This window comes from Flavobacterium sp. FlaQc-30, from assembly GCF_044005885.1.
In the GTDB taxonomy this organism is placed as follows: Bacteria; Bacteroidota; Bacteroidia; order Flavobacteriales; family Flavobacteriaceae; genus Flavobacterium.
This window is the reverse complement of record NZ_JBIPCO010000001.1, coordinates 173,015-230,685: the sequence shown is the minus strand read 5'-3', so window position 1 is coordinate 230,685 and position 57,671 is coordinate 173,015. Positions and strand designations below refer to the sequence as shown.

The 57,671-nt window shown below is 33.4% G+C and carries 48 protein-coding genes and 2 riboswitches (2 of these 50 running past the window's edge); of the genes, 33 read left to right on the top strand and 15 right to left on the bottom strand.

Annotated elements, in window-relative coordinates; genetic code table 11:
* Both fbaA and ACHRV0_RS00935 read right to left on the bottom strand, forming a co-directional pair.
* A protein-coding gene (gene fbaA, locus ACHRV0_RS00940) for a class II fructose-bisphosphate aldolase (protein WP_089052551.1) crosses the window boundary here: on the bottom strand, window positions 1-567 show its 5' portion. Its footprint begins 501 nt before the window's first position; the window shows 567 of its 1,068 coding nt (coding positions 1-567); it begins with the start codon at window positions 565-567; its stop codon lies off the left edge, out of view.
* Window positions 568-627: 60 nt separating this feature from the next.
* Window positions 628-3,201, bottom strand: a complete 2,574-nt coding sequence (locus tag ACHRV0_RS00935; protein WP_395439622.1) for a BamA/TamA family outer membrane protein — start codon at window positions 3,199-3,201, stop codon at window positions 628-630.
* A 37-nt stretch (window positions 3,202-3,238) separates the two neighbouring features.
* On the opposite strand from ACHRV0_RS00935, the gene ACHRV0_RS00930 reads away from it, so the two are divergent.
* Window positions 3,239-3,967 carry an RNA methyltransferase gene (locus tag ACHRV0_RS00930; RefSeq protein WP_129053208.1) on the top strand — a complete coding sequence of 243 codons (729 nt, stop codon included), beginning with the start codon at window positions 3,239-3,241 and terminating at the stop codon, window positions 3,965-3,967.
* Between the two features lie 9 nt (window positions 3,968-3,976).
* Here the strand turns inward: ACHRV0_RS00930 and ACHRV0_RS00925 are convergent, their stop codons facing one another.
* From ACHRV0_RS00925 to ACHRV0_RS00910, 4 genes are all read right to left on the bottom strand, one after another.
* Window positions 3,977-4,684, bottom strand: coding sequence for a porin family protein (locus ACHRV0_RS00925; RefSeq protein ID WP_089052554.1), 708 nt, complete (start codon window positions 4,682-4,684; stop codon window positions 3,977-3,979).
* A gap of 1 nt (window position 4,685) precedes the next feature.
* Window positions 4,686-5,417 carry a bifunctional demethylmenaquinone methyltransferase/2-methoxy-6-polyprenyl-1,4-benzoquinol methylase UbiE gene (ubiE, locus tag ACHRV0_RS00920; protein WP_089057440.1) on the bottom strand — a complete coding sequence of 244 codons (732 nt, stop codon included), beginning with the start codon at window positions 5,415-5,417 and terminating at the stop codon, window positions 4,686-4,688.
* Between the two features lie 573 nt (window positions 5,418-5,990).
* Window positions 5,991-6,473, bottom strand: coding sequence for a dihydrofolate reductase (locus ACHRV0_RS00915; RefSeq protein ID WP_129023075.1), 483 nt, complete (start codon window positions 6,471-6,473; stop codon window positions 5,991-5,993).
* 12 nt (window positions 6,474-6,485) lie between these two features.
* Window positions 6,486-6,830 (bottom strand): 2TM domain-containing protein, encoded by a 345-nt coding sequence (locus ACHRV0_RS00910; protein ID WP_089052557.1) that lies wholly within the window; start codon window positions 6,828-6,830, stop codon window positions 6,486-6,488.
* A 240-nt stretch (window positions 6,831-7,070) separates the two neighbouring features.
* Between ACHRV0_RS00910 and ACHRV0_RS00905 the strand changes: the two genes are divergently transcribed.
* Window positions 7,071-7,367 carry an isoamylase early set domain-containing protein gene (locus tag ACHRV0_RS00905; RefSeq protein WP_089052558.1) on the top strand — a complete coding sequence of 99 codons (297 nt, stop codon included), beginning with the start codon at window positions 7,071-7,073 and terminating at the stop codon, window positions 7,365-7,367.
* 40 nt (window positions 7,368-7,407) lie between these two features.
* Here ACHRV0_RS00905 and ACHRV0_RS00900 read toward each other — a convergent pair whose 3' ends face one another.
* From ACHRV0_RS00900 to ACHRV0_RS00880, 5 genes are all read right to left on the bottom strand, one after another.
* The gene (locus tag ACHRV0_RS00900; RefSeq protein WP_089052559.1) at window positions 7,408-8,259 is read right to left on the bottom strand and encodes a thymidylate synthase; all 852 of its coding nucleotides are present in this window, start codon (window positions 8,257-8,259) and stop codon (window positions 7,408-7,410) included.
* A gap of 118 nt (window positions 8,260-8,377) precedes the next feature.
* Window positions 8,378-9,001 carry a bifunctional nuclease family protein gene (locus tag ACHRV0_RS00895; RefSeq protein ID WP_129023077.1) on the bottom strand — a complete coding sequence of 208 codons (624 nt, stop codon included), beginning with the start codon at window positions 8,999-9,001 and terminating at the stop codon, window positions 8,378-8,380.
* A gap of 165 nt (window positions 9,002-9,166) precedes the next feature.
* Window positions 9,167-10,135 carry an electron transfer flavoprotein subunit alpha/FixB family protein gene (locus ACHRV0_RS00890; RefSeq protein WP_129023078.1) on the bottom strand — a complete coding sequence of 323 codons (969 nt, stop codon included), beginning with the start codon at window positions 10,133-10,135 and terminating at the stop codon, window positions 9,167-9,169.
* 67 nt (window positions 10,136-10,202) lie between these two features.
* Window positions 10,203-10,949 carry an electron transfer flavoprotein subunit beta/FixA family protein gene (locus ACHRV0_RS00885; RefSeq protein ID WP_089052561.1) on the bottom strand — a complete coding sequence of 249 codons (747 nt, stop codon included), beginning with the start codon at window positions 10,947-10,949 and terminating at the stop codon, window positions 10,203-10,205.
* Window positions 10,950-11,135: 186 nt separating this feature from the next.
* The gene (locus ACHRV0_RS00880; protein WP_395439621.1) at window positions 11,136-11,822 is read right to left on the bottom strand and encodes a GLPGLI family protein; all 687 of its coding nucleotides are present in this window, start codon (window positions 11,820-11,822) and stop codon (window positions 11,136-11,138) included.
* Between the two features lie 366 nt (window positions 11,823-12,188).
* Here ACHRV0_RS00880 and ACHRV0_RS00875 point away from each other — a divergent pair, with 366 nt between their 5' ends.
* The 5 genes from ACHRV0_RS00875 (at window position 12,189) to ACHRV0_RS00855 (ending at window position 19,896) form a co-directional block, all read left to right on the top strand.
* On the top strand, window positions 12,189-13,166 hold the full coding sequence (locus ACHRV0_RS00875) for a pyruvate dehydrogenase complex E1 component subunit beta (RefSeq protein WP_089052563.1): 978 nt from the start codon (window positions 12,189-12,191) through the stop codon (window positions 13,164-13,166).
* Window positions 13,167-13,250: 84 nt separating this feature from the next.
* Window positions 13,251-15,752, top strand: a complete 2,502-nt coding sequence (locus ACHRV0_RS00870; protein WP_395439620.1) for a DUF5686 family protein — start codon at window positions 13,251-13,253, stop codon at window positions 15,750-15,752.
* 241 nt (window positions 15,753-15,993) lie between these two features.
* On the top strand, window positions 15,994-16,593 hold the full coding sequence (locus ACHRV0_RS00865) for a DNA-3-methyladenine glycosylase (protein WP_129023082.1): 600 nt from the start codon (window positions 15,994-15,996) through the stop codon (window positions 16,591-16,593).
* 111 nt (window positions 16,594-16,704) lie between these two features.
* Window positions 16,705-17,235: an inorganic diphosphatase gene (locus ACHRV0_RS00860; RefSeq protein ID WP_129023083.1), complete on the top strand. Its 531-nt coding sequence runs from the start codon at window positions 16,705-16,707 to the stop codon at window positions 17,233-17,235.
* A gap of 114 nt (window positions 17,236-17,349) precedes the next feature.
* The gene (locus ACHRV0_RS00855) at window positions 17,350-19,896 is read left to right on the top strand and encodes a sodium-translocating pyrophosphatase (protein WP_395439619.1); all 2,547 of its coding nucleotides are present in this window, start codon (window positions 17,350-17,352) and stop codon (window positions 19,894-19,896) included.
* Window positions 19,897-19,995: 99 nt separating this feature from the next.
* Here the strand turns inward: ACHRV0_RS00855 and ACHRV0_RS00850 are convergent, their stop codons facing one another.
* Window positions 19,996-20,610, bottom strand: a complete 615-nt coding sequence (locus ACHRV0_RS00850) for a deoxynucleoside kinase (protein ID WP_089052568.1) — start codon at window positions 20,608-20,610, stop codon at window positions 19,996-19,998.
* Window positions 20,610-21,425, bottom strand: a complete 816-nt coding sequence (locus ACHRV0_RS00845; RefSeq protein ID WP_395439618.1) for a hypothetical protein — start codon at window positions 21,423-21,425, stop codon at window positions 20,610-20,612. The genes ACHRV0_RS00850 and ACHRV0_RS00845 overlap by 1 nt, the downstream gene beginning before the upstream one ends.
* Before the next feature lie 232 nt (window positions 21,426-21,657).
* Here ACHRV0_RS00845 and ACHRV0_RS00840 point away from each other — a divergent pair, with 232 nt between their 5' ends.
* From ACHRV0_RS00840 to ACHRV0_RS00825, 4 genes are all read left to right on the top strand, one after another.
* The gene (locus tag ACHRV0_RS00840; RefSeq protein WP_395439617.1) at window positions 21,658-22,560 is read left to right on the top strand and encodes a GLPGLI family protein; all 903 of its coding nucleotides are present in this window, start codon (window positions 21,658-21,660) and stop codon (window positions 22,558-22,560) included.
* A gap of 39 nt (window positions 22,561-22,599) precedes the next feature.
* Window positions 22,600-25,287 (top strand): carboxypeptidase-like regulatory domain-containing protein, encoded by a 2,688-nt coding sequence (locus ACHRV0_RS00835; RefSeq protein ID WP_129023087.1) that lies wholly within the window; start codon window positions 22,600-22,602, stop codon window positions 25,285-25,287.
* Window positions 25,288-25,379: 92 nt separating this feature from the next.
* Window positions 25,380-27,614: a hypothetical protein gene (locus ACHRV0_RS00830; protein WP_395439616.1), complete on the top strand. Its 2,235-nt coding sequence runs from the start codon at window positions 25,380-25,382 to the stop codon at window positions 27,612-27,614.
* Window positions 27,615-27,757: 143 nt separating this feature from the next.
* On the top strand, window positions 27,758-29,224 hold the full coding sequence (locus ACHRV0_RS00825; RefSeq protein ID WP_395439615.1) for a M28 family metallopeptidase: 1,467 nt from the start codon (window positions 27,758-27,760) through the stop codon (window positions 29,222-29,224).
* 261 nt (window positions 29,225-29,485) lie between these two features.
* Here ACHRV0_RS00825 and metK read toward each other — a convergent pair whose 3' ends face one another.
* Window positions 29,486-30,736: a methionine adenosyltransferase gene (gene metK / locus ACHRV0_RS00820; protein ID WP_089052574.1), complete on the bottom strand. Its 1,251-nt coding sequence runs from the start codon at window positions 30,734-30,736 to the stop codon at window positions 29,486-29,488.
* Window positions 30,737-31,266: 530 nt separating this feature from the next.
* On the opposite strand from metK, the gene ACHRV0_RS00815 reads away from it, so the two are divergent.
* The 13 genes from ACHRV0_RS00815 to ACHRV0_RS00755 all read left to right on the top strand — a co-directional run bounded on the left by ACHRV0_RS00815 (window position 31,267) and on the right by ACHRV0_RS00755 (window position 46,124).
* Window positions 31,267-34,113, top strand: a complete 2,847-nt coding sequence (locus ACHRV0_RS00815) for a TonB-dependent receptor plug domain-containing protein (RefSeq protein WP_395439614.1) — start codon at window positions 31,267-31,269, stop codon at window positions 34,111-34,113.
* A gap of 452 nt (window positions 34,114-34,565) precedes the next feature.
* Window positions 34,566-34,748, top strand: a complete 183-nt coding sequence (locus ACHRV0_RS00810) for a hypothetical protein (RefSeq protein ID WP_089057458.1) — start codon at window positions 34,566-34,568, stop codon at window positions 34,746-34,748.
* A 66-nt stretch (window positions 34,749-34,814) separates the two neighbouring features.
* Window positions 34,815-36,119 (top strand): O-acetylhomoserine aminocarboxypropyltransferase/cysteine synthase family protein, encoded by a 1,305-nt coding sequence (locus ACHRV0_RS00805; protein ID WP_395439613.1) that lies wholly within the window; start codon window positions 34,815-34,817, stop codon window positions 36,117-36,119.
* Window positions 36,120-36,223: 104 nt separating this feature from the next.
* Window positions 36,224-37,312, top strand: coding sequence for an aspartate kinase (locus ACHRV0_RS00800; RefSeq protein WP_129053194.1), 1,089 nt, complete (start codon window positions 36,224-36,226; stop codon window positions 37,310-37,312).
* A 589-nt stretch (window positions 37,313-37,901) separates the two neighbouring features.
* The gene (locus ACHRV0_RS00795) at window positions 37,902-38,096 is read left to right on the top strand and encodes a hypothetical protein (protein WP_129023092.1); all 195 of its coding nucleotides are present in this window, start codon (window positions 37,902-37,904) and stop codon (window positions 38,094-38,096) included.
* Window positions 38,097-38,283: 187 nt separating this feature from the next.
* Window positions 38,284-38,392, top strand: a riboswitch (SAM riboswitch).
* Between the two features lie 77 nt (window positions 38,393-38,469).
* Window positions 38,470-39,453, top strand: a complete 984-nt coding sequence (locus ACHRV0_RS00790; RefSeq protein WP_395439612.1) for an alpha/beta fold hydrolase — start codon at window positions 38,470-38,472, stop codon at window positions 39,451-39,453.
* Between the two features lies 1 nt (window position 39,454).
* Window positions 39,455-41,869 (top strand): bifunctional aspartate kinase/homoserine dehydrogenase I, encoded by a 2,415-nt coding sequence (thrA, locus tag ACHRV0_RS00785; protein WP_129023094.1) that lies wholly within the window; start codon window positions 39,455-39,457, stop codon window positions 41,867-41,869.
* Between the two features lie 58 nt (window positions 41,870-41,927).
* A complete protein-coding gene (locus ACHRV0_RS00780) occupies window positions 41,928-42,485 on the top strand; it encodes a hypothetical protein (protein WP_395439611.1) in 558 nt (185 codons plus the stop codon).
* Between the two features lie 30 nt (window positions 42,486-42,515).
* Window positions 42,516-43,175, top strand: coding sequence for a DUF3592 domain-containing protein (locus tag ACHRV0_RS00775; RefSeq protein WP_395440130.1), 660 nt, complete (start codon window positions 42,516-42,518; stop codon window positions 43,173-43,175).
* A 16-nt stretch (window positions 43,176-43,191) separates the two neighbouring features.
* On the top strand, window positions 43,192-43,617 hold the full coding sequence (locus tag ACHRV0_RS00770; protein ID WP_395439610.1) for an OsmC family protein: 426 nt from the start codon (window positions 43,192-43,194) through the stop codon (window positions 43,615-43,617).
* Window positions 43,618-43,730: 113 nt separating this feature from the next.
* Complete coding sequence (locus tag ACHRV0_RS00765; RefSeq protein WP_129023098.1) at window positions 43,731-44,903, top strand: PLP-dependent aspartate aminotransferase family protein; 1,173 nt, start codon at window positions 43,731-43,733, stop codon at window positions 44,901-44,903.
* 159 nt (window positions 44,904-45,062) lie between these two features.
* On the top strand, window positions 45,063-45,569 hold the full coding sequence (locus ACHRV0_RS00760; RefSeq protein WP_129023099.1) for an RDD family protein: 507 nt from the start codon (window positions 45,063-45,065) through the stop codon (window positions 45,567-45,569).
* Window positions 45,570-45,713: 144 nt separating this feature from the next.
* Window positions 45,714-46,124, top strand: coding sequence for an Rrf2 family transcriptional regulator (locus ACHRV0_RS00755; RefSeq protein ID WP_089052586.1), 411 nt, complete (start codon window positions 45,714-45,716; stop codon window positions 46,122-46,124).
* A gap of 74 nt (window positions 46,125-46,198) precedes the next feature.
* On the opposite strand, the gene ACHRV0_RS00750 is transcribed toward ACHRV0_RS00755, so the two are convergent.
* Window positions 46,199-46,981: a sulfite exporter TauE/SafE family protein gene (locus ACHRV0_RS00750; protein WP_129023100.1), complete on the bottom strand. Its 783-nt coding sequence runs from the start codon at window positions 46,979-46,981 to the stop codon at window positions 46,199-46,201.
* A 304-nt stretch (window positions 46,982-47,285) separates the two neighbouring features.
* Here ACHRV0_RS00750 and ACHRV0_RS00745 point away from each other — a divergent pair, with 304 nt between their 5' ends.
* The 9 genes from ACHRV0_RS00745 to ACHRV0_RS00705 form a co-directional block, all read left to right on the top strand.
* Window positions 47,286-48,188: a sulfite exporter TauE/SafE family protein gene (locus ACHRV0_RS00745; protein ID WP_395439609.1), complete on the top strand. Its 903-nt coding sequence runs from the start codon at window positions 47,286-47,288 to the stop codon at window positions 48,186-48,188.
* Window positions 48,189-48,213: 25 nt separating this feature from the next.
* A complete protein-coding gene (locus tag ACHRV0_RS00740; RefSeq protein WP_395439608.1) occupies window positions 48,214-48,924 on the top strand; it encodes a phosphoadenylyl-sulfate reductase in 711 nt (236 codons plus the stop codon).
* A 114-nt stretch (window positions 48,925-49,038) separates the two neighbouring features.
* On the top strand, window positions 49,039-49,956 hold the full coding sequence (gene cysD / locus ACHRV0_RS00735) for a sulfate adenylyltransferase subunit CysD (protein ID WP_395440129.1): 918 nt from the start codon (window positions 49,039-49,041) through the stop codon (window positions 49,954-49,956).
* Between the two features lie 144 nt (window positions 49,957-50,100).
* Window positions 50,101-51,345: a GTP-binding protein gene (locus tag ACHRV0_RS00730; RefSeq protein ID WP_121362448.1), complete on the top strand. Its 1,245-nt coding sequence runs from the start codon at window positions 50,101-50,103 to the stop codon at window positions 51,343-51,345.
* Between the two features lie 84 nt (window positions 51,346-51,429).
* The gene (locus ACHRV0_RS00725; protein WP_395439607.1) at window positions 51,430-53,520 is read left to right on the top strand and encodes a HEPN domain-containing protein; all 2,091 of its coding nucleotides are present in this window, start codon (window positions 51,430-51,432) and stop codon (window positions 53,518-53,520) included.
* Window positions 53,513-54,286 carry a uroporphyrinogen-III C-methyltransferase gene (gene cobA, locus ACHRV0_RS00720; RefSeq protein ID WP_395439606.1) on the top strand — a complete coding sequence of 258 codons (774 nt, stop codon included), beginning with the start codon at window positions 53,513-53,515 and terminating at the stop codon, window positions 54,284-54,286. The genes ACHRV0_RS00725 and cobA overlap by 8 nt, the downstream gene beginning before the upstream one ends.
* 129 nt (window positions 54,287-54,415) lie before the next feature.
* Window positions 54,416-54,997 (top strand): bifunctional precorrin-2 dehydrogenase/sirohydrochlorin ferrochelatase, encoded by a 582-nt coding sequence (locus ACHRV0_RS00715; protein WP_379827891.1) that lies wholly within the window; start codon window positions 54,416-54,418, stop codon window positions 54,995-54,997.
* A gap of 98 nt (window positions 54,998-55,095) precedes the next feature.
* Window positions 55,096-56,148, top strand: a complete 1,053-nt coding sequence (locus ACHRV0_RS00710) for an NAD(P)/FAD-dependent oxidoreductase (protein ID WP_395439605.1) — start codon at window positions 55,096-55,098, stop codon at window positions 56,146-56,148.
* A gap of 346 nt (window positions 56,149-56,494) precedes the next feature.
* Window positions 56,495-56,611: riboswitch (SAM riboswitch) on the top strand.
* Between the two features lie 320 nt (window positions 56,612-56,931).
* Window positions 56,932-57,671 carry the 5' portion of a homocysteine S-methyltransferase family protein gene (locus ACHRV0_RS00705; RefSeq protein ID WP_395439604.1) on the top strand. The gene runs 265 nt beyond the window's last position, so only the first 740 of its 1,005 coding nucleotides appear in the window; the start codon lies at window positions 56,932-56,934; its stop codon lies off the right edge, out of view.

Sequence of the window (57,671 nt, the reverse complement as noted above, 5' to 3'; positions counted from 1 at the left end):
GCTGTCTACGTCTGAGTTGTCAACGCCATCTTCTTCTCCACCTGTAATACCAAGTTCGATTTCCAATGTCATTCCCATTTTACTCATTCTAGCTAAATATTCTTTGCAGATTTCGATGTTCTCTTCGATTGGCTCCTCAGACAAATCGATCATGTGAGAACTAAATAATGGTTTTCCTGTTTCTGCAAAATGTTTTTCAGAAGCATCTAATAAACCATCAATCCAAGGCAAAAGTTTTTTTGCACAGTGGTCAGTATGTAAAATTACAGTTGCTCCGTAAGCTTCTGCTAAAGTGTGAATGTGTTTTGCTCCTGCAATTCCTCCTGCAATAGCTGCTTTTTCACCTGCATTTGATAATCCTTTTCCAGCGTTGAATTGTGCTCCTCCGTTAGAAAATTGAATGATAACCGGTGCATTTAATTTAGCTGCAGTTTCTAGAACTCCATTAATTGTACTAGATCCTGTAACGTTTACAGCAGGTAAAGCAAATCCTTTTTCTTTCGCATAATTAAAAATCTCCTGTACTTGATCTCCTGTAGCTACTCCGGGTTTAATATTGTGTGCCATTGTAATTTTTTTTATAGTTGTTTTTAGTTTTTAGGTTGCAAAAATAAGAATTAATTAGCATTAGAACGGATAATTTATTCCAAAATTTAAAACCGAGTGCCCAAAATTGTACTCTTTAAACCAACGGTCACCCTTCTCATGCGCCGGATTATAGGTCTTAAAGCCTAAATCTAATCGAATAACAAAAAAGCTTAAATCGTATCGTAAACCAAATCCTGAACCTAAAGCGATTTCAGCTAAATCGTTTACGCCAGAAAATTTTGCCTTCTCATCGATGACATTATCGAGCACATTCCAGATATTTCCGGCATCTGCAAAGATGGCTCCTTTGACATCTCCAAACACTTTAAATCTATATTCTGCACTAAAAGCAATTTTCATATTTGCCTCGTTGAAATCATTTACAGCATTCGTGCTTCCAGGCCCAAGAGAGTAAGGCTGCCAAGCACGGTTGTCATTTGATCCTCCTGCGTAATAACTTCGAGAGAAAGGAATGTAATTTGAATTTCCAAAAGGAACTGCTATTCCAAAAAAGCTTCGTACCGCTAATACTTTCTCTTTTCCAAAATCCCAGTGTTTAATATAGTCAAACTCAGTTTTTATATACTCTGAGTATTCTAAGTTGAAAATTTCGTAATTGCCATTTGCATTTTTTGGCAGATTTCCTAAGCTCGAAATTGCTGATAATAAAGTTCCTGCAGATTCTATTTTAGTTTTAAATTGATAAAAAGTATTGTCTGCTAAATCCTTTTTAGTTGTTTTAGTAAAAGTATAGCTGGTTGCTAAAATAAAGTCGTTTTCAGTTAAACGAACCCTTCTTTCTTCTATACTTTGTACATCTTTATATTGTGGGTCGCCTGGTAGTAAAGCTGTCTGATTTGTTAATACGTCGTTTGTAAAACCTGTGGTTCCGTTTGGAATAGTTAGGTTTTTTAGAATTTGTTCTTCTGGTGTATCTCCCCAAAAGTTTGGATTTATATTATAATCTTTACCAATTCCGTTCAATTCATCATAAGAAGAAGTATAAACATTAAAATAATTATTAGGATTTAGGTTTCTAACGAATTGAGCGTTAAGTAAATCAAATTTAACCGAATTATGTCTCTTTGGCGACCAGTTATAAGATATTCCTCCCGTAAAGTTTTCTTTGTCTAAACCTATATTTCGTTGTTTAGAGAAACCTCCAGAAATACTGGTAGATGGAATCATTCTTTTTGGAATAATCTTTTCCGTGCCAAAAGGCATCAGAATTCTTGGGAAGTTAAGTTTTAAATCAACCCCATATTCAGAAACGTTAAAAAAGTTATCGTTAGGATTTGCCATGTCTTTAGAAGATCCAATGTTTAAACGGGTTGAGATTTCTAAAGTTTCAGCTCTGTTGAATACATTTCGTATAGTTTCAGATATACTGGCTCCAATACCAAAATCTTGAATATTTGAGTGTGTTACGTCTAAAGTTGTACCAAAACTATATTTTTTTCTAGGAGTTAAATAAACTTTTGCAATTAATGACTGTGCAGTCGAGTCGCGTTTATCTACCTCATATTGTATTGATGGGTAATTAAATATTTTAAGATTATTTAAATATCGTGATGAAAGGGTTGTTCTAGTATCAGAAAAAGTGCTTCCTTTATTTATAAAAACGGCATCGGTAATGGCACGAGGCTTATATTTTAGCTTCTTATAACTGTATAAATTGAAGTTGTTATAAGTAGTACTGTCACTGATTTTACTTTTAGCATTTGCAGCAGAGTAATCAGTAAAAATATTTACATCGCTGATCGTATATAGTTTAAAAGGTTCTGTTCTGCTGGAATCTTTTTCCTGTATATTATTGTTACTGATAATAAGAGTTACATTGGCTTTGTTTTTTTTGCCAATTGTATCAATGTCAAAGGTGATGTAAGTAGGCTGAAAAAAATAGGCGCCATGATTTCTAAAATAGGTTGTGATACGATTTTTTTCTTCCTCGAAATCGGAAGTTTTATACTGATTTCCAGATTTTAAAACCGAAGCCTCGGGATTGTTTTTGTACAATGAATCAAGGGCAGGGGTCATTATTTTAGTTCGAATAGTGTCTATAGTAAAACCAGGACCGGTAGTTATTTTATAATTTATCTGTGCCTTTTTTCGAGCAATACTGTCAATAGAATAATCTGTTGAAACATTAAAATAACCATTGTTAAAATAGTAATATTTTAAGCGTAACAATGACTTTTTAGCTTTTGATGTATCAATTATTACTGGTGCTTCACCAGTATTTTTTAAAAATTCATTAAGTCCTTTGTTTAAAAAAGATTGTCCAAGGCGATCAACTTGTTTTGCAGATAATACTTTAGACCAACGATCATATCTGTGCGGGTGTTTTATAAATTGAGCCTTATAAGTTGAGTCTGGATTTAAGTTTGCTAAGTTGTATAAATTCAGACGAAGTTTGTATCCTAATAGTTTACCATTAGGTTTTTGATACATTTGATTTAAAGCCGTTTCATCATTTGTAGATTTCCCGTTTACAAGAATATTATTTTTTACAAGAAGGTTTTTTCCGTCAGGAACTCTTTTTACAGCATTACAAGCGCAAATAAGTATTGCTATTAGAATAAATGCTGTTATTTTTGTAGAATTCTTTTTCAAGTGTTTTTAAAAATTTAATTCAAAAGTACATTATTTTATGGTTACTAAAAACCAAATAAAGCTTATCTCAGGTTTGCATCAAAAAAAGCAGCGTTTTGTAAATCAATTGTTTTTTGCCGAGGGGGTAAAGGTAATTCAAGAATTACTGCAATCCAATTTTGAATTAGAGCATTTATACACCACATTAAATGATTTTCAAGAAGTTCAAACTTCAAAGCGAACTCTTATTAATGATCAAGAACTAAAAAAAATAAGCGCGCTGACAACTCCAAATTCTTGTTTAGCCGTTTTTAAAATGCCTGTTGAAAACGAAATCAATAGTACCGGTTTAATCCTCGCTTTAGATGATATTCGTGATCCAGGAAATTTAGGAACCATTTTGCGTCTTTGCGACTGGTTTGGAATTAAACAAATTGTTTGTTCTAAAGAAACAGTCGATATTTACAATCCAAAAGTTGTGCAGGCTACAATGGGATCTATTACCAGAGTAAATGTAAATTATGTTGATCTCAAAACGTATTTAAGTCAAACAAAACTTCCTGTTTTTGGAACTTTTATGGATGGCGAAACTATTTATAAAAAAAATCTGCCTGAAAATGGAATCATTATTATGGGTAATGAAGCTAATGGAATTTCGGCAGAAATTGAAAAAACGGTTACCACACGATTAACAATTCCTAGGTTTGGAGAGCTGCAAAAAACAGAAAGTTTAAATGTAGCAACAGCAACCGCGATTATTCTTAGTGAGTTTAAACGGAATAGTTAGAAATTTGTTTTAGTGAAAAGTAAAATTTATTAAAAGAGCTCTTGATTTCATAGAATCGATGTTGCTTGTCCAAGGGCTTAACGGATCTTTGTCTTGTACTAATTCGTTTGTAATACCAAACATACCTCTAATAGAAGGAGAGAAAATAAAATACTCAGTAAAGAAGTCTATTCCAAAGCCAAGTTCATAAGCCGCAGTCCATGGTTTTACCCTGAATTTTCCTTCGGCATTGTCATCCGTAGACTTAGAGTTGCTGGATAGGTTTAGAGTTGTAGACATTCCGCCAACTAAATACGGACGGACATTTCCTGTACGTAATGATGAAAACTTCAACAATAAAGGAAAATGAATATAGGTGCTGTTTACCTCTCTCAAATAATCCGTTTTAGAAGTAAAATTAGGGTAGTATAGATCTCGTTTTGTGTAATAGAGACCCGGTTCAAAACGTAAATTAATGTATTCCTGCAATCTTAAATCAGCAACTACACCAACATTAAAACCAGTTGTTTTTTTTACTTGAATATCTTGATTTACTACATTTTTATAATCAAATTTGAAGTCAAAGCTGTTGAAACCCAAATAGTAGCCAAAATAAACACGCTGCTTTTGCCAGTTTTCAAGATTTATAATAGGATCTTTGCTAAACATGCTTTTAGCAAATTGAGAATATCCTTTTGTCGATAAGACTAATAAAAATAAGATTACAATTTTTTTCATACTACTTTTTAGATGCTGAATAAATGGTTGCTACACCAAAAGTCTGAGGCATTGCTACAACATCTATAAACCCAGTTTTTCTTAAAATATTGTTTAATGCTTCTCCATATGGGAAAGCTGCCGCAGATTCAGATAAATAACCGTATGCCGAATTGTCTTTAGAAAACAATTTTCCTATAACTGGCAATATATTTTTGCTGTAAAATTTATATCCTTGTTTGTATGGTGTTTTGTCAGGAACTGAAGTTTCTAAAATTACAAATACACCGTTTGGTTTTAAAACTCGTAAAATTTCAGAAAAACCTTTTTCTAGATTCTCAAAATTACGAACGCCAAAACCAACTGTTATTGCATCAAAATAGTTATCATCAAAAGGAATGTTTTCAGAATCTCCTAATACTAAATCTATAACAGAAGATAGATTTTTTTCTTCTACTTTTTTCTTTCCAACTTCAAGCATTCCTGCCGAAATATCCAAGCCAATAATTTTTTCTGCTTTAGTTTGAGCCATTAAAATGGCTAAGTCGCCAGTTCCTGTAGCAATGTCAAGAATGACTTTTGGTTTAGTATCTGAAACTATTTTTAATACTTTTTTTCGCCATTTGACATCAATACCAAATGAGATTACACGATTTAAATTGTCGTAGTTCCCAGAAATGTTGTCAAACATTTGGGCTACTTGTTCTTTTTTACCTAAAGAAGAATCTTTATATGGGGTTATTTTTTCAGACATTATTTTTATTTACGCAAATATAAACAATCTGCTTTAACTGTAGTTGAGTTTTTTAAAGTGTAAATTAAATGTTTTGAAATGGAGGATAAAAATCACTTTTAATAAAAATTTTTGCCATCACCAAAAGTGGGTATTTTTAAAAAATCACTAAAAGTGGGTATTGTGTGATGTGTATTTTATGTACAACTTTGTTAAAGTAAAAATGATAAAAATTTAATGATTGATTTATCATATTGACTTAATCAAACAGCTGTTTTTTTGCACTGCAGCTAATTTGTTCAAGTAAGTAGTTTTAAAAGTATTGTTCTTGGGGGGATACTATTTTTAAAGTGCGAAATACGTTCTTAGGATTAAATTTGTTTTTGGAAATTTTAATTTTCTGCCTTTAATATCTTAGTGGTATTTGTTATTAAGGGCCTATTGAGATTCGTTCTCAATTAACAGTAAATGTTATTCAGTTATTTCAGATGCACTTTGCATTTGTGATTTTTACAAAAACTATTTCTTGAATTAGTCAAGGCTAACAATCAGTCATTTTTAAAAAACATCCTTCAAAAGAGGATGTTTTTTTATTTATTTTCTAATGTAAGTTTCATAAGTATAATCGTAAAGATGTTTTTCATCTTTAAAATTTTCTTCAGATTCTACTAGTAACCACTCACTTTTATTGATTTTAGGAAAAAATGTATCAGCATCAAATGTGTGATGCACTTTGGTTATTTCGATTATATCCGTATAAGGTAAAGCTAAATTGTAAATTTCGCCGCCCCCAATAATATATGAATCTTCATTTTCAGGGCATAATGCGATAGCTTTTTCTATGCTGTCTACAACTATGCAACCTTCAGGGGCATAATCTTTTTGTCTGGTTATAACAATATGTACTCGGTTGGGTAATGGTTTAGGGAAGCTTTCAAATGTTTTTCTTCCCATTATAATATGATGATTCGTTGTTAGTGATTTAAATCTTTTAAAATCATTTGGCAAGTGCCATACTAAATCATTATTTTTTCCAAGAGCATTGTTTTCGGCTACAGCCGCGATCATAATAATCATAATATGCTAAAACTAAATTTTATTTTCGGTATCCTCATTAATCCTTGATTCTAGTTGACTGATTCTCTTTTGCTGTAAAGCAACTAATCTGTCAATTTGTTCCCTTTCCCATTTTTTGTTCATGAATCGATCTGTAATGTAAACTTTTATAAAGTGCAGTATAAAAATGAAGAACCATAAAGTAATACCCCATAAGCACCAGTTTTGCTCTGTTGAAGCTCCAAAACCAAAAAATCTATTTGCGATGAAAATAAATAAACTTCCCAGTAGAAAAAGTACAAAATGAAAATAAAGGATTTTTTTTTGTCTTATACGTCTTCTTGCATACTCGTATTGTTCGTGCACTTCTTTTTCCATACCGATATAAATGAGATTATAAAGTTAGAATTTATTTTTAAAACACCGTATTTTGACCGCAGAATATTTGTTTGAAAATGAGTTGTAAATAAATATACAAAAAAAATATACTCTTTAAATTGTTGATGCAATTAAAAAAACGGACTGTTTTTGCTATTATCACAAATCGGAAATGGATTGTGAAAAGTTTAGTTGAATTTATGTAATTTTAGTTTCTATAAATCTAAAAACTAAATAGTTATGTCTTTGAAGAAACAATTTATCAAAACAAAACCAGTTGTAAAAGTTACTTTTTCTATAGATGCCAAAGATGCTGATTCGGCAGCGGTTGTTGGAGATTTTAATAACTGGAATCCTGAAGAAGGAACTTTGAGTAAACTAAAGAATGGAACATTTAAAGCTACGTATGACTTGGTAAAAGATGCCATTTATGAATTCAAATATGTAATCGACGGCATTTATATTAATGATCCTGAAGCAGATTCATACAAATGGAATGATTTCGCCGGCAGTGAAAACAGTGTTTTAGTAGTATAAAAAAATCCGCTTAAAATTTTAAGCGGATTTTTTTTTGCTTTTATACAGCAACACTTCCTTTTATGCCCGCATGCGGTTCATAATCAACAAGTGTGAAGTCGTTGTAATCAAAATCGAAAATATTTTTAACAGCAGGATTTAAAATCATTTTTGGAAGCGGTTTTGGCTCACGAGTCAATTGTAATTCCAATTGTTCAAAATGATTGTTGTAAATATGCGCGTCACCAAAAGTATGAATAAAATCGCCTGGTTCTAAATCGCAAACCTGTGCAATCATCATAGTTAATAGTGCATAAGAAGCAATGTTGAAGGGAACGCCTAAAAATATATCAGCGCTGCGTTGATACAATTGACAAGATAATTTTCCTTTTGTCTCTCCTTTTTCTAAATCTGGTGTTGCTACATAAAACTGAAAAAAGGCATGGCAAGGAGGTAATGCTGCCTTATTGTTGGCCACATTTTCTTCAAAAGATTTTTTTGTGTCTGGCAAAACAGATGGATTCCATGCTGATACCAACATTCTACGGCTGTTTGGATTAGTCTTTAATTCCGTAATTAATTCTGAAATCTGATCAATTTCTTCGCTGTTCCAATTGCGCCATTGGTGCCCGTAAACAGGTCCTAAATCTCCATTAGAGTCTGCCCAAGCATCCCATATTTTTACTCCGTTTTCTTGTAAATATTTAATATTCGTATCACCTTTTAAAAACCAAAGCAGTTCATAGATGATCGATTTTAAGTGTAATTTTTTTGTTGTAACCATTGGGAAACCTTCACTTAAATCAAAACGCATTTGGTATCCAAAAACGCTTTTGGTTCCAGTTCCAGTTCGGTCTCCTTTTTGGCATCCGTTTTCTAAAACGTGTTTTACTAAATCTAAGTATTGTTTCATTATTGCTTTAGGCTTTAGGCTTTAAGCTTTAGGCTTTATCCTAAATGCTTAAGCTTGTTTTTTTTATGTTTTGCACTTTAAGCTTAATGCTTAAAGCTTAAGGCTTACAGCCTAAAAATTATCTTTTCGAGATTTCGTCTCTAATTTTTGCAGCTTTTTCATAATCTTCCTGAGAAACCGCCTGATCTAAAAGTTCATTTAGTTCTTGCAGGCTGTGTTTTGCATAAACATCTCCAGATTGATTACTTTCCTCTTCGTGTCCAAAAGTTTCTGGGTTAGAAAGTACGTCGTCAATTTCCTGAGAACCTTGATCTGTATCGGCTGTATTTGATTTTAAATAAATTCCAGCTTTATCCAGTATGTTTTTATAAGTAAAAATTGGAGCATTAAAACGTAATGCTAAAGCGATTGCATCTGATGTTCTAGCGTCGATTATTTCTTCAATTTTGTCTCTTTCGCAGATTAAGCTCGAGTAAAAAACGCCGTCTACTAATTTGTGAATAATGACCTGTTTTACAACGATGTCAAATCTTTCAGCAAAGTTTTTGAATAAATCGTGAGTTAATGGGCGAGGGGGCTTTATCTCTTTTTCTAAGGCAATAGCAATTGACTGGGCTTCAAAAGCGCCAATAACAATAGGTAATTTTCGTTCGCCGTCAACTTCATTCAAAATCAAGGCATACGCGCCATTTTGAGTTTGACTGTATGAAATTCCTTTTATGGATAATTTTACTAGACTCATATATGTTTGTAAAACGGGTACTTAGCACCGCATTTTAATACTTTTTTTGATTGAAAAATAAAGGTGCAATTTTAATCAAAAAATATGGAACAAAAAAGCTGCCTTAAAACAAAGATACGATTATCTTGTTTTTAGGCAGCTATATTTTTAAAGAGAATTCTTGAATTAAGAATGTTGTGCTTTGAAAGCTTTTAATTTCTCTGTTAATTGAGGTACGATTTCAAATGCATCGCCAACAATACCATAATCAGCAACTTTAAAGAAAGGAGCTTCTGGATCGTTATTGATAACTACTTTTACTTTTGATGAGTTGATACCTGCAATGTGCTGAATTGCACCAGAAATTCCTATTGCAATATATAAATTTGTAGCAACTGGTTTTCCTGTTTGTCCAACGTGTTCGCTGTGAGGTCTCCATCCTAAGTCAGAAACTGGTTTAGAACATGCTGTTGCGGCGCCTAAAACTTCAGCTAAATTTTCAACTAATCCCCAGTTTTCTGGACCTTTCAATCCGCGTCCGCCAGAAACTACAATATCAGCATCAGCGATAGAAACTTTTCCGCTTACTTTCTCTACAGATTCTACTTTTACACCAAAATCGTTATCTCCAATTGATGGATTAAAATCTTCGGCAGCTGCACCTCCTGCGCTTTCGAAAATTCCGTAAGAGTTTTTAGCTAAACCAAGAACTTTTACATCTGTATCGATTTGTGTAATATTGAAAGCTTTGTTTGAAAAGGCGTTTCTTTTTACTTGGAAAGGCGAGGTGCTTACCGGTAATCCCACGACATTAGAAGCGAAACCAGCATTTAAAGCGACCGCAACTAATGATGAAAGATAAATACTGTCTGTTGTAGAAGAAAGCAAAACTACTTTTGTCCCTTCTTTTTCAGCAGCTTGTTTGATTACATCGGCGTAAGCCTTAGCAGTAAAACCAGCTAATTTATCGTTGTTTACTTTTAAAACTTTATCAACTCCGTATTTTGCTAATTCGCTTACATCGCTGATGTTTACAGTTAAAGCTGTAACAGTTGTTCCTAAACTTTCGGCTACTTTTTTTGCATAAGAAGCTAATTCGAAAGCTACTTTTTTAAATTTTCCTTCTGCAGATTCTGCGTATATTAATATTGACATAATAATTTTAGATTTTAGATTTTAGAATTCAGATTGAAACTGAATACTTAAAACTGATTACTGAATACTAGATTACTTTCGCCTCGTTGTGTAATAAATTGATTAACTCATCTAGGTTATCTGCAGAAACTAATTTTACTGCTGATTTTGGAGCTGGTTTTTCAAATTTTACTGCTTTTGTGTTTACAGGAGCGTCAACTGGTTCAAGAATAGTTAAAGCTTTAGTTCTTGCTGTCATAATTCCTCTCATGTTAGGAATACGTAAATCTTTTTCTTCAACAAGTCCTTTTTGACCACCAATGATTAAAGGAAGAGTAGTGCCTACAGTTTCTTTTCCACCGTCGATTTCGCGTACAGCTTTTACATTATTTCCGTCAACAGTTACTGCTGTACAAGAGTTTAAGAAGTTGTAACCCAAAATACCAGCGATCATTCCTGGAACCATTCCTCCATTATAATCTAAAGACTCTTTTCCTGCAATTACAAGATCATAACCTCCGTTTTTAATTACTTCTGCTAATTGTTTTGCAACAAAAAATCCGTCTGTTGGGTTTGCATTTACACGAATTGCTTCGTTTGCACCAATTGCCAAAGCTTTACGTAAAGTTGGTTCAGTGTCAGGACCTCCAACATTTACCACTGTTACATTTGCACCTTGTTGCTCTTGAAACCAGATTGCACGAGTCAATCCAAATTCGTCATTAGGGTTAATTACATATTGTACACCATTGGTATCAAATTCAGAGTCACCATTGGAGAAGTTGATTTTTGAAGTAGTATCAGGCACATGGCTGATGCAAACTAGTATTTTCATAAGTATATATTTTGAATTTATAATATGCTTTTACAAATTTAGAATTTAATTTGGAATAATTATACTATGCACGCATAATATTTTTAAAAACTATTACGATTTCGAAGATTGTCAAAATCTATTAATGATTTCTTGTTTTTAATACGGAAAATGAGTTGCTTCAATTATTTTTTTGAAAAATTAGAATTAGTTAACTTGTTTTAAACCTGCTTGGTATTCTTCAAAGCTTAATTCCTTTGCACTGTTATTTGGTATTTCAATTTCGGTATTCTCATTCTTAAAAGCCAGTTCTTTAAAGACCAAAATTGAATTATCGTCAATTTCAAGTTGAATAATAAAACCAGGCAATCCACTGTAAAACATTGGACCATCTTTTATCGGAATTTCTTCGGTATACCAAGCCGTAATATTTTGTTTGGTAATAAATGCGGTATTTTGTGTTGTCGCTTTTTTACATGAAAAACCATTTATAATTTTAGTTTCTGGTAAAAGCTCCCATGTGTATGTTGGAAGTTTTGTTTTTACATTTGAATCAATCCCGTCATTTGTCATAAAAACTTTGTATATTTTGGAGTCAAAATCTTTGTAATTAATTACTTCTGAGGATCGGCGAATAGTACGGCTTGCAAAAACTTTACCTCCCGTATTTTCAATAACAGTGTTATCAGTGGTTGTTTTTTGAATAGTGGTTAGTCTTTGTATCGACTTATTTTTAGAATAAGTATAGCTGAATACTTCAGGTGTTTTAGCTTTTTCTAGAATTCTGCCATCCTTGGTTTTTAGCTGTTGTCTAGTGTAGGTGCCAACTAGGCTCTGAGATTTTGCTTCGATTGAAAAAAATATAATAATAAATAATAATAGATTTATTTTCATGGCTTTGGTGTTAAGATTATCCTTACGAAGTAAAGTATGTTTAAAGAATAAGCCAAGTGAAAAACTCAATTTTAATAAAAGGTTATTACTTAAATTGAAATAATTTTAGATTTCAACCGTTTTGATGAAAGAATTTGATTGAGGAAAATTAACAAAAGACTTAAAGTTTGTCTAAAAAAAGTTTCACATAGTTTAAGTGTTAATTTTACGTGTATTATATCGATTTCGTAAATATCACAATAAAGCTAAAAAAGTTAAAACCTATAGAGAGAAAGAAGTTCATGCGATTTTAAACTTAATTTATGCTTTTAAGTGATTTAAAATATTTATTTTTGCTCTTCAGAAAATTCAACATACAATATAAATATGAGAACAATACAATTTAGAGAGGCCATTTGCGAAGCGATGAGCGAAGAGATGCGTCACGATGAATCCATATATTTAATGGGCGAAGAAGTTGCAGAATACAATGGAGCATACAAAGCTTCAAAAGGAATGCTTGCTGAGTTTGGCGAAAAAAGAGTAATCGATACTCCAATTGCTGAGCTTGGTTTTACAGGAATTGCAGTAGGATCAGCAATGAACGGCTGTCGTCCGATTGTAGAGTATATGACTTTCAACTTCTGTTTAGTAGGTATTGATCAAATTATAAACAACGCTGCGAAGATGCGTCAAATGACAGGTGGACAATTTAATGTGCCTATCGTTTTCCGTGGACCAACAGCTTCTGCAGGTCAATTAGGAGCAACACACTCTCAAGCTTTAGAAAACTGGTTTGCAAATACTCCCGGTCTTAAAGTCGTTGTGCCGTCAACTCCTTATGATGCAAAAGGACTTTTGAAATCTGCAATTCGCGATAATGATCCAGTAATTTTCATGGAATCTGAGCAAATGTATGGTGATAAAGGTGAAGTGCCAGACGGAGAATACACTATTCCATTAGGAGTTGCTGATATTAAACGTGAAGGAACAGATGTAACTATCGTTTCTTTTGGTAAAATCATCAAAGAAGCTTTTATCGCTGCTGATGAATTAGCTAAAGAAGGAATCTCTTGCGAGATTATCGACTTAAGAACAGTTCGTCCTATGGATAAAGATGCAATTCTTAAATCGGTTAAAAAGACAAACCGTTTAGTAGTTCTTGAAGAAGCTTGGCCGTTTGCTAGTATCTCTTCAGAGATTACTTATATCGTTCAAGAGCAAGCTTTCGATTTCCTTGATGCGCCAATTCAGCGTATTACGACAGCAGATACTCCAGCACCTTACTCTCCAGTTTTATTAAAAGATTGGTTGCCAAATGCAGGTGATGTAGTTAAAGCAGTTAAAAAAGTATTGTACAAATAATACACTTATAAAATACACATAAAGCTTCATCAGTCATATTTATTGATGAAGCTTTTTTATTGATGAAGTTTTTTTTGCCAGATTATGAAAAGAATAATTTTACTCAGCCTGTTTTTTGTATTTGCTTTTGTAAATATTGCTGCTGCGCAGACAAAAGTGAGTGGAATTGTTTTAGATAAATCTAATCAGCCGGTTCCGTTTGCAAATGTTGTTTTTAAAGGATCAAATACAGGAATAGTCTCTAATGAAGATGGTCGTTTTTATTTGGAATCTCCAAATACATATACCGCTTTGTTAGTTTCTTCTGCAGGATTTTCAGATCGCGAAGTACCTTTGGAAAAAGCTGTAAATTACGATTTTAAAATTGTTTTGAATGAAGCTGAAGTGCTTAACGAAGTTGTAATTTATACTGGAAAAACATCTAAAAAGAATAATCCCGCATTAGACATTCTTCGAAAAATATGGGAAAGAAAGCGTAAAAACGGACTTTACCAGTTCAATCAATATCAGATGCAGAAGTACGAGAAAGTTGAGTTCGACATGAACACAATCGATAGTGCTTTTATGAAAAATAAACTCTTTAAAGGAATGGAGTTTGTTTTTAATCATATTGATACATCAGATGTTACAGGAAAAACGTATCTGCCAATTTTTATCAACGAATCAGTTTATGATGTTTACGGCGATAATAAAATAAAGAAAGTAAAAGAAAATCTTACCGGAAATAAAATGTCTGGTTTTAATGGTAATCAGCAGATTTTATCATTTGTAAAAGATCTTTATTCAGATTATAATATTTACGATAATCACCTTAAGTTTTTTGATAAAAGTTTTACAAGTCCACTTTCTAAAACAGGAATTGATGTTTATAATTATGTCCTAAAAGACAGTGCTTATATAGACAAAAAATGGTGTTATAACATTGTTTTTTACCCAAGACGTAAAAACGAATTAACTTTTAAAGGAGATTTTTGGGTAAACGATTCTACTTTTGCAATCAAGAAAATTAATATGGGCGTTACTAAAAGCGCCAATATTAACTGGGTAAAAGATATTTATATTGAGCAGGAGTTTGAAGTAGAAAACGATTCGGTTTTTCTTTTAACTCGTGATTATATGATGTCTGATTTTGCTTTAAACAAAAAAGAAAAATCAAAAGGAGTTTACGGAAAACGAACCACTTTATATCGAAACCATAAATTCAATATTCAGAAACCGGAGAAATTTTACAAAGAAGAAGTCAACTTTATAGACAATGCTGTTTATGAGCGACCTCCTGAATTTTGGGAAGAAAATCGTTTTGAGAAACTAAATAAAGATGAAGCAGGGATTTATAAAATGCTTGATACCCTGCAAACCGTCAAGCGATTTAAGCAGTTGTATAGTCTCGTCTCGATTTTAGGAAGTGGTTATGTCGAATTTAAAAATTTCGATTTTGGACCTATTTTTTCTACGTTTGGCTATAATGAAGTCGAAGGTATAAGAATAAGAGCCGGAGGAAGAACTTATTTTGGACCAAATGATCCTTGGCGTCTGCAGGCTTATACAGCTTATGGTTTTGACGATAATAAATTCAAATACGGTGTTTCGGGAAAATGGATGATCGACAAAAAAAATAGAATCATTATTTCTGGAGGAAACAGGCGTGATATTGAACAAATTGGAGCCAGTTTAACCACAACAAATGATATTTTAGGACGAAGTTTTGCGTCATCAGCATTATTTACAACAGGAAGCAACGGAAAATTAACCAATATTAATTTGAGTAATGTTTCCTTTGAAATGGAACCTAAAAAGAATTTTATTGTTCAAGCAGGGTTTTCTTATCGAACATTAGAATCAGCTTCAAAGACTTTTAGTTTAGACTATTACACGACATTACCAAGTGCAGCAAATCCTGCAGGTGTGGTCGAAAGTATGGTAAAACAGTCAGAAGCAAATATTCAGTTTGAATATATGCCAAATCGTAAAACAATTGGGTATGGCGTTGAACGCAGCTTAGTTGACAGTCCTTTTAGTCATTTCTTTGTTAACTTTAGTTATGGTATTAAAGGTGTTTTTGATAGTGATTTTGCTTACGAAAAAATTCAATTATTTTATAAACAACCTATTATTATTGGACCATTAGGAAGATCAAATATTATTCTTGAAACTGGAAAAACATGGGGTACAATTCCGTTAGGATTAATGAGTGTAATTCCTGGAAATCAGACTTATTTTACAATTGAAAATACGTTTAGTAACTTGAATTTCTATGAGTTCATTACTGATCAATATACTACTTTGCAATGGAATCATGATTTTGGAGGAAGGTTATTTGCCAGAGTTCCTTTTATGAGAAAACTAAATTGGAGAGAATTTGTTGGTATAAAAGCAGTACACGGAACCATTTCAGATGCGAATCGCGCTATAAATGCTTCAGGTCAGCCTTATAATGCGCCAGAAAATGTGTATTGGGAATATAATGCAGGAATTGGGAATATTTTCAAAGTATTTAGAATCGATTTCTCTTGGAGAGGAAGTTATTTAAACACTCCAGATGCTAATAAATTTGCAGTAAAAGGATCTTTCGGATTCTATTTTTAATTTTAAAGTTACAAAGGTTCAAAGTTACAAAGTCGCAAAGTTTTAATTCTTTGCGACTTTTTTTTTTGGATGTTTTTCACGTAGATTCTACGGATTTAAGCAGATTTTTTTAAACTAGAAATTTTAAAGTCTGCTTTAATCAGCTTAAATACTTAGAATCTGCGTGAACTAAAACTTTGTGTCTCTGTACCTTTATGAGATTCTTTTTTGTTTAATTTTGAAATGGACTAAAAAACATTTTATGCAAGAAGCCATTGATTTTCTATCGGCTAAAAATCCTGTATTTCTTCAAATTATCGAAAAATATGGATTGCCGCCAATTCCAAAACGTCCGCAAGGTTTTGAAACATTGGTATTGCTTATTCTCGAGCAGCAAGTTTCGATAGATTCGGCGAAAGCCACATTCTTAAAAATCAAAGCCTATACAACGTGTAATCCAGAAACGATGTCGGTTTTATCAGATGAAGAATTTCGGAATCTTGGTGTCAGTCGTCAGAAAACCAAATACATTAAAATTTTAGCAGAAGCCGTTTTAAACAAAGAATTAGATATTGAAAGTTTAGCTCTAAAAACTGCGATTCAAGTTAGAGAAGAACTCATTAAACTAAAAGGAATTGGAAATTGGACTATCGATATTTATTTAATGTTTTGTTTGCAAGAGCCTGATTTAATTCCGCTTGGCGACATTGCAGTAGTTAATACGATTAAAGAATTACTTGATATTCATGATAAACAAGAAATGGAAATTCATGCCCAGCAATGGAGTCCGTACAGATCTTATGCAACATATTTACTGTGGCATTATTACTTAAATAAACGAAATCGTAAGATTACCTATTAACTGCCTGTTTTTTAAAACAAAACTGGGCAGATTAATGCAGTTTTTTATTGTGAAAAAAGGATTCTTTAGTTACTTTTGCAACCGAATTTATAGAAACAATAAAAAACGAAAATGACCGCAGACAAACTAACAACTTTCGATGTATTAATCGAAATACCAAGAGGAAGCAGAAATAAATATGAGTACGATTTTGAAATCAAAAGAATGCGTTTCGACAGAATGTTATTCTCTTCAATGATGTACCCTGCTGATTATGGATTTATTCCTGAAACTTTAGCTCTTGACGGTGACCCTCTTGATGTATTGGTTTTGGTAAACGAACCAACTTTTCCTGGATGTGTTATGGAAGTAAAACCAATTGGTGTTTTCCACATGGCAGACGATAAAGGACCAGACGAAAAAATTATCTGTGTACCAGTTTCAGATCCAATCTGGAATTCTTTAGGAGATCTTTCAGATATTAATCCTCACTTAGTAAAAGAAATCGAGCATTTCTTCCAAGTGTACAAAGATCTTGAAAACAAAAAAGTAGATGTTGAAGGATGGGGAGACGTAAACGAGGCTTATGCAATTATCGCTGAGTGTACAAAACGTTTTGATGATATTGAAAATAAACCAGAGGGATTATTTAGCATTAAATAATTTTAACCCTTTTCTAATATAAAAAAAGCAATACTACCGTCAGGAGTATTGCTTTTTTGTTTAAATTCGTTTTAGTTAGTTTGTTGACTATTAACCAAAAACCATTACTATATTATGAATTCATTTATGATTTACCTGCCAATTGTTATGGCAATTTTAGGATTACTTTTCATGGGAATAAAAAGGGCTTGGGTTTTAAAACAAGATGCGGGCGACGGTAAGATGAAAGAGATTTCAGATTACATTTATGAAGGAGCATTAGCCTTTTTAAAAGCCGAATATAAATTATTAACCATTTTTGTAATTATTGCCAGTATTGCGTTGGCAGGAATTACTTTTATTCCAGGAGTACAAACTCATTTATTAATCGTAATAGCATTTATTTTTGGTGCTTTATTTTCTGCTTATGCTGGAAATATTGGAATGAAAATAGCGACTAAAACAAACGTTAGAACTACTCAGGCAGCACGTACTAGTTTGCCGCAGGCATTAAAAGTTTCTTTTGGCGGTGGAACTGTTATGGGATTAGGAGTTGCAGGTTTGGCGGTTTTAGGTTTAACGACTTTCTTTATATTATTCTTTAATCTTTTCTCTGACGGAGTTTGGAAAGATACTGAAACAATGACTGTTGTTTTAGAGACTTTAGCCGGATTTTCACTTGGTGCTGAATCAATAGCTTTATTTGCAAGAGTTGGAGGCGGAATTTACACTAAAGCTGCCGATGTTGGAGCTGATTTAGTGGGTAAAGTTGAAGCTGGAATTCCAGAAGATGATCCTCGTAATCCTGCTACAATTGCAGATAATGTTGGAGATAATGTTGGAGATGTTGCGGGTATGGGAGCTGATTTATTTGGATCTTATGTAGCAACCGTTTTAGCGGCAATGGTTCTTGGTAATTATGTTATAAAAGATATGGGTGGAAGTATCAATGATGCTTTTGGCGGAATTGGACCAATTTTACTTCCAATGGCAATTGCTGGTTTCGGAATTTTATTTTCGATTATTGGTACAATGTTAGTTAAAATCTCTGATGATAATGCAAAAGAAGCACAAGTACAAAAAGCATTAAATATAGGAAACTGGATTTCTATTGTTTTAACAGCGGTTGCTTGTTTCTTTTTAGTACAACATATGCTTCCAGAAGTAATGACAATGGAATTTTTTGGAGAAGGAGCACAGCAAATATCTTCAATGCGTGTTTTTTATGCCACTTTAGTTGGTTTGATTGTTGGTGGAGCAATTTCATCAGTAACTGAATATTACACAGGATTAGGAACAAAACCTGTTATGGCAATTGTTCAAAAATCATCTACAGGAGCAGGAACAAATGTAATTGCTGGTTTGGCAACTGGAATGATTTCTACTTTCCCAACAGTACTTTTATTTGGTGGAGCAATTTGGATTTCTTATGCTTTAGCAGGATTTTATGGTGTTGCTTTAGCAGCTTCAGCAATGATGGCAACAACAGCAATGCAATTAGCAATTGATGCTTTTGGACCAATTTCAGACAACGCTGGTGGAATTGCAGAAATGAGCGAATTGCCAAAAGAAGTACGTACAAGAACAGATATTTTAGATTCTGTAGGTAATACAACTGCAGCAACAGGAAAAGGTTTTGCAATTGCTTCTGCGGCTTTAACTTCATTAGCTTTATTTGCAGCGTATGTAACTTTTACAGGAATTGACGGAATTAATATTTTTAAGGCGCCAGTTTTAGCCATGTTATTTGTTGGTGGAATGATTCCAGTAGTTTTCTCAGCATTAGCGATGAATTCTGTTGGAAAAGCGGCTATGGATATGGTATACGAAGTGCGTCGTCAGTTTAAAGAAATTCCTGGAATTATGGAAGGAACTGGAAAACCGGAATATGGAAAATGTGTTGAGATTTCTACAAAAGCAGCTTTACGCGAAATGATGCTGCCTGGAATTTTGACAATAGGGTTTCCAATCGCAATTGTACTTTTAGGAAAATTAGTTTATGCAGACAATAATCAGTTAATAGCTGAAATGTTAGGAGGATACATGGCAGGAGTTACTGTATCTGGAGTTCTTTGGGCAGTTTTTCAAAACAATGCAGGAGGAGCTTGGGATAATGCTAAAAAATCTTTTGAAGCCGGAGTTATGATAAACGGCGAAATGACTTATAAAGGTTCTGATGCTCACAAAGCAGCGGTAACTGGAGATACAGTTGGAGATCCGTTTAAAGATACATCTGGACCGTCAATGAACATCTTAATTAAGTTAACTTGTTTAATTGGTTTGGTAATTGCACCAATTTTAGGTGCAGGACACGCTGATGCTGGAATGGCAGGAAAAGGTTCTTGCTGCGCTAAAACAGAAATGCATGCAGGAGCAAATTCTAAATGCGGTGATATGTCTGGAATGACAAAAGAAGAATGCATTGCAATGTGCAAAGAAAAAGGATGTTCTGAAGAAGAAACTGCAAAATGTTTGGCTCATTTTGATCAAAAAGGAAAATATCAAAAAACAGATTGTTTTGATACCAGTAAATATGAAAAAAAATCTGTTCGAGTTGAAATTACAAACGTAAATGGAAAAACTAAAGGAACTGTAACAAAAACCGAAAATGGTAAAACAACCACAGAAGTTTATGAAGGAACCGAAGAAGAAGTTCAAGCAAAAATTGATGCTGCGAAATAAAGAGTATTAACAACTTAATCAAAGTTTCTAAAACAAAAATGCCTCTAAAATTATTAGAGGCATTTTTTTATTTCGTGTAAAATCGGTGCAATTCGTGTTCTAAAACAATCCGTTCAATTCAGCATCAATTCTATTGATAATATTTCCTAAATCTTCTGGATTATCAACGAAATTGATATTATCAACATCAATAATTAATAATTTTCCTTTAGTATAAGTCTGAATCCACGCTTCATATCTTTCGTTCAAACGGCTTAAATAATCAATAGAAATTGAGTTTTCGTATTCACGTCCGCGTTTATGAATCTGTCCAACTAAATTAGGGATAGAACTTCTTAAATAAATTAATAAATCTGGTGCTTTTACCAAAGATTCCATTAATTCAAACAAAGACGTATAGTTTTCAAAATCACGACTGGTCATTAATCCCATCGAATATAAATTGGGAGCAAAAATATAAGCGTCTTCATAAATCGTTCTGTCTTGAATGATTTTTTTTCCGCTTTCTCTAATTTGCTGTACCTGACGGAAACGACTGTTCAAGAAATATATTTGTAAATTAAATGACCAACGTTCCATTTGATGGTAAAAATCATCTAAATACGGATTATCAACAACATCTTCATAATGAGGTTCCCATTTAAAGTGCTTGGCTAATAATTTAGTCAGAGTAGTTTTTCCTGCGCCTATATTTCCTGCTATTGCTATGTGCATTACGGTGTTACGATTTTATAATTTGCAATTTCTTTAGCTGTAAAAATAGATAAAATTTGGTCTTTGTAATAGAATTTATTAAACGTTTTTTCTAAAATTTCAATTTCAAAATCTTGAATGGTATTTACTTTGCTAATGTCTCTAAAATACAATGAACTAGCTTTGCTGTAAATGTATTTTTTAGGACTGATTATTTCGATTTTATCAAAGTCAGGAACATTTCCTAAACTTGAAATTTTTCCGAAAATATCGCATGAAAACCAGCTGTTTTTTTTATCAATCCAGTAAAAAGTATTAAAATCAGTTTGGTAATACTTTATGCTTTCAGTCAGCGGAATTGAAACTGTTTTGTATTCATTTTTCAAATAATCAAAAAGACCTATCTGCTGATTTAAAGTGTTGAAAATCCAAAGCTGATTTTGGGTAGACATTCCTATTGCGCCAGCTATTATTGGAATTGAATTTTGAGAAAAATTAATTTCCGTCATTTTATTCAATTGATTGTCTAATAAAACAACGCTATTAAAGTCTTCGTAGTATAAAACCATTTTAAGTGGATTTTGAATATCAACTTTGCTGATGTTTCCCAAAGACACATTTTTATATTCAAAGATTTCACTGCCTTTTACTTTTCTAAAAACATTGTTCTTTATATCATAGCCATACCCAAAAGAATCAAAGCCAATAAAGTCATCAACATCAGCCTCAAATTTAGAAACAACATCGGGTTTTATTTTTTGGATTTGCCCAAAAAAAGTCGAAAACGAGCACGAAATAAAAAGCAGTAAAAAAATAAGACGATGTATTTTGCTCATAAAAGATTGGGTTTCGAAATGCCAAAGTACAAAAACCACGTCAAAGAATCTCTTAAAATTAGAGTTTTAGTTGTTTTAAAGTTTATATCTTTCTAAATTCTAATAGTCTTACAAAAACTTAATTTTGTCGATGACATTCTAAGATTGATATATTTAATTTTCAGTATTTTAAAATTAATAATACATTTGAGTGTAAGTTTTGAAAAGCTTACCGAATTACAAAAAGAAAGAAATGAAAAAAGGATTTTACTTGCTTTTGATTCTTGTTTTTAGTCAAGTACAAGCACAAAAAGATTTTCAAGGATTAGCGGTTTACGAATCTAAAACTCAAGCGCCTAAATTTGAAGGTGTGAGAACCGGAAATCGCGATATAACACCAGAAATGCAAAAAAGTATGGAAGAGCGTCTGAAAAAAATGCTCGAGAAAACATTTATTTTAAATTTTGACAAATCGGCATCCATTTATAAAGAAGAAGAAAAACTCGAAACTCCCGGACAGCAAGGCGGCGGAATGCGAGTTATGATGAATTCGTTTTTGGGCGGCGGCGGCACTTTTTATAAAGATGTTAAAACAAAATCGTACACGGTTGATAAGGAATTTATGGGAAAAGAATTTCTAGTTGTAGATTCCCTTCCAAAATTAGAATGGAAACTAGAGCAGGAAACCAAGCAAATTGGAGGTTACAACTGTTTTAAAGCAACAGCGGTTAAAGAAGCCAGTAAAACTGATTTTAGAAACTTCAGACCTAAAAACAATGATGATAAAAAGGAAGAGGTAAAAAAGACGTCAGGAGAAACTAAAACAAATTTTGAAGATAATTTTGAAATTCCTAAACAAATCGTAGTTACGGCTTGGTATACACCAGAAATTCCAGTTAATCAAGGGCCAGAAAATTATTGGGGACTTCCGGGTTTGATTCTAGAAGTAAATGATGGCAAAACTAACATTTTATGTTCCAAAATAGTGTTGAATTCTAAAGATAAAGTCGAGATAAAACCCTCAAAAAAAGGAAAAGTTATTTCTCAAAAAGAGTACGACGCAACAGTGATTAAAAAAATGGAAGAATTTAGAGAAATGAATCGCGGACGCGAAGGTGGTCCAGGTGGAGGAAATACAATAATGATCAGGCGATAAAACGCTAACTCTAAAATATTTATCCTAATTATTTTCTTGATGAACAAGACGCTTTTTTTATTCGCCTTATTTTTTACTTCTATATCCTTTTCTCAGAGTGTTCGTTTTGATGGAGTTATTCAGGACGAACAAAAAAATCCGTTGGAAATGGCCAATATTATGGCAGTTAACAACGGAACAAAAGCAATGGATTCTTATGGGATTACTAATGATAAAGGGAAGTTTCAGCTTACTTTAAAATCGAATACCTCTTATACAATCAAAGTAAGTTATCTTGGAATGAAATCTAAGGAAATTGCCGTTTCGGCCAAAACTGAAAATATCAGCCAGAATATTGTTTTAGATGGAGCAGGAATTGAATTGGAAGGAGTAGAAATTGTGCGTGAAATGCCAGTTTCTATAAAAGGAGATACCATTGTTTATAATGCCGATTCGTTTAAATCTGGAACAGAAAAGAAACTTGAGGATGTTTTGAAGAAACTACCGGGAGTGGAAGTAAACGCCGATGGAGAAATTGAAGTTGAAGGAAAAAAAGTGAGTAAATTGATGGTTGAAGGCAAAGACTTTTTTGACGGTGATACCAAATTAGGTGTTAAAAATATTCCAGCAGATGCCATTGATAAAGTACAGGTTCTTAGAAATTATAACGAAGTAAGTGCTTTAAAAGGCTTAGAAAACGATCAAGATAATGTAGCGATGAATATCAAACTAAAAGAAGGAAAGAAAAACTTTTGGTTTGGAGATGTTACCGCAGGAATTGGAGTTGCAGAACTAGACAGTCGATATATTATTAACCCAAAATTGTTTTATTACAGTCCAAAATACAGCATTAATTTAATCACCAATTTTAATAATATTGGAGAGCTGCCGCTTACCGCACAAGATTATTTTAAGTTTACCGGCGGTTTTAAAAATATGATGAAAAAGGGAGGGAGTTCTTTTAATGTTTCTTCAAATGATTTAGGAATTTCTATTTTAAGAAATAATCGCGCCAAAGAAATTGAAACCAAATTTGGAGCAACAAACTTCGCTTATTCCGTTTCAAAAGCATGGAATATTAGCGGTTTTGGAATTCTATCAACTTCAAAAACAGATCTTGAAACCAAATCACAGACTACAATTCTTGATTCTGGAGATCAGCAAAAACGAGATGAATTAACGCATCAAAAGAATAATTTGGGACTTTTTAAATTAAGTTCAACCTATAAACCAAATGATAAATTTCAGTTTGATTATGATATTTTAACCAAATTATCAAAACAAAATGAAGATACAGATTTGCTACGCGAATCAATTGTAAATAATGCCTCAACAGTTGAAACTATTTTGACAGGCAAAAAACAAGATCCGACCTCAATAAATCAAAATTTGAGTTTGTATTATACACAAAGTACCAAGAATATATTTGCTTTTGAAATGCAGCATTTATATCAAGATGAAAACCCGTTTTATAACGCCAATTTGCGCACGCAGCCATTTGATTTGTCAGGCTATATTTCTGGTCAAAAAAGGAATGATCTCAATCAAAACCGATTTGTAAAGACTAATAAACTAGATGCTAAGTTGGATTATTATTATATGGTAACACCAAAAAGCAACATCAATATAACTTTAGGAAATACCTATTCGTATCAGGATTTTAATTCTCATATTTTTCAGATGTTAGATAACGGAGATAAAAATGATTTGAATGATGCGGCCAATAATAATGATGTAAATTATAATTTTAATGATGTCTTTCTAGGTTTTCATTATAAAATCCTAACAGGAAAATTTACTTTGACTCCTGGAGTAAGCGTACATTCATACCAAATGACAAATACGCAGTTAGGTACAAACTACTCGCAAAATTTTGTAAAAGTACTGCCTGATTTCTTCGCTTTATATCAAATCAAAAAATCAGAAACGCTGACCTATAATTTCTCTTTAACCAATGATTTTACAGATATTAATCAGTTAGCTGCGGGTTATGTTTTGTCTGATTACAGCAGTTTATTTCGCGGTAATAGATTTCTGGAAAATGCGACTTCTCAAGTACATTCGCTTCGTTACTTTAAATACAATATGTTTAATTTTGAGAATATTTTTGCCAATGCATCTTACACTAAAAAAGTAGATGCTATAAAAACCAAAGCCGATTTTGAAGGAATTAATCAATCATCAACACCATACAATTCAAATTTAGCCGATGAAACTTTTAGCGGAATGGGAACTTACGGACGTTCTTTCTTGAAAAATTATAAAGCGTCGGCAACTGCAAGTTTAAACTGGTCGAAATTCAACAATATTCAAAATGATAAACTGGCAACGACAGAAAGTTTTGTGCAGAGCTACACATTAAAGGCATCGACAAATTATAAAAACTTCCCCAATATTGAATTTGGATACAATGCGTTAATCAACAAATACAGCGGTTCTACTTATTATACAGATAAGCCATTTGCCCGACTAGATTATTACTTTTTAAAAAGTTTTTCGTTTGTTTCAGAATATGAATTCTACCATTATTATAACGGAAATAAAACCGTAGATAACGAATATGATTTCTTGAGCGCCAGTTTAATTTACCAAAAAAAGAACAGTAAATGGGAATACAAAGTTTCTGCAACAAACTTATTAAATACAAAATATCTTAACGACGACAGCTTCTCGCAGTTCTCTACAAGGGTTTCTCAATATACCGTTCAGCCGCGATATATCATATTCTCAATGAAATACAATTTATAGTATTTTAGTTACATTATTTTAGATTTAAGTGTTCCGATTCAGACAATAAAGAAATACCTTTGCGCAACAAAATTAACCACAAAATTTTAGTCATGCGCAATCTTATTTGGAGTTTAATGCTCTTGTTTAGCGGAATGTCTGCATTCTCCCAGACAAAAACAATTGAAAAAGGATCATATCTATCTACAGATAAAGGTCAAAAAATCAAGCTTAATTTATTAGATAATAATAAATATGAGTTGATTCTATATTCTGGTGATTATGAAATCAAAGGAGATTCATTACTTTTTGTACAAAATGGAAAAGATAAAAATATTTTTGATCTTTCTTTTGTAAACAATAGTAAAGCAAAAAAGATCAAAGTAAAATTTATAGATCCAGCCTATTATCCTTTTTATATTGGAACTCAAAAGGGATCAGATTCAGTTCAATATCAAAGTTTGATAGATATAAAAACCAAGTTAGACCCTAATTGGATCAAAGCCGATTTAGAGTTTGAAATTGACAAAGCCGATTTTTTGTATTTAGTGTATGAAGGCTACGAAGGAAGTTCTAGTGTTTATAAATATGCTTTACCAAAAGAAGTTTCAGAAATAACAATTAAGTATGAATTGCCAGTTTTAGGCGATTTAAAGCTGTCTGGTTTTTTTGATCAAAAGATTGGCGGGTTGAAAATTTCTGAGAAAGCAGGAAAAAATCCGTTGACATTTTTTAATGAAAAAAATGCTCAGCCAGAGAAATCTCAAAAAGTTATTCCGCTCGAAAGTAAAACTGTTTCAAACTGGACTTATCCAGGAAAAGAAGAAGCTTTAGCAGCATCAGCTGCAGCAGACAGCGTTGCAGAACCTCTTTCCCTTGATAGTATTGCAGCGGTAAGCCAAGTAGATTTTAAGCTTAAGATAGAAAATAATCTAAAAAATGCACTTGCCGCAACCAAACAAGTCAAAGATAAATTTTTAGTAGTTGTAGTGAATGGCAAAGATTCTGCAAAAACTGATTTTGATTTCTTTATAAAAGGTCAGGAAACACAGATTGGATATAATATGTATACCGAATACAATCCTCAATATGATGTGTACAATTTTTATTTGGCAGGAGCCGAAGATAAAAAATGGCTGAAAAACAATAAAATTGCAAACGATCCTGCTATAATAGTTTTGAATGGTGATGGAGAAGTATTAGCAGAAGCAAAATCAGATTTAGCAGGCAAGGAATATCAATTTGGATATTACAGTGATTTCTACCGTCAGCTAAAACGTGCAGATGCTTTTTTAGTTTTTGATAAAGCAATAAAAAATAAAAAAGCAACAGATGCAGATTTGATAAACGCTTTTAATAAAGTTTCAGCTTTAGAAGTTTCATACGATTATGATACTAATGATGTAACAGATCCTAATTCAACAGATTTTGTAGTAACGAAAGCAGTCCAAGATAAAAAAGGAATCGAAAAGATTTGGAAAAAACTTATTGAAACACATCAAAAAGATACCAAACCAAATATGCTTTTGGTAGAAGCGATTTTAAAAGAAATCAAAGATCAAGGATTTACTAAACAGCTGTTCAAGGAAGAAAAAATTCTTAATGACACTGATTTCTTAGCAATAGATTATTTGATAAAACACTATGATGCTATTGAAAAAATAAACAAAGAGGTTGAAAAAAGTACAGTCGAATCGGCTGACGGAGTGAAAATAGGAAACCTAAGCGCCGAAATTTCATTTGCTTTACAGCAAGATACTTATGCGGCACAAGATGAAACCGAAGGGAAGACAAGTCAAGATAAAGCTATTGCCGTATACAAAAAGTTAATTGCAGCAGGAAAAGGCGGTTTCGACTGCTACAAAAATTATTTAAACTATCTAAGTCAAGAGGCAGAAAAGAATGGTAATGATGCTGCTCTTTTAAAAGAATTCAGCGCTTATTTTGAGACTTATTTGTCAACAGAAAAAGGAAATGCAATTCAGCGCTTAGACGATTTATTTGCAACAATCGATTATAATTCTGATTATTCGTATAACGGATGGAATTCATTCAAAGAATATAATTCAAACCTTTGCAACTCGGCAGCGTGGGCAGTTGTTTTAAAACCTGAGAATGCTGATTATATAAAATCAGCAATCAATTGGTCAGAATATAGTTTGGTTGTAACCAAGAATAATCCCTACTATTTAGACACTTTAGCACAATTATATTATAAAGACGGGCAGAAACAAAAAGCAATTGAAACGCAAACATTGGCTGTGAAATATTTGAATCCTCAGGTTGAAGCAGAAACGGCTGCAGAAATTAAAGAGACATTAACTAAAATGCAAAACGGAACGTATTAAAATCAATAGTTGATAAAAATGAAATGGCTGTCTATATTGACAGCCATTTTTGTTTATTAATCGTTGCTATTTGCTGTTTTTGATGTAAAAAATCGAAAAAATTGCCTCGAAATGCTTAAGTTTGAAATACTAAATTAAAATGTATGAAAAACAAAATGCTCCTTGTTTTACTTGCCTCTGGCGCACTGACTTTTGCACAGGCAATTAAAAAACCGTTAGTTTCGGCAATAACAGATAAAGATCTTAGAACCGATATGTATCAAATGGCTGGAGATCATTTTAATGGTCGTGAAGCCGGAACACTTGATGAACTAAAAGTATCGATGTGGCTTGCTAATAAAGCTAAAGAAGCCGGAATGGCTCCAGCTGGAGACGATGGAACTTATTTTCAGTTTTTTGATTTGTACAGACATCAGGTTACGCCAAATACAAAATTTAAAATAGGCAAGAAAGAATATAAATTATGGAAAGATGTTCTGGTTGCAGAAACAACTAATGTAAAAGTTGAAGGTTCTTTAGTGTATTTGGGAGCCGCAACAAAAGAAGAAATCGAAAAAGCCGACATTAAAGGAAAAGCAGTTGTTTTACTGGCTTCAAAAGAAGGAATTGCTGATGATATTTCGCTTTTCGACAGAAGGTATCCAGGTTTGGTACGAAATAAGTATTATGATCTTGTTGTAAAAAAAGGTGCTGTAGCGCTTATTATGGTTGCTGACGAATTAGCAGAACAAAGCTGGTCTCAAGTTGAACCGCAAATGACAAGAGGAATTTACGGAATTGAAGGTTTCCGTGACAAAATAGGTGCAACAATGCCAGTTTTTTGGGTACACGGAGATCAATTAGAATATTTAAAAACGACAAAAGATATTTTGTCAACAGAAGTAGTTTCTGAAACCTATAAATATCCTTCAGTAAATGTTGTGGGTACAATTGCAGGAACAGACCCTAAGCCGAAAAATGAATATGTACTTTTCAGCGGTCATCAAGATCATGACGGAGTACGTCAAAAATATGGTCAGGATTCTATTTATAACGGAGCAGATGATAATGCAAGTACTTGTGTAGCAATGCTGGCAATTGCAAGAGCCTATAAAAAACAGCCGGGAAAAAGAACAGCTTTGTTTGTATTTCATGGTTCTGAAGAGCGCGGATTGTTAGGATCGAGATGGTATGCAGCGCATCCTACAGTTCCAGAAAAAGACATTGTAGCAGTTTTAAACGGTGATATGATTGGAAGAAACAATGTAAATCAAGCAGCATTGCTTGGCTCTAGTTCTCCTCATGAAAATTCATCTGATTTAGTAGCCATTGCCAAAAAAGCAAATGACGAGGGACCAAAATTTGATTTGGATAAACTTTGGGACAGACCAGAACATCCTGAGTATTTTTACTTCCGTTCAGATCATTTGCCTTATGCGAAAAGAGGAATTCCTGCTGTTTTCTTTACAAGCGTGCTGCACAGTCAATATCATACTCCAATGGATGAGTCTGAAAACATTGATTACGTAAAACTGCGCAAAATGACAGAATGGATGTATCGTACAGGTTGGATTTTATCAAATGATGCCAATCGTCCTAAAACTTTGCCAAATGTGCAATTAGAGCGATAAACGATTTTTATAGATTAGGTTTGATCTGTATTATTGTTTGAACGCAGATGACACGAATTTACTTCGTAAAGACGCGGATGAAAACGGATTTTATTTTATATTCTGCTCAAAGCAGAAAATAAACAAAGAAAAAAAATCCGTGTCATCCGCGTTTTCGCGATAGCGAATCCGTGTCATCTGCGTCCAATTTATATGCTGTAAAAAAAGAATGGCTGTCTAAAATTTATAGACAGCCATTTTTATATTAAAGAATCTGAATTATTACAATCCAAATGCAGCTTTTACTTGGTCAACAAAATCAAGTTTTTCCCATGTAAACAAATCAACAGTAACTGTTTTTGTGTTTCCTCCAGGAGCAGAGAAAGTTTTAGTAACTGTTTCTGGTTTACGTCCCATATGTCCGTAAGCAGCAGTTTCGCTGTAAATAGGATTTCTTAATTTTAATCTTTGCTCGATAAAGTAAGGACGCATATCAAAGATAGCTTCTACTTTTTTAGCGATTTCACCGTTAGTTAAGTTTACTTTAGAAGTTCCGTAAGTTTCAATGAAAATACCCATTGGTTCAGCAACTCCAATTGCGTAAGAAACCTGTACTAAGATTTCGTCAGCAACACCAGCAGCAACTAAGTTTTTAGCGATATGACGAGTTGCGTAAGCAGCACTTCTATCTACTTTACTTGGGTCTTTTCCAGAGAATGCACCACCACCGTGAGCACCTTTTCCACCGTAAGTATCAACGATGATTTTTCTTCCAGTTAAACCAGTATCTCCGTGAGGACCTCCAATAACGAATTTTCCTGTTGGGTTAATATGGTAGTTGATTTTATCATTGAATAAATGAGCGTGAGCTGGATTTTTAGCAATGATTCTTGGAATTAAAATTTCAACAATATCTTTTTTGATTTTAGCAAGCATTGCAGCTTCTTCGTCAAAATCATCATGTTGAGTTGAGATAACAATCGCATCAATACGAGTTGGTTTGTTATCGTCGCTGTATTCTAAAGTTACCTGAGATTTAGCATCTGGACGTAAATAAGTGATTTCGTTATTTTCGCGTCTTAAGATTGCTAATTCTTGTAATAATTTATGAGATAAATCAAGCGCTAATGGCATGAAGTTTTCAGTTTCGTTTGTAGCGTAACCAAACATCATTCCTTGGTCACCAGCACCTTGCTCTTCTGGCTTAGCTCTGTCAACACCTTGATTAATGTCTGCAGACTGCTCATGAATTGCAGAAAGAATTCCACAAGAATTTGCTTCAAACATGTACTCGCTTTTAGTATATCCAATTTTACGGATTACGTCGCGTGCAATTTGCTGTACATCAAGATAAGTATTCGATTTTACTTCACCAGCTAAAATTACCTGACCAGTAGTAACAAGAGTTTCACAAGCTACTTTTGAGTCAGCATCAAATGCCAAAAAGTTATCAATTAATGCATCCGAAATTTGATCTGCAACTTTGTCTGGATGCCCTTCACTAACAGATTCTGACGTAAATAAATAAGCCATAATAATGTATTAAATTTAAAATTAAGCGAGAAAAATAATTGCTAAAAAGGGCTAAAGGAGAGTTTCTGCTTTAGCATTTTTTACTACTGAAATATTTGTTTCAGCATCCATAACGAACCGTTTCATTATGAAGAGGTTGCAATCAGTTCAAATTTTTCCTCTGTATTCGCGTGCAAAGGTATAAAACCATTTTGATTTGCAAATCAAAGTTTTGATTTTTTTGTTTTTTTAGGCGTAAATTTAACATAACATACTAAATTGATAGGGTAATAGAAATTATTTCTGTTTTTGTTTGGTCGATTCAAAAATAGTTTGCAACTTTGCCCCATCAAAATAACAAAAAAATGAAAACAACAGTTTGCAATATGATGTCTTGTAAGATGCCGGAGTTATCCGCAGAGATACTATTGTAGTTTTTTTTCAAAAATATATACATAGAACCTCTGCAATCTGCAGAGGTTTTTTTTTGCACAAGAACGACTGTAATTCTTTTTTAAAACCAAACAAAACACTAATTAATCAGAAAAACAATGAAAAAAAATGTATTAATCGCCTTAGGTCTGCTGACTTTTTCAGGCATTCAAGCTCAGGAAAATAAAAAAGAGCAGGATAGTTTGAAGAATAATGAACTGTCAGAAGTTACCATAATAGGTTCAAGAAGTAAAAATAGAGTTAAAACAGATGTGCCGGTTCCGGTTGATGTTTTTAATGTATCTGAAATAACAAAAGGAGCGCCGCAAACCAGCGTAACTCAAATATTAAATTATGTTGCACCATCGTTTACCAGTAATGCAACATCTACAGCTGATGCAACAGATCACGTTGATCCTGCACAATTAAGAGGTTTAGGGCCAGATCAGGTTTTGATCTTGGTAAACGGAAAACGAAGACATACAAGTGCTTTAGTAAATATAAACGGATCACCAGGAAGAGGTTCAGTAGGAACCGATTTAAATGCAATCCCATCTTTTGCAATCGAAAGAATTGAAGTTTTAAGAGATGGCGCGGCAGCTCAATACGGTTCAGATGCTATTGCCGGAGTAATTAATATAGTACTTAAAAAGAATGCTAATTATCTATCAGGAGGTATTCAGTACGGTGCAAATTTATCGTCAGGATCTAACAACTTTAAAGGCGGTGCTGACGGACAAACTGCACAAGTTGATTTAAATTATGGAACTTCTTTAGGAAAACCGGGAAGTTTCTTAAATATTACTGGTACAGCTGTAACCAGACAAGCAACAAGTCGTGCAGGAATTAGAAGTAATGCTATTTTTAATGCTTACAATGCTGTTGAGAACAGAGCGGCGCAAAACGGTGTTGAAATTAACTCGCTGTTTAGTAACATAAATACAACTCCAAACTCAGCGCAAATTTTGACATCATTAAAACAATATGCGCCGCAAGTAAGTTATTTTACGCCTGCACAGCAAAGCGCTATTGCTTCGGCATCAACGCTTACACAAATGCAGACTGCTTTGAACTTTGATGTAACTAATAATGAATTGGCATACAGAGGTCAGCAAAGAAGTGATTACAATATGAGTGTTGGTCAGTCAGAACTGGCTTCTGGACAGGCATATTATAATGCAAAATATCCTTTAAGCGAAATCACATCTTTATATTCATTTGGTGGAATCTCATATAGAAATGGTAAATCGTATGCTTTTAATAGACTTCCAAATGGTTCAGGAACTTTTACACAAGTGTACCAAAATGGATTCTTGCCTGAGATAGAATCAGACATTCTAGATGCTTCGGCTGCAGTAGGGGTTACTACAGAATTATTTGGTTTTGATACAGATTTGAGTTCAAACCTTGGAACAAACTCTTTTAAGTATGATGTAAACAATACTATTAATGCAACTTTAGGAACCAATTCGCCATTTAGTTTTGATGCAGGTAAAGTTTCGTTTTTACAAAGTACAACAAATCTTGATTTTAGTAGAAAATATGATGTTCTGGCAGGTTTGAATGTCGCTTTTGGTGGAGAATTTAGATATGAAAACTATCAAATTAAACAAGGTGAAGAAGCTTCATACGGATTGTATGATGTAAACGGAAATGTAGTTTCTGGAATTCTTCCAAGTAATTCACCTTTAATTGTTACTGACTTTTTTGGCAACAAACGTGGTGCTGGAGCGCAAGGATTTTCTGGATTTCAACCTTCAGATGCTAAAGAAAGAGATAGAAAAAGTGGAGCGGCATATATAGATTTAGAATTGAATGCCACAGAAAAATGGCTGGTAAATGGAGCGGCGCGTTATGAAAACTATTCAGATTTTGGAAGTACAGTTACTTTTAAATTAGCCTCTCTTTTAAAATTAAATGAAAACATAAATTGGAGAATTTCTGGACAAACTGGTTTTAGAGCGCCTTCGTTACAACAAAAATATTTTGAATCAAGTTCAACACAATTTATTAATGGCTCGCCTTATCAAGTAGGTTATTTTACAAATGATTCACAAGCTGCAAAAAGCATTGGAGTAGAAAATTTAAAACCAGAAAAATCAAAAAGTATCAGTACAGGATTTACATTTAAAATTCCTGCAGCAAATATTACAATTGCAACAGATGCTTACTTTACCAGAATTAATGACCGAGTTGTATTGTCAGGACAATATGCAAGACCAACAGATGCGCAGATAAATGCGGCAACTTCACAAAGTCAAAAAGATGCCTTGACATTGTTTCAACAAGCGTTTGATCTTAAAGGTGTAGAAAGAGCTTCGTTTTGGACAAACGGAATTGACTCTGAAACGAAAGGAATTGACTTAGTAATTTCTCAAAAATATGATGTAATTCAGGATTTCATCATTCGAAACGATTTAGCATTAAGCTATAATGAGACCAAGAGAGTAGGTGATTTACATATTCCAAAATCTATAATTGATGCAGGTGGAGACCCTTATATTTATTCATTTTTTCCTGAATCAAGCCGAATTTATTTAGAAGAAGCAATTCCGAAGTTGAAAGCAAATTTAATGACAACGTTCAGTATTAAGAAATTAGATATTTATTTAAGAAACAGCTATTTTGGAAAAGTTACAGATCCAGGAGCAACAGATGTAAACTTAGACGGATTTTCGTCAGTATACGAACATCCAGAATATAGTGCAAAATTGGTTACAGACTTATCTTTAGGATATCAAATCAATGAGCATTTTAGAGCAACAATTGGTTTTAATAATATAGGAGATGTTTATCCAGATAGAAATAATCCTGCAACTCCTGCATTTACAAATACAACTCCAACATTGTCGCCTGCGCCAAGTACAGATTTGAGCAACGCAAATCAATTTGCATACTCAAGAGCCGTATCTCAATTTGGATTAAACGGTAGATTTGGTTTTGCTCGTTTGAGCTTTAAATTTTAAAAGTTGAAAGAGTCGGTTGCTCGCGATAGGTATCGGGATGTGCGGATTAACTGAATTAGCATTGATTTTTTTGAATCTTTGTAATCTGTTATCCCGATACCTATAGCGAGCAGCTAAACTTTTTAATCTTGATTTTTAATGCTGATTATTTGATTTTCAGTACTAGAAGAAAAAAATATATAAAATATCAATTTTTAATTTGGTAGTTAAATAAATACTTATTACATTTACTCTATCGAATTAGTAGAATTTAAAATAAGACTTAAATTTTAATTAAAATGAAAACAATAGCAAGAAAAAATATGATGTGTTGTAGTATGATGCAAATGTGCATCCCAACTTGCTGTTGCCAAAAGTGAAAGATAAAATCTTTGTTATAGTTAGAACTATAAGCCCTTTTGGTCGCCATCCGAAAGGGCTTTTTTTTAATTCACACATTTAAAATTAAAATTATGAAAACACTAAATTCAATCGCAATAGAATATTTATTGAGAAACGATTCTCAAAATAACAATAGCATATCAGAAGAGATAACAAAAGAAGTTGTAAGAATAAATACAGAGCAGAATATAAAAAGTCAAAAATCGCTGCTGTTTCAAATGTATGATCTAGAAGATGAAGATCTTTTTATTTAAATTACAATTTCAAAATCAAATAACAATATATAATAGTATTAACAATACCTAAAAAACTAAGAAATCATGAGTACACAAAAATTTGCAACAAACGCATTACACGCAGGACACGATGTTACTAAAAATGCAGGAACAAGAGCGGTGCCAATTTATCAAACATCATCATATGTATTTAATAATTCAGATCATGCCGCCAATTTATTTGGTCTTGCCGAAGCAGGATTTATCTATACAAGATTAAACAACCCAACAAACGATGTTTTAGAGCAGCGTTTAGCGACACTGGAAGGCGGAATTGGAGCCGTTGTAACAGCTTCGGGAGCATCGGCAATTTCTACAGCCTTGCTGACATTGTTAAAAGCCGGCGATCACATTGTGGCTTCAAATAGTTTGTATGGCGGAACTTATAATTTATTAAGTGTAACATTACCGCGTTTAGGAATTACAACAACTTTCGTAGATCCTTCAAAACCAGAAAACTTTACAAAAGCAGCTAAAGAAAATACAAGAGCATTTTTTGTAGAATCTCTTGGAAATCCAAAATTAGATGTTTTAGATTTAAAAGGAATTTCGGTCGAAGCCAAAAACTTCAAAGTTCCTTTTATCGTAGACAATACAGTTGCTACACCTTATTTACTGAATCCAATTGCGCATGGAGCAAACATAGTGATTCATTCCCTGACAAAATATATTGCCGGAAACGGAACTTCATTAGGCGGTGCTATTATTGATGCCGGAACTTTTGATTGGTCTAACGGAAAATTCCCCGAATTTACAGAGCCTTCTGCTGGATACCACGGATTAGTGTACCACGAAGCCTTAGGAAATGCAGCTTTTATAGCAAAAGCAAGAATCGAAGGATTGCGTGATTTTGGAGCAGCATTGAGTCCGTTCAATGCCTTTCAAATTATTCAAGGATTAGAAACGCTGCCAATTCGAATTAAAAAACACAGCGAAAATGCTTTGGCTTTAGCCGAATGGTTAGAAAAACAAGATGAGGTTGTGTGGGTAAATTATCCAGGTTTAAAATCAAGTAAATATTATGATTTATCACAGCAGTATTTGCCGCAAGGACAAAGCGGTGTTGTTACTTTTGGATTAAAAGGAGGTTTTGAAGCGGCCAAAAAAGTAGTTGACGAAACGAAACTGTTCTCGCTTTTGGCAAATATTGGTGACACAAAATCATTGATAATTCATCCTGCAAGCACAACACACCAGCAATTGTCTGAAGAAGATCAATTATCGACTGGAGTTTCAAAAGATTTAATCCGACTTTCTGTTGGAATAGAAGATATTGAGGATTTGATTGCCGATTTAAAATCGGTGTTTGAAAACGTAGCTAAAGCGCAGTACAATATCAGTAAAAATTAGGTTTTTTTGTTTTTTGTTTGAAAAATTGCCTTTAGCAGCGTGAGTTCTGCTAGAGGTGATTTTTTATAATAAAATCTCTTTATAGTTTTAAAACACTAAAAATTATGTCAAAGCTTAAAATAAATATTATTCTATTTGGAATAGGAAATATAGGAAGCACTTTAATCAATCAGATTATAGAAAGTCAGGAGTTTTTCCTTCAGAGTAAAAATATCGACTTTCATTTTCCAATTATTACCAATTCTACAGTTGCCTTTTTCGAGAAAGAAGGCGTTGGATATGCTTGGGAAACCAATTTTAGAGAATTGGCAGTTCCTTTTAGAGTTGAAGATATTGTCGAATTTGCAAAAGAAAATGAATTTGAGAATTTAATAGCCGTAGATGCTACAGCAAGCGATGAACTTATTGGTCATTATAATACATTGATCGAAAACGGATTTAATATTGTTGCCGTAAATAAAAAAGCAAATACGCTCTCAATAGATCTTTACAAACAAATTAGAGAAAATCTTAAAAAGTATGATAAAGAGTTTTTATACGAAACCTCAGTTGATACTGGTTTTCCGGTTTTACAGACATTAAGAGATCTTTATTATTCAGGAGAAAAAATCACGAAAATTCGAGGCGTATTTTCAGATAACCTTAGTTATGTGTTTAATAGATTTTCTACAGAAGACAATTCATTCTCTTCCATTTTAAAAGATGCAGGTTTATTAGGATTAATGCGTTCTACTTTTAAAGAAAATTTATCAGGAAATGACACAGCAGGAAAGCTGTTGATTTTAACTAGGGAAATAGGAAAAGAGTTTGAACTCTCAGATATAAAGATTGATTCGCTTATAAAAGAAGAACATTTAGAGAAAAATGGAGTTCTTAATAGAGAGGCAATCGACAAATCCTTTAGAATCGAAAAAATTGCGCAGGCAGAAAATCATGTTTTAAGATATGTTGGTGAATATGATGTTGAAAAAAACATATTGGAAGTAAAATTAATTTCAGAACCCATAACATCAGCAATAGGACAGTTAAAAGGTTCTGATACCATTTTTGAAATTTATACAGAATCCTATTCAAATACCCCAATTGTAATACAAAGTGCAGCCCCATGCAGACAAGCAATTTCCAGAGGTATAATTACAGATATTTTGAAAGTATCAGAGAAAATTAAAAACAAAGAAGCCGTTTGGCTGTAAGTGAAGTTAATGTTAGGAGCTAGTTCTTTGATAGATTGAAACAGAAAAGTTAGTTAATTTTTTGTAAGATTAAACCTGTAAATAGTGAAAACACAATTTTGTAGGGTGTTTTTTAACGATAAAAGGTTGTTTTTTAACGTTTTTTAAGATTTTTTTCTTTTGAAATACTTGCGATATTGAAAAAATATTCGCACATTTGTATGACCCTAAATACTATCAAATACAATAAGTTAGCAATCTAAATAATAGTTATGCACGTCGGTTAAAACCGCTGAATAAATTTTAAAATCAATAGAAGTATTTTCAGCAGTTTCGAGAAGCTTATAAAAACAAACAAATGCAAGAATTTTTTAAAATAACAGTCAAATCGCAAATGAATAAGTCACTACAGATGAACAAGATGTTCAATGTCGCACGTATTTGTGTATGCGTCTGTTGATACTAAAAGTATATATAAGTTCTAATAAAACTTAAACCCTTTTGGTATTAAAAACCCAAAAGGGTTTTTTTATTCCATTTGGTTACCATAACAAAGAATTAAAGAAAAAGTAAAGATTATAAAACGCAAACTAACTTAAACTTAAATATCATGAGCACATTAAACTACTTAACAAGAACATTGAAAAGCATAAGAACAAAAAGAAACAATTTGCCGCCGCCGACAAATGAATTGGTACACCCAAGATTCGGTATAAACGAGGCAGATAAAAAAACGGAGAAAAAAGATCCGAACTCATTATTGTTTTTGATGTATTCAAAAGAAAATGAAACGCTTTTTATCTAAATCAAAAAGTGTAATAAAATAGGGTAAAACCTGCATAAACTTACTGGGCAGTTTGTTCGGTAATTTTTTGCGTACAATAGTTTTGTTGAATTATGTTTAAGAAATTGCAGAATCAATTTCGATAAAATTTGCTTGTTTAAGAAATTAGTAGTTAATTTGCACCTTTAAGTTCAAAAACGTATTGAAAATGTTATAAAGAAAGGACGAGGGATTAGACCCGATGAATCCTTAGCAACCCTTCGTTAAATCGAAGAAGGTGCTGCATTCTACCACGCCCAAACGTGGAAAGATAACAACAAGAATTTTTCTAGTTTCACTCTAGACTTTCTTTCTAATATTTCCACATACAAATCAAAAATAAAAAGATTTGAAATTGGAAAATAGACCCAATCCCATTATAATTCAAGATTTCATCACAGAAAGTGGTGCACTTTATTCATCCTTACCATTAAGCTTTACGCTTTCTGGCAGACCTTTGCATACCGCGCCTATAGTTTTGGTAAATCATGCCTTAACCGGAAATGCGCAGGTTACAGGAAAAAATGGATGGTGGAATGATTTAGTGGGTGAAGAAAAAACAATCGACACCAACAAGTACACCGTTTTGGCATTTAATGTTCCGGGAAACGGAAACGATTCGTTTATAATCGAAAACTATCAAGACTTTACCACTAGAGATATTGCCCGAATTTTTATAAAAGGACTTGAAGCTTTAAATATTGAACAGGTATTTACAATAATAGGCGGTTCTGTTGGAGGAGGAATTGCTTGGGAAATCTTGGCTTTAGAACCAAATATCACAGAACATTTAATTCCGATAGCAACTGACTGGAAGTCGACAGACTGGATGATCGCAAATTGCTATCTGCAAGAGCAAATCCTGAACAATTCTTCAAAACCTATAGAAGATGCCAGAATTCATGCAATGTTGTGTTATCGCTCTCCAGAATCATTCAAAGAAAAATTTCAACGCACCATCAATCAAGATCTCTTGATTTTTAATATAGAAAGCTGGCTGGCGCATCATGGTAAAAAACTGCAGCAGAGATACCAATTGTCATCTTATAAATTGATGAATCAGCTGCTTAAAACCATCGATATTACAAGAAACAGCGAAGATTTCGAAACTTTAATGTCTAAAACAAAAGCAGCGATTCATATCGTGGCCATCAATTCAGATTTGTTTTTTACACCAAAAGAAAATCTGGAAACTTATAATGAATTAAAAAAGTTTAAAGAAAATGTCACCTACAGCGAAATTGATTCTGTTCACGGACATGACGCTTTTTTAATAGAGTACAAACAATTAGATCATTTACTTGCCGATATTTTTAAGGCAGAAACAATAGCAAAATAAAATGAAAGTATTAAAATTTGGAGGTAAATCATTATCAAACGGAGAAGGACTTAATAAAGTTGTTTCAATCATTTCTGATAAAGTAAGTCAAGGCGAAAATATTGCTGTAGTGGTATCAGCTCGTGGAAACGCAACAGACGAGTTAGAATTTATTTTAAGCATCGCTGCCAAAAACGGAAGCTATAAAGAATTATTAGAGAATTTTAAAAAATATCAAATATCAGATTATCCGCAAGTAGATTTATCTGAAGAATTTAATGTTTTGGATAAGCTTTTTGAAGGTGTAAGCTTAATTGGAGATTACAGCAAAAAAATTAAAGATCAAATTTTGTCTAAAGGAGAATTGCTTTCGGCTAAATTATTGACGGCTATTTTGCTTGAAAAAGGAATTCCTGCCAACTTCGTTGATACAAGAGATTTGCTTAAAACCGATTCGAAATTTGGAGATGCTCAGCCTTTAGAGCAGCTTTCAAAGAAAAATGTGATTAATTATTTCAAAGAACATAATGGTTCAACTGTTAATATTGTAACAGGTTTCATAGGTTCAAACAACAATAACGACACAACAACTCTAGGAAGAAACGGAAGTAATTACACAGCTTCGTTAATTGCAAACTATCTAAATGCCGAAGAACTTCAAAATTTTACACACGTAGACGGTATTTACACAGCAAATCCAGATTTAGTTGCTGATGCTAAGAAAATAGAATATTTATCGTTTAACGAAGCAAATGAGCTGGCAAATTTTGGAGCTACTATTCTGCATGCCAAAACGATTATTCCATTATTAGAAAAAAATATTCCGCTTCGTATTTTAAATACATTCAACCACGAAAATCGCGGTACATTAATTACTTCGGATTCTGCCAAAGAAGGAATTAAAACACTTTCTGTTTTAGAAAACGTTTCGTTAGTAAATCTTGAAGGACGAGGATTGCTTGGAAAATCTGGAGTTGATGCCAGAATTTTTAAAGTAATGGGCGACCATAATATAAGCGTCAGCATTATTTCGCAAGGTTCTTCAGAAAGAGGAATTGGACTTGTTGTTGCTACTGATAAAGCGACAACAGCTGTAGTTGAATTAGAAAAAGAATTCGAAAACGACTTTTATTCAAAAGATGTAAATCAGATTACAGTAACAGATAATGTTTCGGTAATTTCGATTATTGGGCAGGACTTAAGTACTTTTCACAAACCTTACACTGCTTTAATAAAAAACAAAATAGTTCCAATATTATTCAACAATACCGTTACAGGTAAAAACGTAAGTTTGGTTGTCAAAAAATCAGAACTTAATAAAGCGTTGAACGTAATTCATGGTGAGATTTTTGGAGTTTCCAAAAAAATCAATATTGCTATTATCGGTCATGGTTTAGTAGGCGGAACTTTAATCAATCAGATTTTAGAATCAGCATCAGCAATCGAAAAACGTAAAGATGTTAAGTTGAATGTTTTTGCAATTGCAAATTCTAAAAAAGTACTTTTAAATAAAAATGGCGTAAATTCAGACTGGAAAAATGAAATTCAGACAAAAGGAGAAAACTACACCATAAATGATATTATCACTTATGCAAATGAGCATCATTTGGAGAATCTAATTGCAATTGATAATACTGCAAGTGCAAGTTTTGTCGAAAACTATATTCCGCTTGTCGAAAACAGTTTCGATTTGATTTCGTCTAATAAAGTAGCTAATACATTGAGTTATGGTTTCTATAAAGAACTAAGAAAAGCGCTAGCCGAAAATCAAAAGAATTATTTGTATGAAACCAATGTTGGTGCAGGATTACCATTAATTGACACAATTAAATTATTGCACCTTTCTGGAGAAAACATCACAAAAATAAAAGGAGTTTTCTCAGGAACATTGAGTTATTTGTTTAATAATTTCTCTGCAAAAGATGTTCCGTTCAGCGAAATCCTGAAAGAAGCAATTGATAACGGATATACAGAGCCAGATCCGCGTGAAGATTTATGCGGAAATGACGTAGGAAGAAAATTATTGATCTTGGCAAGAGAATTAGATTTACAAAATGAGTTCGAAGAAATCGCAATTCAAAATTTAATTCCAGAACATTTACGCGAAGGAAATGTTGCTGATTTCTTAACGAAACTAAAAGAATTCGATCCGATTTACGACAAAATAAAAGCCGATCAGAAACCAAATCATGTATTAAGATACATTGGTGAATTGTCTGGAGATTTGCAAAACGATAAAGGAAATCTAGAAGTAAAATTAGTTTCAGTTCCTTCAGATACAGCTTTGGGCGGATTGAAAGGTTCAGATTCTTTCTTCGAAATTTATACAGAATCATACGGAGATCGTCCAATCGTTATTCAAGGAGCCGGTGCAGGTTCTGCTGTAACAGCAAGAGGAGTTTTTGGAGATATTTTGAGATTGTCTGATAAAGGATAATTTGATTTTAGAGTGCAGATTTAGATTTATTAAAAGCCAATTAATGTATATTTATTGAATGAAAAAATTACTGATTTTACTGCTTTTCTCAAATATTTTGACCGCTCAGATTTCTAATGTTATCAGAAATAAAGACAGTTATACACAAGAAATTTTTCCTTACAAAGGAGTTCGAGCAATTCAAATAGATGAAGTTAGTGTTGTAGGAAAGGAAGACAATGTCTTTATTTTTTCGAAAATTGAAAAAAATGCCAATCCTGACAAAATGTATTTTCAAAGATTTACAAAAGTCAATGATAAATGGATTGTAAAAGCTGTTCTTGAAGTTAATCACAGTGGAATCATTTCAGCTTGGGGAAGCCGAAAAGCTTTTGGTGATTATAATAAAGATAAAAGTGTTGACGCTCTTTTTATTTATGGATTGTATGATGCCGCTTTCAAACAGCAGTCAGTTCATTTGATTTTTTCACAGAAAGATCAGTTCTATACCATTGAGTCAAATATTTCGGATGATTTTAAGACGGATAAATTCTCGGATAATTTTAAATCATTAGAGGCAGATTCTAAAAAACAGGTATTAGAATATTGGAGTAAATTAGATAAAAGAGACAAGTGATTTAAGATCCGTATTTGTTTTTAGACGTAAATATTAAATTTAATAAATATTAAAAAGTTTTTAAAAAATTGGGGTTGTGGATTAGTATTCATTATTCCCTTTTTATTGGTAGGATTGGGAACTTTATTGTTTAGTTCGTATAATATTTTTAAAGCTGTACAAGCTAAAGGATGGACTCCAGTTTCTGCTAATATTGAAAAAACAGATATTACTTCCCATTCAAATAAAGGCACAATATCGCATGAAGTTATTGTTAGGTATCTTTATGTTATTGAAGGGAAAAAGTATTCAGGAAAAAGAATTGCATTTGGTTATGGTATGAACAATATTGACGATCATGACGGATTGTATTCTAAATTAGAAAACAGTAAAAAAGTCTTGGTTTACGTGAATCCTTCAAATAACGAAGAAAGCGTGATCGTTCCAGGAATGAATGATTCAATTACTGGTTTATTAATTTTTACAATATTATGGAATTCATTTATTGTAGTTTTTGGCATACTTCCTTTTGTGATAAAAGGGGTTGACGAAAATAATGAACCTAGATTTACAGCAAAAGAAGCTACTTGGATTATTTTTATAATATGGATAGTAGGTTTTGCGATTTTATTTAGCAATTGTTTTCATATAGATATAGAAAGTAAAATCAATGTTTTAGAAGCAAGAAATATTGATTTTGATATAGAATAAAAAAAAGAAAAATACCATGAAAGTAACGTTAAACAGAGTAAATGACGCGTTTCATTTTAAATTAAAAAATGAAAGAGGTCACATAGTTGATGTTGACAGCAGGGCCGAATTTGGCGGAAGCGATTTAGGAGCTAGTCCAATGGAATTAGTTTTAATGGGCGTCGCTGGATGCAGTGCGATTGATATGATTTCGATTTTAAAGAAACAACGTCAGGAAATTACATCTTTTAATGCTGAGGTTGAAGGTGAGCGTGTGCAAATTGGCGAAGCAAAACCTTTTAAAGAAATTGATGTCGTTTTTTATTTAGAAGGCGATATCAATCCCGAAAAAGCTAAAAAAGCAGCACAGCTTTCTTTTGATAAATACTGTTCTGTAGCCAAAACGGTAGAACCAACAGCAACAATTAAGTATAAAGTTGTCTTGAACAACGAAGCTTTATAGAATTAGATAATTAGTCAATTGGAGAATTAGATAATTTCTCTAAACAGTTTGAATTTTGAGTTCAGTAATAACCTGAAACTTTAAACAAAACAACAAAACAACAAAACAACACAATGAATACAGAAGAATTTGGTTTTGAAACACAAGCCATAAGAACACAATTAGAAAGATCTCAGTATCTAGAGCATTCGGTGCCATTATACTTATCGTCAAGCTTTGTATTTGAAGATGCCGAAGATATGAGAGCTTCTTTTACAGAAGAAAAAGAAAGAAATATTTACAGCCGTTTCAGCAATCCGAATACTACAGAATTTGTAGAGAAAGTTTGTAAAATGGAAGGTGCTGAATCTGGTTATGCATTCGCAACCGGAATGGCAGCGGTATATTCTACATTTGCTGCATTATTAAATTCAGGCGATCATATCGTTTCTGCAAGCAGTGTTTTTGGATCTACTCACGCTTTGTTTATGACTTATTTTCCAAAATGGAATATCGAAACTTCTTATTTCGAAATCAATAAGCCGGAAACAATTGAAAGTTTCATTAAACCAAATACAAAAATATTATATGCTGAGTCACCAACAAATCCTGGAGTTGATGTAATCGATTTGCAATTGTTGGGTGATATTGCCAAAAAACACAATCTGATTTTAATTATCGACAACTGTTTTGCAACACCATATTTACAGCAGCCAATTAAATTTGGAGCACATTTGGTAATACATTCTGCTACAAAATTAATTGACGGACAAGGACGTGTTTTAGGTGGAATTACGGTTGGAAATGAAGATTTAATCAGGCAGATTTATTTGTTTTCAAGAAATACAGGACCGGCCTTATCACCGTTTAATGCGTGGGTTCTTTCAAAAAGTTTAGAAACATTGGCAGTTCGTGTAGACAGACACTGTGAAAATGCCTTAAAAGTAGCTGAGTTTTTAGAAAGTCATCCAAATGTGAATAGCGTAAAATATCCGTTCTTGAAATCGCATCCACAATACGAAATTGCCAAAAAGCAAATGAAAGCGGGTGGGAATATTATTGCCTTTGAAATTAAAGGCGGAATTGAAGCGGGAAGAAAATTCCTGAATTCAATAAAACTTTGTTCATTATCAGCTAATATTGGAGATACTAGATCAATTGTAACTCATCCAGCATCAACAACACACAGCAAATTATCTGAAGCAGATCAATTAGCAGTTGGAATTACGCAGGGTTTAGTGCGTGTTTCAGTTGGTTTAGAAACGGTAGAAGATGTAATTGCTGATTTAAAGCAAGCGCTTGACTAAAATCTAGATTTTAGAATACAAAAGAAAGATGATTTTTAACTGTAAAATAATTACTGTTAAAAATCGTCTTTCTTTTTTTTGTGATGTCAGTAAAAAGTATACTTTTGTTAATTACAAAATCAAAAGTTATTAATAATCAACTACTAAACCACATTACACATGAGCAATTCTACTTACGTTTTAGATGATAAATTATTAGTGTCAGCTGGAGCACGTTTTTTACATTATGTTATTGATCTTTTAGCTTTTTTTGTCATTTTAATCCTTATTGGAGCAGTAATTGGTGTTCTTTCGGCCTTACTTGATGTTACTGCATTGTCAGACTGGATGAACGGTTTAGGTGATTTAGGATGGAATCTTATTGCTATTATTGTCTCTTTAATTTATTATATCGCTATGGAAGGATTATTAGGCAGAACAATAGGAAAATACATTACAGGAAGTATTGTCGTAGATGAAAATGGTCAGAAACCTGATTTTGGAACTATTGTAAAAAGAAGTTTTTGCCGTTTAATTCCTTTTGATGCACTTACTTTTTTAGGAGGCTCTAGAGGATGGCATGATTCAATTTCAGGAACCTATGTAGTAAGTAAAAAAGCACTAGATGAAGAGGTGAAATCATTTCATGAATTCAATTTAATAGGAGTTCAAGAAGTAAATCAATAAAACTATACTATTTTGGTAGAATATAGTTTTCTATTCTGTTAGTATTCTCGTTCAAAAAGTCTATTTTTGTTGCAGAAAAACTATGAAGATTGTTTGTTTTAGTGAGAATCTAAAAAGGAGCAGTCTATAATCTAAAATATAAAAATGCTTTCAAAGAAAACAAAATACGGAATTAAAGCTTTAACTTATTTGGCCAGACGCGAGAACAACGAACCTGTACAAATCGCTGAAATTGCAAAAAGCGAACATATTTCGATTAAATTTCTAGAAAGTATTTTATTGCTTCTTAGAAATTCAGGTTTCTTGGGGGCTAAAAAAGGAAAAGGCGGAGGTTATTATTTAATCAAAGATCCAAAAGATATTAGTATGGCAAAAGTGTACCGAATTCTTGAAGGTCCAATTGCATTGCTGCCATGTGCGAGTCATAATTTTTATGAAAAATGCGACGATTGTGACGATGAAGATTCCTGTGCTGCACGTCGTTTAATGACAGAAGTGAGAGATAATACACTTAAAATATTAGAAAGTAATTCATTAGCCGATATTGCATTTTAATGATTTATTATAAAAATAAAAATGACCATTTCAGAAATATGAAATGGTCATTTTTTATTGTAACACTTTGATCTCTAAAAAATAAGTTTATATCCTGCAAGGAAAAGCATTACTGCGATCGAATTTCTAAGAAATGCATCAGGAACTTTTCCACTTAGACTGCTTCCTATATATATTCCAGGAAGTGATCCCAATAATAACTGACCTAATAAAGCTAAATCTAAATTTCCCATCGAGGCATGACCAAGACCTGCAACAAGTGTTAAAGGTACAGCATGCGCAATTTCGGTTCCTACTAAACGAGGTGTAGGCAAGAGCGGATAAAGAAAAAACAAAGTTACAGTTCCTAATGCACCAGCTCCAATAGAAGTTAAAGTTACAGTAGCTCCTAATAATATTCCGATGCCGATTGTAAGCATGTTTTGAGTGGTGCTTTCGCTGTGAAACTTATCTCCCGCATGTTTTTGAGAGAAATTTAAAAGTTTCTTTTTGAATATAATAGCTATCGAGGTAAACAATAATGCCCAGCCTAAACTATACTTAATAACGCGATTGATAGTTTCAATATCTGTTTTAATGCTGTTTAATATCCATAAAGTCACTAAAGCAGCGGGAACACTTCCTAAAGTAAGCCAGCCAGTAATTTTCCAGTTGATATTGCCTTTTTTGTTGTGAACAAATATACCACCGGCTTTAGTAAAAGCAGCGTAGAGTAAATCGGTTCCAACAGCCTTAGTTGGCGGAATGCCAAAGTATAATAAAATTGGAGTCATTAAAGAGCCGCCTCCAACGCCAGTTAGTCCTACAATAAAGCCAACGACTAAACCTGCAATTACAAGGCCTATTTGAAAATCCATAACTAAAAAAAATTTGGCGCTAAAGTAACAACAATTTTATAATTATCCTATAGATATTGTAGAGATTAAAAAATGTATTTAAAAAACAAATGATTTTAAGAGAGATGTTGTTTAAATACGATGCGTTTTGATCTCATTTGTTAAATTAATTTATTGAAAGGGTACAGCAGTAATTCATAGGTAATTAGAGCTTTAAAAAAAATAAAATATTGTTTTGATTTTTAGAAATAAGTAGTACTTTTGCAAAGTAATCTATTAACCCGATAGGGTAATAGGTTTTGAAAACAAATCAAATAGTATTAATATGGAGAAAGAACTGAAAATAAATAGTATTGATGTGAAGTCTGAAGCTTCATTAAAAGAAAAGCTTTGGATTGTAATACCAGTAGTTTTATTAGTAGGTCTATTATCAACATTGATTTATAATCATTATGCTGATTTTTCTGTAGATGCTTTTATAGCAGGATTCAATCAAGAATTTTTAGTGTTTTTTGCTATTGGAGTTTTCGCTCAATTGGTTGATGGTACTTTAGGAATGGGATACGGAGCAACTTCAACGTCATTTTTATTGGCCTATGGAGTGCCGCCAGTTGTGAGCAGTACTGCAGTTCACGTATCTGAAATGTTTACAACGGGAGCTTCTGCCCTTTCACATCACAGATTTGGAAATATCAATAAAAAGTTAGTTAAACATTTATTGATTCCAGGGGTTTTAGGCTCAATAACAGGAGCTTATTTATTGTCAGATGTTATCAATGGGGATATTATTAAGCCATTTATTGCAGTTTACATGATTGTTTTGGCAGTCATTATTATTAAAAAAGCCCTGAAGAAAAGTATTGTAAAAAAGAAAACTAAAAAACTTGGTTATTTAGCTGTTTTTGGAGGTTTTATGGATTCAGTTGGCGGCGGAGGCTGGGGGCCAATCGTGACTTCTACCTTATTAGGAAGAGGAAGAAATCCAAGATATACAATTGGTTCAGTAAATGCAGCTGAGTTTGCGATTTCATTTGCAAGTGGTATTACGTTCATGCTTTTTGGAGGAATTCATGGCTGGCAGGTAATTATCGGATTGATTTTAGGAGGAGTTATTTCAGCACCTTTAGCTGCTTTTTTGGTAAACAAAATCAAAAGGAAACCAATGATGGTTGCGGTTGGAGTGCTAATTATATTATTGAGTTTAAAAACATTATCTAAATTATTATAATTCTTTAGATTAGGAGAAAGAGATTATGAGTGCGATTATTGTACAAGAATTATTAGAGAAAACTGCAGCTTTTTCGCTTGACGAAACCTTAGTTTTTTTAGCAGAAAAATTTCCGGGAAAAGTAATTTTCTCGACTTCTTTTGGACAGGAAGATCAGGTAATTACAGATTTCATTGCAAAAAGCAATACGGATATTACCGTTTTCACTTTAGACACTGGAAGATTGTTTCAGGAAACATACGATGTTTTTCATAAAACATTAAAAAAGTATAAAAGACCAATCGAAGTCTTTTTTCCAGAAGCAACTGCAGTGGAGAATCTTCTAAAAACAAAAGGTCCGAACAGCTTTTACGATTCGGTTGAGAATAGAAAAGAATGTTGTTTTATTCGAAAAGTTGTTCCGTTAAGAAAGGCTTTGGCAGGAAACTCAGTTTGGATTACGGGACTTAGAGCCGAACAATCAGAAAACAGACACGATTTAAATCTGTTTGAATACGATGGAAACTTCGAAATCATAAAATTCAATCCGTTGCTAAAATGGACTTTAGAAGAAGTTGAAGCGTATTTGTCTGAAAACAATGTTCCTCAAAATGCATTGCACAAGCAAGGTTTCGTAAGCATTGGATGCGCGCCTTGTACCAGAGCAATCTTTCCTGGAGAAGATATCAGAGCCGGAAGATGGTGGTGGGAATCAAGCCATAAAGAGTGCGGGCTTCACAGTGCCAAAAAAGAATAAAGAAGCAAGAGGCAAGACTTTTTTAGAGAATAGAATATAGATTATAGAATAAAGAGTGGATATTTTTAGATCAGGCAACTTGAAACCTGAAACCTAAAACTTGAAACAACAAAAATATCAAACAAAAAAACAATGAGTTCAGTATTAAAAACAAACGCTTTAGAGAGTGAAGCGATATACATTTTCAGAGAAGTAATTTCACAGTTTGACAAACCGGTTTTACTTTTCTCAGGAGGAAAAGATTCTATTACGTTAGTGCGTTTAGCGCAAAAAGCATTTTTCCCTGCTAAGATTCCGTTTCCTCTATTGCATGTTGATACGGGACACAATTTCCCTGAGACAATCGCTTTCAGAGATAAATTAGTAGAAGAATTAGGTTTAGAATTGATCGTTCGTAATGTTCAGGATGCTATTGATGAAGGAAAAGTAGTTGAAGAAACTGGAAAATATTCTAGTAGAAACAGCTTACAGACAACAACACTTTTGGATGCAATTGAAGAATTTAAGTTTGATGCTTGTATTGGTGGTGCGCGTCGTGATGAGGAAAAAGCAAGAGCGAAAGAACGTATTTTCTCTGTTCGCGATGATTTCGGACAATGGGACGAAAAAAATCAGAGACCTGAGTTGTTTGATATATTAAATGGAAAAATTGAAAATGGACAAAACGTTCGTGTTTTCCCAATTTCAAACTGGACAGAATTAGATGTTTGGAGTTATATCGAAAAGGAACACATCGAAATTCCATCAATCTATTTTTCACATAAAAGAAAAGTTTTTTTGAGAGACGGTTTAATCTGGTCGCATTCTCCTTTTGTGTACCAAGAAGAAGACGAACAAATCGAAGAAAGAATTGTTCGCTTCAGAACCGTTGGAGATATGAGTTGTACCGCAGCAGTTGAATCTTACGCAGCAACAATCGAAGAAGTTGTTGGCGAAATTAGAGAATCAACTATTTCTGAAAGAGGAGCCAGAATTGATGACAAACGTTCTGAAGCGGCGATGGAGAAAAGAAAACAACAAGGATACTTTTAATAATTGTTAATTATGAATTGTTAATTGTAAATGCAATTCGGAACCTATTAAAAGTTAGAATCAAAAAAACAAAAACATACAGATTTATAAGTTTCGAGAGAACATGAAACCTGAAACTTTAAACCTGAAACAAAATATTACAGAATGGACGTTTTAAAAATAGCAACAGCAGGAAGTGTAGATGACGGAAAAAGTACTTTGATCGGGAGATTATTGTACGATACAAAATCGTTGACAACTGATAAAATAGAAGCAATCGAAAAAAGCAGTAAACAAAAAGGTTACGATTATCTTGATTTTTCTTTGGCTACAGATGGTTTAGTGGCAGAAAGAGAGCAGGGAATCACGATTGATGTTGCGCATATTTATTTTTCGACTGCAAAGAAAAGTTACATTATCGCCGATACTCCGGGGCACGTAGAATATACCAGAAACATGGTTACAGGAGCTTCGACTTCTCAGGTTTCTATTATTTTAATTGATGCGAGAAAAGGTGTAATTGAGCAGACTTACCGTCACTTTTTCATCAATAATTTATTGAGAGTAAAAGAAGTAATTGTTGCGATTAACAAAATGGACTTAGTAGATTACTCAGAAGAAGTTTTCAATAAAATCAAAGCTGATTTCCAAGCTTTAAATGCAAAAAGTACTTTCAAAGAACAGAATGTAAGTTATATTCCGTTAAGTGCAATCAACGGTGGAAACGTAGTTGATAAATCTGAAAATATGCCTTGGTATGATGGGCAAACAGTTTTAGAACATTTAGAAGGATTACATGCTTCTGATGTTTTTGAAGCTGGAAAAGCACGTTTTCCTGTTCAGACAGTTATTCGTCCAAAAACAGAAGAATACCACGATTTTAGAGGTTACGCAGGAAAATTATACGGAAACTCAATTAAAGTTGGAGATGCTGTAACGGTTCTTCCTTCTTTAACAGAATCTAAAGTGTCTAAAATTCACTTTTTCGATAAAACATTTGATGAAGCCGTTGCAGGTTCTTCAATCACAATCGAATTAGAAAATGATATCAATGTAACGAGAGGCGATATGATTGTAAAATCAGACGAGCTTCCAAAAATTGAAAAAGATATTACCACAACAGTTTGCTGGATGGACAGTAAAAAACTGGTTCCGGGAACTAAATATTTGGTACAACATAATACAAACAGAGTTTTAGCAAAAGTAGAAAGCATCAAAAATACTATTGCTACAGATTACTCAGGAACGACAGAAGCTTCTCAATTAGCCATCAACGAAATTGGAGAAGTAACGATCAAACTAAGCAAACCGTTATATTTTGATTCCTACAACGAAAACAAATCAAACGGAGCTTTCATCTTAATTGATACAGCAACAAACACAACAGCAGGAGTAGGATTCATTAGATAGTTGATGGTTTTTAGTTGATAGTTGATGGTTTTTAGAGCCAACAACCAACAACCAGCAACCGACAACCAAAAACTCAAAAGAGAAATGGAAAGTTTTAGAACAGAAATAGAAAATCCGGTAGTTCAGAAGGAGATTATCGAATTAGAAAAAAAGATTCACTTATTCCGTGGAGGAAAAATTGATGATGAGCGTTTTCGTAGTCTTCGTTTAGCACGTGGAATCTACGGGCAACGTCAGGAAGGCGTTCAGATGATTCGTATCAAATTGCCTTATGGTAAAGTGACCAGCGAGCAATTGGTGCGTATTACTCAGGTTTCTGATGAATATTCTACAGGACGTTTGCACATTACAACACGTCAGGATATTCAGATTCACTATGTGAGTTTAGACAGAACACCAGAACTTTGGGCAGATTTGGCTAAAGATGATATCACACTTCGTGAAGCTTGTGGAAACACAGTTAGAAATATTACAGGAAGCGAATTAGCTGGAGTTGACGTAAACGAACCATTTGATGTTTCGCCTTATGCGCACGGACTTTTTCAATACCTTTTAAGAAACCCAATTTGTCAGGAAATGGGACGTAAATTCAAAATTTCGTTCTCATCTTCAGACGAAGATACGGCTTTGAGTTATTTACACGATTTAGGATTTATTCCGAAAATTAAAGACGGACAACGCGGATTTAAAATCATGTTTGGAGGAGGTTTAGGATCTCAGCCAGCACATGCCGAATTACTTTCAGAATTTGTTCCGGTAAACGAAATCATTCCAACGGCAGAAGGAATCATTCGTATTTTCGACAGATACGGAGAACGTGCCAAAAGAATGAAAGCGCGTATGAAATTCTTAATCAAAGAAATGGGAAGAGATGTTTTCCTTGATTTGGTTGAACAAGAGAAAAAAGCCATCGCTTTTGAAACCTACGAAATTGATACAACCGCTTTTGATGGTCCAATTCCAGAACCATTATTAGAAGTTCCGCAAGTTACAATCGAAGATATAAAAGCGTATGAAGCGTGGAAAAATTCGAATGTAATCAAGCAGAAACAAGACGGTTATTACGCTATTGGAATCAAAGTTTTATTAGGAGATTTTTATACTGATAAAGCGAGATTATTAGCCGATTTAATTAAGAATTACGGAGCAAATGAATTACGTTTTTCATTGCGTCAAAATATTGTAATACGTCACATAAAAGAAGAGAATTTACCATTCTTTTATCAAGAATTAGCGAAGTTGGATTTTGTTCAGCTAGGATATAATTCAGTTGGAGATATTACGGCATGTCCGGGTACTGATACTTGTAATTTGGGGATTGCAAGTAGTACCGGTATTGCAGAAGAATTAGAAAGAGTTTTAACGGCAGAATATCCTCAGTATTTAAACAACCGCGAAATTGAAATTAAGATTTCAGGTTGTATGAATGCCTGCGGGCAGCACAATATGTCTGCAATTGGTTTTCAGGGAATGTCTATCAACTCAGGAAAATTGGTTGCTCCGGCTTTGCAGGTTTTACTTGGCGGAGGAAGATTAGGAAATGGAGCAGGACGTTTTGCTGATAAAGTAATTAAAGTACCTAGCCGTAGAGGCCCAGATGCATTGCGTACCATTTTAAATGATTTTGATGCTAACGGAAGCGGACAAAAATTCCTTGATTATTATGATACAAAAGGAGAAAAATATTTCTACGAAATCTTAAAACCTTATGCAGATGTTACCAATTTAACAGAAGCAGATTTTGTGGATTGGGGCAACGCAGACAATTACGTAAAAGCAGTTGGAGTTGGGGAATGTGCCGGAGTTGTGATCGATTTAGTAGCGACATTATTGTTTGAAGCTAAAGAGAAATTGATTTTGGCTCAGGAATCATTCGACGAGAAAAAATGGTCAGATGCAATTTACCATGCTTACGCTGGATTTGTAAATGGAGCAAAAGCATTGTTATTGTCAGAAAACCAAAAAACAAACCATCACGCAGGAATTGTAGACTTGTTTGATACTGTTTTCATTGACACAAATAAAATCGAATTAAACTCAACTTTTAAAGACTTGGTTTACCAAATCAATAAAAATGAACCATCTGAAGCTTTCGCTAAAGGTTACATTGCACAAGCAACTGTTTTCTTTGATAAAATCGAAACTTTCAGAGCTCAGGAATTAGAAAATGCTTAATATAAAACCCAAAATAACTTTAGTCGGTGCAGGTCCGGGCGATCCCGATTTACTTACGTTAAAAGCTGTAAAAGCATTGGCTGAAGCAAATGTGGTTTTATACGACGCTTTGGCCAACGAAGAAATTCTGGATTACGCACCAAAAAATGCCATTAGAATTTTTGTTGGAAAAAGAATTGGAAATCATGCTTACACGCAGGATCAAATCAATCAATTGATTGTGGATAATGCTTTGACTTACGGAAACGTAGTTCGATTAAAAGGCGGAGATCCATTTATTTTTGGAAGAGGAAGTGAAGAAGTGGAATTTGCAGAAAGTTTCGGAATAGAAACAATCGTAGTTCCAGGAATTTCATCAGTAGTTGCGGTTCCTGCAAGCCAAGGAATTTCAATTACAAAAAGAGGAGTTTCAGAAAGCTTTTGGGCAATTACAGGAACAACATCGGATAGAAAATTATCTTCAGATATTGCATTATCAGCCAAATCTTCTGCAACAGTTGTAATCTTGATGGGAATGCACAAATTGCCTCAAATCATCGATTTGTTTCAAAAAGAAGATAAAGGAAATTTGCCCGTTGCAATTATCCAAAACGGAACAACAGCAGAAGAAAAAGTGGGAGTTGGAACAGTTGATTCAATTTTAGAAGTTGTAAAACAAAAAGAATTAGGTTCACCAGCCATTATTGTTCTTGGAGAAGTTGTCCGCGAAAGCAATAAATTAAAAGGCTTTTACGAAGAATTTCTGTCAAAAGAAATTACAAGATAAAGTTCCGAAGGAACGATTCATATTGTAGCGCCGGATTTTAATCAGGGGAAAACGATAAATATTGCAATATTAGATTTTCCTAATGTTCAATAAAATCATCTAATTTTGTTTAGATGAAATTAAATTAAAATGGAACAAAACGAATTATATCCAATATTTCTAAAGCTTCACAATTTAAATGTACTAATTGTAGGCGGAGGAAATGTAGGTCTGGAAAAGCTTTCTTTTTTGCTAAAATCAAGTCCAAATGCAAATGTTGAGGTTGTAGCACCTGATTTTCATTTGGAAATTAAAGTTTTAGCCGAAAAACATCCTTCAGTTAAATTGACGGAAAAAAAGTTTAAAAAGAAAATGCTCAAAAAGCGCCACATGGTAATCGCTTGTACAGACAAGTTGGAAGTCAATAAAAAGGTGTATGATTTAGCCAGAAAGCGTTATTTAATTTGCAATATCGCCGATACACCCGATTTGTGTGATTATTATTTAGGCGGAATCGTAACAAAAGGAAATGTAAAAATCGCCATTTCGACAAACGGAAAATCGCCAACAACAGCAAAGAGATTGCGAGAGTTTTTCGAAGAAGTAATTCCGGAAGATATCAATCAAATGGTTGAAAATCTGAATGAATACAGAAAAACCTTAAAAGGTAATTTCGAAGAAAAGGTTAAAAGAATGAACGAGATTACCTCTTCATTAAAAAATAAAGAGTAAAAAAGTTTCGGAAAGAAATTAATGATAAAAATCATTGAAAGTACAAGGATTTATTCGTTTCTTTGCGTTATTAAGAATGATTATAAACAACAACCATAATGATTAAAACAGATATACTTATAATTGGAGCAGGCCCAACAGGTTTATTTGCCGTTTTCGAGGCAGGATTATTAAAATTAAAATGCCACATTTTAGATGCACTTCCACAAGCAGGAGGACAGCTGTCAGAGTTATATCCAAAGAAACCAATTTACGATATTCCGGGATTCCCAGAAGTATTAGCAGGAGATTTAATTGATGGTTTGCAAGAGCAAATCAAACAATTTGAGCCAGGCTTTACTTTAGGAGAACGTGCAGAAACAATCGAAAAACAAGAAGACGGTTCTTTCATCGTAACTTCAAATAAAGGAACTAAATTTCACGCACCAGTTATTGCAATTGCTGGAGGTTTAGGAAGTTTTGAGCCACGTAAACCACTTATTGAAGATATTGAGTTTTATGAAAATAAAGGAGTAAAATACTTCATCAAAAATCCAGAGAAATTCAGAGACAAAAGAGTTGTTATTGCAGGAGGAGGAGATTCAGCTTTAGACTGGAGTATCTTCTTGGCCAATGTAGCTTCAGAAGTAACTTTGATTCATAGAAGAAACGAATTTAGAGGTGCTTTAGACTCAGTAGAAAAAGTGCAAGAATTAAAAACTGCAGGAAAAATTAAATTAATTACACCAGCAGAAGTTATCGGAATCAATGGAGCAGAGCACGTTGAATCATTAGATATCGAAGAAAACGGAGCACACCGTAAAATCGAATGTGACTATTTCATTCCACTTTTTGGATTAACACCAAAATTAGGTCCAATTGGAGACTGGGGATTAGAAATCGAGAAAAATGCGATCAAAGTAAACAATGCATTAGATTACCAAACGAATATTCCGGGAATCTTTGCCATTGGAGACGTAAACACATATCCAGGAAAATTAAAGTTAATCCTTTGTGGTTTCCACGAAGCAACTTTAATGTGCCAGGCCGCATATCAAATCATCAATCCAGGTAAAAAATACGTATTGAAATATACAACAGTTTCTGGTGTAGACGGTTTCGACGGAACTCGAAAAGAAGCGCCAAAAGCGGTTGTTAAAGCGATAGTCTAAGTTGCTAAGACTCTGAGATACTAAGATTCTAAGTTTTTCATATATAAAGCTCAAACTAAAAGTTTGAGCTTTTTTTATCATAAAGAATCCCAGTGGGATGACATATTTATAGAAAAGAAATTATTCGTTTGCAAAAGCTCCATCGGAGCGACATATATCTCGCTCCGATGGAGCTTTTGTATTGTGCTGATTGTTTTTCTATAAATATTATGCTCCTCTGGAGCTAAATCACGCAAAAGATAAAACCTTAGAACCTTAGCCTCTCAGTCCCTCAGAACCTTGAAAAAAAAACATTTGCAAATCGAAACCCTATTTCATACCTTTGCACTGTTCTTAAAATTATTGTCAGTTATCACGAAAGGCGGAGGGATAGACCCGATGAAACCTTAGCAACCCTTTATCATAAAGAAGGTGCTAAATTCTACTTTATACGACATTTTCCAGTATTAAAGATAGATAACACAAATACATACTCGTATTTCTCAAAACTTTTCTCGATAACATATAATATTTACTGAAACAGATTCTGTATCAGGAGCGAATCATTGGCGCATTTTTGCAGTCAATAGTTCCCGCTTTCGCCTATATCTCTCCATTTCATTGCGAGGATACCGGCTCAATCGGGGCTAATGAGCTAGCAATAGTGCACTTTTGGAATTAATGTGAATGAAAAATATCGAAGGTTAAACGCGACAGGTTTCAAAAAACTGTCGGGTTTAAATAGAACCTTCAAAATTATAATTAAAAAAGCTTTGCGCCTTAGTGCCTTAGCGGCAAAAAAATATGGCAATTACGATACAAGAAGCAATAAAAAAAAATATCCTAATCCTTGATGGAGCAATGGGAACGATGTTGCAACGCTATAACTTCTCCGAAGAAGATTTTAGAGGAGAGCGTTTCAAGGATTTTCCGCATCCGTTAAAAGGAAACAACGATTTACTATCCCTAACACAACCACAGGCAATCCGCGATGTTCATGCCGCTTATTATGAAGCTGGTGCTGACATCGTAGAAACCAACACCTTTTCGGGAACGACAATCGGTATGGCCGATTATCACATGGAAGATTTGGTTTACGAGTTAAACTACGAATCGGCAAAAATCGCCAGACAAGTAGCGGATGAGTTTACCGCAAAAAATCCAGATAAACCTCGTTTCGTAGCCGGTTCCATCGGGCCGACAAACAGAACTGCAAGTATGTCACCTGATGTAAACGATCCGGGTTACAGAGCCGTAACGTTTGACGATTTGCGAATTGCCTACAAACAACAAGCTGAAGCTTTAATGGATGGTGGCTGTGATTTACTTTTAGTAGAAACAATCTTCGATACCTTAAATGCAAAAGCTGCTCTTTTTGCAATCGAAGAAGTAAAAGAAGAACGAAATCTGGATATCCCAATCATGGTTTCAGGAACCATTACAGATGCTTCTGGAAGAACACTTTCTGGGCAAACGGTTGAAGCATTTTTGATTTCAGTTTCTCATATTCCGTTATTAAGTGTAGGATTCAATTGCGCTCTTGG

Excerpts from the sequence above, each read along its gene's own strand:
- ACHRV0_RS00750 (WP_129023100.1), bottom strand. The coding sequence starts at position 46,981 with ATGGATTTTCAAATAGGCCTTGTAATTGCAGGTTTAGTCGTTGGCTTT.
- ACHRV0_RS00815 (WP_395439614.1), top strand. The coding sequence starts at position 31,267 with ATGAAAAAAAATGTATTAATCGCCTTAGGTCTGCTGACTTTTTCAGGC.
- ACHRV0_RS00845 (WP_395439618.1), bottom strand. The coding sequence starts at position 21,425 with ATGAGCAAAATACATCGTCTTATTTTTTTACTGCTTTTTATTTCGTGC.
- metK (WP_089052574.1), bottom strand. The coding sequence starts at position 30,736 with ATGGCTTATTTATTTACGTCAGAATCTGTTAGTGAAGGGCATCCAGAC.
- ACHRV0_RS00895 (WP_129023077.1), bottom strand. The coding sequence starts at position 9,001 with ATGAGTCTAGTAAAATTATCCATAAAAGGAATTTCATACAGTCAAACT.
- ACHRV0_RS00905 (WP_089052558.1), top strand. The coding sequence starts at position 7,071 with ATGTCTTTGAAGAAACAATTTATCAAAACAAAACCAGTTGTAAAAGTT.
- ACHRV0_RS00835 (WP_129023087.1), top strand. The coding sequence starts at position 22,600 with ATGAACAAGACGCTTTTTTTATTCGCCTTATTTTTTACTTCTATATCC.
- ACHRV0_RS00780 (WP_395439611.1), top strand. The coding sequence starts at position 41,928 with ATGAAAAAATTACTGATTTTACTGCTTTTCTCAAATATTTTGACCGCT.
- ACHRV0_RS00805 (WP_395439613.1), top strand. The coding sequence starts at position 34,815 with ATGAGTACACAAAAATTTGCAACAAACGCATTACACGCAGGACACGAT.
- ACHRV0_RS00740 (WP_395439608.1), top strand. The coding sequence starts at position 48,214 with ATGAGTGCGATTATTGTACAAGAATTATTAGAGAAAACTGCAGCTTTT.
- ACHRV0_RS00910 (WP_089052557.1), bottom strand. The coding sequence starts at position 6,830 with ATGGAAAAAGAAGTGCACGAACAATACGAGTATGCAAGAAGACGTATA.
- ACHRV0_RS00795 (WP_129023092.1), top strand. The coding sequence starts at position 37,902 with ATGAGCACATTAAACTACTTAACAAGAACATTGAAAAGCATAAGAACA.
- ACHRV0_RS00725 (WP_395439607.1), top strand. The coding sequence starts at position 51,430 with ATGGAAAGTTTTAGAACAGAAATAGAAAATCCGGTAGTTCAGAAGGAG.
- ACHRV0_RS00900 (WP_089052559.1), bottom strand. The coding sequence starts at position 8,259 with ATGAAACAATACTTAGATTTAGTAAAACACGTTTTAGAAAACGGATGC.
- ACHRV0_RS00800 (WP_129053194.1), top strand. The coding sequence starts at position 36,224 with ATGTCAAAGCTTAAAATAAATATTATTCTATTTGGAATAGGAAATATA.
- ACHRV0_RS00880 (WP_395439621.1), bottom strand. The coding sequence starts at position 11,822 with ATGAAAATAAATCTATTATTATTTATTATTATATTTTTTTCAATCGAA.
- ACHRV0_RS00730 (WP_121362448.1), top strand. The coding sequence starts at position 50,101 with ATGGACGTTTTAAAAATAGCAACAGCAGGAAGTGTAGATGACGGAAAA.
- ACHRV0_RS00855 (WP_395439619.1), top strand. The coding sequence starts at position 17,350 with ATGAATTCATTTATGATTTACCTGCCAATTGTTATGGCAATTTTAGGA.
- ACHRV0_RS00745 (WP_395439609.1), top strand. The coding sequence starts at position 47,286 with ATGGAGAAAGAACTGAAAATAAATAGTATTGATGTGAAGTCTGAAGCT.
- ACHRV0_RS00930 (WP_129053208.1), top strand. The coding sequence starts at position 3,239 with ATGGTTACTAAAAACCAAATAAAGCTTATCTCAGGTTTGCATCAAAAA.
- ACHRV0_RS00870 (WP_395439620.1), top strand. The coding sequence starts at position 13,251 with ATGAAAAGAATAATTTTACTCAGCCTGTTTTTTGTATTTGCTTTTGTA.
- ACHRV0_RS00765 (WP_129023098.1), top strand. The coding sequence starts at position 43,731 with ATGAATACAGAAGAATTTGGTTTTGAAACACAAGCCATAAGAACACAA.
- ACHRV0_RS00755 (WP_089052586.1), top strand. The coding sequence starts at position 45,714 with ATGCTTTCAAAGAAAACAAAATACGGAATTAAAGCTTTAACTTATTTG.
- ACHRV0_RS00890 (WP_129023078.1), bottom strand. The coding sequence starts at position 10,135 with ATGTCAATATTAATATACGCAGAATCTGCAGAAGGAAAATTTAAAAAA.
- ubiE (WP_089057440.1), bottom strand. The coding sequence starts at position 5,417 with ATGTCTGAAAAAATAACCCCATATAAAGATTCTTCTTTAGGTAAAAAA.
- ACHRV0_RS00770 (WP_395439610.1), top strand. The coding sequence starts at position 43,192 with ATGAAAGTAACGTTAAACAGAGTAAATGACGCGTTTCATTTTAAATTA.
- ACHRV0_RS00810 (WP_089057458.1), top strand. The coding sequence starts at position 34,566 with ATGAAAACACTAAATTCAATCGCAATAGAATATTTATTGAGAAACGAT.
- ACHRV0_RS00840 (WP_395439617.1), top strand. The coding sequence starts at position 21,658 with ATGAAAAAAGGATTTTACTTGCTTTTGATTCTTGTTTTTAGTCAAGTA.
- ACHRV0_RS00925 (WP_089052554.1), bottom strand. The coding sequence starts at position 4,684 with ATGAAAAAAATTGTAATCTTATTTTTATTAGTCTTATCGACAAAAGGA.
- ACHRV0_RS00830 (WP_395439616.1), top strand. The coding sequence starts at position 25,380 with ATGCGCAATCTTATTTGGAGTTTAATGCTCTTGTTTAGCGGAATGTCT.
- ACHRV0_RS00915 (WP_129023075.1), bottom strand. The coding sequence starts at position 6,473 with ATGATTATTATGATCGCGGCTGTAGCCGAAAACAATGCTCTTGGAAAA.
- ACHRV0_RS00850 (WP_089052568.1), bottom strand. The coding sequence starts at position 20,610 with ATGCACATAGCAATAGCAGGAAATATAGGCGCAGGAAAAACTACTCTG.
- ACHRV0_RS00865 (WP_129023082.1), top strand. The coding sequence starts at position 15,994 with ATGCAAGAAGCCATTGATTTTCTATCGGCTAAAAATCCTGTATTTCTT.
- ACHRV0_RS00715 (WP_379827891.1), top strand. The coding sequence starts at position 54,416 with ATGGAACAAAACGAATTATATCCAATATTTCTAAAGCTTCACAATTTA.
- ACHRV0_RS00825 (WP_395439615.1), top strand. The coding sequence starts at position 27,758 with ATGAAAAACAAAATGCTCCTTGTTTTACTTGCCTCTGGCGCACTGACT.
- thrA (WP_129023094.1), top strand. The coding sequence starts at position 39,455 with ATGAAAGTATTAAAATTTGGAGGTAAATCATTATCAAACGGAGAAGGA.
- ACHRV0_RS00760 (WP_129023099.1), top strand. The coding sequence starts at position 45,063 with ATGAGCAATTCTACTTACGTTTTAGATGATAAATTATTAGTGTCAGCT.
- ACHRV0_RS00710 (WP_395439605.1), top strand. The coding sequence starts at position 55,096 with ATGATTAAAACAGATATACTTATAATTGGAGCAGGCCCAACAGGTTTA.
- ACHRV0_RS00885 (WP_089052561.1), bottom strand. The coding sequence starts at position 10,949 with ATGAAAATACTAGTTTGCATCAGCCATGTGCCTGATACTACTTCAAAA.
- ACHRV0_RS00875 (WP_089052563.1), top strand. The coding sequence starts at position 12,189 with ATGAGAACAATACAATTTAGAGAGGCCATTTGCGAAGCGATGAGCGAA.
- cobA (WP_395439606.1), top strand. The coding sequence starts at position 53,513 with ATGCTTAATATAAAACCCAAAATAACTTTAGTCGGTGCAGGTCCGGGC.
- ACHRV0_RS00860 (WP_129023083.1), top strand. The coding sequence starts at position 16,705 with ATGACCGCAGACAAACTAACAACTTTCGATGTATTAATCGAAATACCA.